70 protein-coding genes, 2 tRNA genes and 1 pseudogene (1 of these 73 cut by a window edge) are annotated in these 57230 nt (G+C 33.3%); 44 read left to right on the top strand and 29 right to left on the bottom strand.

What is annotated here, in order from left to right:
• Positions 1–196: 196 nt before the first annotated feature.
• The 4 genes from DSQ20_RS02650 to DSQ20_RS02665 all read left to right on the top strand — a co-directional run bounded on the left by DSQ20_RS02650 (position 197) and on the right by DSQ20_RS02665 (position 5208).
• Positions 197–1192 (top strand): ATP-binding cassette domain-containing protein, encoded by a 996-nt coding sequence (locus DSQ20_RS02650; RefSeq protein WP_179365928.1) that lies wholly within the window; start codon positions 197–199, stop codon positions 1190–1192.
• Positions 1189–1974 (top strand): ABC transporter permease, encoded by a 786-nt coding sequence (locus tag DSQ20_RS02655; protein WP_179365929.1) that lies wholly within the window; start codon positions 1189–1191, stop codon positions 1972–1974. Before DSQ20_RS02650 ends, DSQ20_RS02655 begins: the two co-directional genes overlap by 4 nt.
• 125 nt (positions 1975–2099) lie before the next feature.
• A complete protein-coding gene (gene pstS, locus DSQ20_RS02660) occupies positions 2100–3365 on the top strand; it encodes a phosphate ABC transporter substrate-binding protein PstS (protein ID WP_179365930.1) in 1266 nt (421 codons plus the stop codon).
• A gap of 262 nt (positions 3366–3627) precedes the next feature.
• Positions 3628–5208: a hypothetical protein gene (locus DSQ20_RS02665; protein WP_179365931.1), complete on the top strand. Its 1581-nt coding sequence runs from the start codon at positions 3628–3630 to the stop codon at positions 5206–5208.
• 47 nt (positions 5209–5255) lie between these two features.
• Here the strand turns inward: DSQ20_RS02665 and DSQ20_RS02670 are convergent, their stop codons facing one another.
• Complete coding sequence (locus DSQ20_RS02670) at positions 5256–6293, bottom strand: phosphate uptake regulator PhoU (RefSeq protein ID WP_179365932.1); 1038 nt, start codon at positions 6291–6293, stop codon at positions 5256–5258.
• A gap of 132 nt (positions 6294–6425) precedes the next feature.
• Here DSQ20_RS02670 and pstC point away from each other — a divergent pair, with 132 nt between their 5' ends.
• The 6 genes from pstC (at position 6426) to DSQ20_RS02700 (ending at position 11544) form a co-directional block, all read left to right on the top strand.
• On the top strand, positions 6426–7382 hold the full coding sequence (gene pstC / locus DSQ20_RS02675) for a phosphate ABC transporter permease subunit PstC (protein WP_255458306.1): 957 nt from the start codon (positions 6426–6428) through the stop codon (positions 7380–7382).
• Positions 7379–8305, top strand: a complete 927-nt coding sequence (pstA, locus tag DSQ20_RS02680; protein ID WP_179365934.1) for a phosphate ABC transporter permease PstA — start codon at positions 7379–7381, stop codon at positions 8303–8305. Before pstC ends, pstA begins: the two co-directional genes overlap by 4 nt.
• Positions 8302–9135, top strand: a complete 834-nt coding sequence (gene pstB, locus DSQ20_RS02685; protein WP_218841293.1) for a phosphate ABC transporter ATP-binding protein PstB — start codon at positions 8302–8304, stop codon at positions 9133–9135. Before pstA ends, pstB begins: the two co-directional genes overlap by 4 nt.
• The gene (locus DSQ20_RS02690; RefSeq protein WP_179365935.1) at positions 9136–9801 is read left to right on the top strand and encodes a PhoU domain-containing protein; all 666 of its coding nucleotides are present in this window, start codon (positions 9136–9138) and stop codon (positions 9799–9801) included.
• Positions 9802–9917: 116 nt separating this feature from the next.
• The gene (locus tag DSQ20_RS02695; RefSeq protein ID WP_179365936.1) at positions 9918–10547 is read left to right on the top strand and encodes a DUF47 domain-containing protein; all 630 of its coding nucleotides are present in this window, start codon (positions 9918–9920) and stop codon (positions 10545–10547) included.
• A 7-nt stretch (positions 10548–10554) separates the two neighbouring features.
• Positions 10555–11544 carry an inorganic phosphate transporter gene (locus tag DSQ20_RS02700; RefSeq protein ID WP_179365937.1) on the top strand — a complete coding sequence of 330 codons (990 nt, stop codon included), beginning with the start codon at positions 10555–10557 and terminating at the stop codon, positions 11542–11544.
• A 94-nt stretch (positions 11545–11638) separates the two neighbouring features.
• On the opposite strand, the gene DSQ20_RS02705 is transcribed toward DSQ20_RS02700, so the two are convergent.
• The gene (locus tag DSQ20_RS02705; protein WP_007549896.1) at positions 11639–12013 is read right to left on the bottom strand and encodes a helix-turn-helix domain-containing protein; all 375 of its coding nucleotides are present in this window, start codon (positions 12011–12013) and stop codon (positions 11639–11641) included.
• Between the two features lie 63 nt (positions 12014–12076).
• Between DSQ20_RS02705 and arsM the strand changes: the two genes are divergently transcribed.
• The 14 genes from arsM (at position 12077) to DSQ20_RS02780 (ending at position 26854) form a co-directional block, all read left to right on the top strand.
• Complete coding sequence (arsM, locus tag DSQ20_RS02710) at positions 12077–12835, top strand: arsenite methyltransferase (RefSeq protein WP_179365938.1); 759 nt, start codon at positions 12077–12079, stop codon at positions 12833–12835.
• A gap of 8 nt (positions 12836–12843) precedes the next feature.
• Positions 12844–13245, top strand: coding sequence for a low molecular weight phosphatase family protein (locus DSQ20_RS02715; protein ID WP_179365939.1), 402 nt, complete (start codon positions 12844–12846; stop codon positions 13243–13245).
• 5 nt (positions 13246–13250) lie between these two features.
• The gene (locus DSQ20_RS02720) at positions 13251–13916 is read left to right on the top strand and encodes an MIP/aquaporin family protein (protein ID WP_179365940.1); all 666 of its coding nucleotides are present in this window, start codon (positions 13251–13253) and stop codon (positions 13914–13916) included.
• Positions 13917–13965: 49 nt separating this feature from the next.
• Positions 13966–15243: a glutamate-1-semialdehyde 2,1-aminomutase gene (hemL, locus tag DSQ20_RS02725; RefSeq protein ID WP_179365941.1), complete on the top strand. Its 1278-nt coding sequence runs from the start codon at positions 13966–13968 to the stop codon at positions 15241–15243.
• A complete protein-coding gene (gene cobA, locus DSQ20_RS10545) occupies positions 15240–16916 on the top strand; it encodes a uroporphyrinogen-III C-methyltransferase (protein ID WP_255458307.1) in 1677 nt (558 codons plus the stop codon). The genes hemL and cobA overlap by 4 nt, the downstream gene beginning before the upstream one ends.
• Positions 16909–17709 (top strand): uroporphyrinogen-III synthase, encoded by an 801-nt coding sequence (locus DSQ20_RS02740; protein WP_179365943.1) that lies wholly within the window; start codon positions 16909–16911, stop codon positions 17707–17709. The genes cobA and DSQ20_RS02740 overlap by 8 nt, the downstream gene beginning before the upstream one ends.
• 196 nt (positions 17710–17905) lie before the next feature.
• A complete protein-coding gene (locus tag DSQ20_RS02745) occupies positions 17906–20026 on the top strand; it encodes an Ig-like domain-containing protein (RefSeq protein WP_255458308.1) in 2121 nt (706 codons plus the stop codon).
• A gap of 218 nt (positions 20027–20244) precedes the next feature.
• The gene (locus DSQ20_RS02750; RefSeq protein ID WP_179365944.1) at positions 20245–21429 is read left to right on the top strand and encodes an ABC transporter substrate-binding protein; all 1185 of its coding nucleotides are present in this window, start codon (positions 20245–20247) and stop codon (positions 21427–21429) included.
• A gap of 249 nt (positions 21430–21678) precedes the next feature.
• Complete coding sequence (gene sufB / locus DSQ20_RS02755; RefSeq protein ID WP_179365945.1) at positions 21679–23079, top strand: Fe-S cluster assembly protein SufB; 1401 nt, start codon at positions 21679–21681, stop codon at positions 23077–23079.
• A gap of 27 nt (positions 23080–23106) precedes the next feature.
• Entirely contained in the window at positions 23107–24504 is a 1398-nt protein-coding gene (sufD, locus tag DSQ20_RS02760) for a Fe-S cluster assembly protein SufD (protein ID WP_179365946.1), read from the top strand.
• A gap of 5 nt (positions 24505–24509) precedes the next feature.
• Complete coding sequence (locus tag DSQ20_RS02765) at positions 24510–24818, top strand: non-heme iron oxygenase ferredoxin subunit (RefSeq protein ID WP_255458309.1); 309 nt, start codon at positions 24510–24512, stop codon at positions 24816–24818.
• Between the two features lie 2 nt (positions 24819–24820).
• Positions 24821–26065 (top strand): cysteine desulfurase, encoded by a 1245-nt coding sequence (locus DSQ20_RS02770; protein WP_179365948.1) that lies wholly within the window; start codon positions 24821–24823, stop codon positions 26063–26065.
• Positions 26062–26505: an iron-sulfur cluster assembly scaffold protein gene (locus DSQ20_RS02775; protein ID WP_179365949.1), complete on the top strand. Its 444-nt coding sequence runs from the start codon at positions 26062–26064 to the stop codon at positions 26503–26505. Before DSQ20_RS02770 ends, DSQ20_RS02775 begins: the two co-directional genes overlap by 4 nt.
• 1 nt (position 26506) lies before the next feature.
• Positions 26507–26854, top strand: coding sequence for a hypothetical protein (locus DSQ20_RS02780; RefSeq protein WP_179365950.1), 348 nt, complete (start codon positions 26507–26509; stop codon positions 26852–26854).
• Here DSQ20_RS02780 and pgk read toward each other — a convergent pair.
• Complete coding sequence (pgk, locus tag DSQ20_RS02785; protein WP_179365951.1) at positions 26843–28054, bottom strand: phosphoglycerate kinase; 1212 nt, start codon at positions 28052–28054, stop codon at positions 26843–26845. The genes DSQ20_RS02780 and pgk overlap by 12 nt on opposite strands.
• A gap of 132 nt (positions 28055–28186) precedes the next feature.
• Between pgk and DSQ20_RS02790 the strand changes: the two genes are divergently transcribed.
• Positions 28187–28855, top strand: coding sequence for a phosphatase PAP2 family protein (locus DSQ20_RS02790; RefSeq protein WP_179365952.1), 669 nt, complete (start codon positions 28187–28189; stop codon positions 28853–28855).
• On the opposite strand, the gene DSQ20_RS02795 is transcribed toward DSQ20_RS02790, so the two are convergent.
• On the bottom strand, positions 28844–29155 hold the full coding sequence (locus DSQ20_RS02795; protein WP_179365953.1) for a hypothetical protein: 312 nt from the start codon (positions 29153–29155) through the stop codon (positions 28844–28846). The genes DSQ20_RS02790 and DSQ20_RS02795 overlap by 12 nt on opposite strands.
• Positions 29156–29216: 61 nt before the next feature.
• On the opposite strand from DSQ20_RS02795, the gene DSQ20_RS02800 reads away from it, so the two are divergent.
• The gene (locus DSQ20_RS02800; protein ID WP_255458310.1) at positions 29217–30251 is read left to right on the top strand and encodes an ATPase V; all 1035 of its coding nucleotides are present in this window, start codon (positions 29217–29219) and stop codon (positions 30249–30251) included.
• A gap of 78 nt (positions 30252–30329) precedes the next feature.
• Positions 30330–30935: a hypothetical protein gene (locus tag DSQ20_RS02805; protein WP_179365954.1), complete on the top strand. Its 606-nt coding sequence runs from the start codon at positions 30330–30332 to the stop codon at positions 30933–30935.
• Between the two features lie 64 nt (positions 30936–30999).
• Here the strand turns inward: DSQ20_RS02805 and DSQ20_RS02810 are convergent, their stop codons facing one another.
• Positions 31000–31305 (bottom strand): hypothetical protein, encoded by a 306-nt coding sequence (locus tag DSQ20_RS02810; protein ID WP_007549924.1) that lies wholly within the window; start codon positions 31303–31305, stop codon positions 31000–31002.
• A gap of 280 nt (positions 31306–31585) precedes the next feature.
• Here DSQ20_RS02810 and DSQ20_RS02815 point away from each other — a divergent pair, with 280 nt between their 5' ends.
• On the top strand, positions 31586–32014 hold the full coding sequence (locus DSQ20_RS02815; protein WP_179365955.1) for a hypothetical protein: 429 nt from the start codon (positions 31586–31588) through the stop codon (positions 32012–32014).
• Between the two features lie 259 nt (positions 32015–32273).
• Positions 32274–32375: transfer RNA gene (locus tag DSQ20_RS02820), tRNA-Leu, on the top strand.
• 45 nt (positions 32376–32420) lie between these two features.
• Here the strand turns inward: DSQ20_RS02820 and DSQ20_RS10420 are convergent.
• The gene (locus DSQ20_RS10420) at positions 32421–32543 is read right to left on the bottom strand and encodes a hypothetical protein (protein ID WP_007549928.1); all 123 of its coding nucleotides are present in this window, start codon (positions 32541–32543) and stop codon (positions 32421–32423) included.
• 187 nt (positions 32544–32730) lie between these two features.
• Between DSQ20_RS10420 and DSQ20_RS02825 the strand changes: the two genes are divergently transcribed.
• Together DSQ20_RS02825 and DSQ20_RS02830 are read left to right on the top strand one after the other, a co-directional pair.
• Complete coding sequence (locus DSQ20_RS02825; RefSeq protein WP_179365956.1) at positions 32731–33348, top strand: hypothetical protein; 618 nt, start codon at positions 32731–32733, stop codon at positions 33346–33348.
• 1 nt (position 33349) lies between these two features.
• On the top strand, positions 33350–33973 hold the full coding sequence (locus DSQ20_RS02830) for an HD domain-containing protein (protein WP_179365957.1): 624 nt from the start codon (positions 33350–33352) through the stop codon (positions 33971–33973).
• 5 nt (positions 33974–33978) lie between these two features.
• Here DSQ20_RS02830 and DSQ20_RS02835 read toward each other — a convergent pair whose 3' ends face one another.
• Positions 33979–34161 carry a hypothetical protein gene (locus tag DSQ20_RS02835; RefSeq protein WP_179365958.1) on the bottom strand — a complete coding sequence of 61 codons (183 nt, stop codon included), beginning with the start codon at positions 34159–34161 and terminating at the stop codon, positions 33979–33981.
• A 118-nt stretch (positions 34162–34279) separates the two neighbouring features.
• Positions 34280–35122: a B12-binding domain-containing protein gene (locus DSQ20_RS02840; protein ID WP_179365959.1), complete on the bottom strand. Its 843-nt coding sequence runs from the start codon at positions 35120–35122 to the stop codon at positions 34280–34282.
• Between the two features lie 255 nt (positions 35123–35377).
• Here DSQ20_RS02840 and DSQ20_RS02845 point away from each other — a divergent pair.
• Positions 35378–36756 (top strand): annotated as a pseudogene (locus tag DSQ20_RS02845) (NAD(P)H-binding protein).
• An 8-nt stretch (positions 36757–36764) separates the two neighbouring features.
• Here the strand turns inward: DSQ20_RS02845 and DSQ20_RS02850 are convergent.
• Positions 36765–37310 (bottom strand): YbgA family protein, encoded by a 546-nt coding sequence (locus DSQ20_RS02850; RefSeq protein ID WP_179365960.1) that lies wholly within the window; start codon positions 37308–37310, stop codon positions 36765–36767.
• A gap of 144 nt (positions 37311–37454) precedes the next feature.
• Here DSQ20_RS02850 and DSQ20_RS10995 point away from each other — a divergent pair, with 144 nt between their 5' ends.
• Positions 37455–37616, top strand: coding sequence for a hypothetical protein (locus DSQ20_RS10995; RefSeq protein ID WP_370464191.1), 162 nt, complete (start codon positions 37455–37457; stop codon positions 37614–37616).
• Positions 37613–38353, top strand: coding sequence for a peptidase (locus DSQ20_RS02855; protein ID WP_370464192.1), 741 nt, complete (start codon positions 37613–37615; stop codon positions 38351–38353). Before DSQ20_RS10995 ends, DSQ20_RS02855 begins: the two co-directional genes overlap by 4 nt.
• Before the next feature lie 29 nt (positions 38354–38382).
• On the opposite strand, the gene DSQ20_RS10550 is transcribed toward DSQ20_RS02855, so the two are convergent.
• From DSQ20_RS10550 to DSQ20_RS02875, 4 genes are all read right to left on the bottom strand, one after another.
• On the bottom strand, positions 38383–38541 hold the full coding sequence (locus tag DSQ20_RS10550; protein WP_255458311.1) for a hypothetical protein: 159 nt from the start codon (positions 38539–38541) through the stop codon (positions 38383–38385).
• Between the two features lie 148 nt (positions 38542–38689).
• Complete coding sequence (gene hemB, locus DSQ20_RS02865) at positions 38690–39670, bottom strand: porphobilinogen synthase (RefSeq protein WP_179365961.1); 981 nt, start codon at positions 39668–39670, stop codon at positions 38690–38692.
• A 31-nt stretch (positions 39671–39701) separates the two neighbouring features.
• On the bottom strand, positions 39702–40967 hold the full coding sequence (gene hemA / locus DSQ20_RS02870) for a glutamyl-tRNA reductase (protein ID WP_179365962.1): 1266 nt from the start codon (positions 40965–40967) through the stop codon (positions 39702–39704).
• Entirely contained in the window at positions 40964–41617 is a 654-nt protein-coding gene (locus tag DSQ20_RS02875) for a bifunctional precorrin-2 dehydrogenase/sirohydrochlorin ferrochelatase (protein WP_179365963.1), read from the bottom strand. Before DSQ20_RS02875 ends, hemA begins: the two co-directional genes overlap by 4 nt.
• Positions 41618–41723: 106 nt before the next feature.
• On the opposite strand from DSQ20_RS02875, the gene DSQ20_RS02880 reads away from it, so the two are divergent.
• Positions 41724–42740, top strand: a complete 1017-nt coding sequence (locus tag DSQ20_RS02880; RefSeq protein WP_179366298.1) for an Lrp/AsnC family transcriptional regulator — start codon at positions 41724–41726, stop codon at positions 42738–42740.
• Here DSQ20_RS02880 and DSQ20_RS02885 read toward each other — a convergent pair.
• From DSQ20_RS02885 to DSQ20_RS02940, 12 genes are all read right to left on the bottom strand, one after another.
• Positions 42737–43075: a hypothetical protein gene (locus tag DSQ20_RS02885; RefSeq protein WP_179365964.1), complete on the bottom strand. Its 339-nt coding sequence runs from the start codon at positions 43073–43075 to the stop codon at positions 42737–42739. The two genes, DSQ20_RS02880 and DSQ20_RS02885, sit on opposite strands and share 4 nt — an antisense overlap.
• 7 nt (positions 43076–43082) lie before the next feature.
• Positions 43083–44078: an aldo/keto reductase gene (locus DSQ20_RS02890; protein ID WP_179365965.1), complete on the bottom strand. Its 996-nt coding sequence runs from the start codon at positions 44076–44078 to the stop codon at positions 43083–43085.
• Positions 44075–44620, bottom strand: coding sequence for a DUF1802 family protein (locus DSQ20_RS02895; protein WP_179365966.1), 546 nt, complete (start codon positions 44618–44620; stop codon positions 44075–44077). Before DSQ20_RS02895 ends, DSQ20_RS02890 begins: the two co-directional genes overlap by 4 nt.
• Positions 44620–45297, bottom strand: coding sequence for a chlorite dismutase family protein (locus DSQ20_RS02900; protein WP_179365967.1), 678 nt, complete (start codon positions 45295–45297; stop codon positions 44620–44622). The genes DSQ20_RS02895 and DSQ20_RS02900 overlap by 1 nt, the downstream gene beginning before the upstream one ends.
• A gap of 44 nt (positions 45298–45341) precedes the next feature.
• Positions 45342–45563 (bottom strand): DUF167 domain-containing protein, encoded by a 222-nt coding sequence (locus DSQ20_RS02905; protein ID WP_179365968.1) that lies wholly within the window; start codon positions 45561–45563, stop codon positions 45342–45344.
• A 46-nt stretch (positions 45564–45609) separates the two neighbouring features.
• Positions 45610–46380, bottom strand: a complete 771-nt coding sequence (gene sufC / locus DSQ20_RS02910; protein WP_048109510.1) for a Fe-S cluster assembly ATPase SufC — start codon at positions 46378–46380, stop codon at positions 45610–45612.
• A gap of 98 nt (positions 46381–46478) precedes the next feature.
• Positions 46479–47435, bottom strand: a complete 957-nt coding sequence (locus tag DSQ20_RS02915) for a transcription initiation factor IIB family protein (RefSeq protein WP_007549954.1) — start codon at positions 47433–47435, stop codon at positions 46479–46481.
• On the bottom strand, positions 47432–47698 hold the full coding sequence (locus tag DSQ20_RS02920) for an H/ACA ribonucleoprotein complex subunit GAR1 (RefSeq protein WP_081470632.1): 267 nt from the start codon (positions 47696–47698) through the stop codon (positions 47432–47434). Before DSQ20_RS02920 ends, DSQ20_RS02915 begins: the two co-directional genes overlap by 4 nt.
• Before the next feature lie 74 nt (positions 47699–47772).
• The gene (locus tag DSQ20_RS02925; RefSeq protein WP_007549957.1) at positions 47773–48072 is read right to left on the bottom strand and encodes a signal recognition particle subunit SRP19/SEC65 family protein; all 300 of its coding nucleotides are present in this window, start codon (positions 48070–48072) and stop codon (positions 47773–47775) included.
• A gap of 4 nt (positions 48073–48076) precedes the next feature.
• Complete coding sequence (locus DSQ20_RS02930) at positions 48077–48457, bottom strand: 30S ribosomal protein S8e (RefSeq protein ID WP_007549960.1); 381 nt, start codon at positions 48455–48457, stop codon at positions 48077–48079.
• Positions 48458–48518: 61 nt separating this feature from the next.
• On the bottom strand, positions 48519–49097 hold the full coding sequence (scpB, locus tag DSQ20_RS02935; RefSeq protein WP_007549962.1) for an SMC-Scp complex subunit ScpB: 579 nt from the start codon (positions 49095–49097) through the stop codon (positions 48519–48521).
• A 53-nt stretch (positions 49098–49150) separates the two neighbouring features.
• Positions 49151–49825 carry a chromosome segregation protein ScpA gene (locus DSQ20_RS02940; protein WP_179365969.1) on the bottom strand — a complete coding sequence of 225 codons (675 nt, stop codon included), beginning with the start codon at positions 49823–49825 and terminating at the stop codon, positions 49151–49153.
• 95 nt (positions 49826–49920) lie between these two features.
• Between DSQ20_RS02940 and DSQ20_RS02945 the strand changes: the two genes are divergently transcribed.
• Positions 49921–50973, top strand: a complete 1053-nt coding sequence (locus tag DSQ20_RS02945) for an alcohol dehydrogenase (protein ID WP_179365970.1) — start codon at positions 49921–49923, stop codon at positions 50971–50973.
• Positions 50974–51153: 180 nt separating this feature from the next.
• Entirely contained in the window at positions 51154–51768 is a 615-nt protein-coding gene (locus DSQ20_RS02950; protein WP_255458312.1) for a response regulator, read from the top strand.
• On the opposite strand, the gene DSQ20_RS02955 is transcribed toward DSQ20_RS02950, so the two are convergent.
• Together DSQ20_RS02955 and DSQ20_RS02960 are read right to left on the bottom strand one after the other, a co-directional pair.
• Positions 51760–52260, bottom strand: a complete 501-nt coding sequence (locus DSQ20_RS02955) for an Lrp/AsnC family transcriptional regulator (protein ID WP_179365971.1) — start codon at positions 52258–52260, stop codon at positions 51760–51762. The two genes, DSQ20_RS02950 and DSQ20_RS02955, sit on opposite strands and share 9 nt — an antisense overlap.
• A gap of 71 nt (positions 52261–52331) precedes the next feature.
• Positions 52332–52895, bottom strand: coding sequence for a YkgJ family cysteine cluster protein (locus DSQ20_RS02960; RefSeq protein WP_179365972.1), 564 nt, complete (start codon positions 52893–52895; stop codon positions 52332–52334).
• 118 nt (positions 52896–53013) lie between these two features.
• Between DSQ20_RS02960 and eif1A the strand changes: the two genes are divergently transcribed.
• Both eif1A and DSQ20_RS02970 read left to right on the top strand, forming a co-directional pair.
• Entirely contained in the window at positions 53014–53325 is a 312-nt protein-coding gene (gene eif1A, locus DSQ20_RS02965; protein ID WP_048110302.1) for a translation initiation factor eIF-1A, read from the top strand.
• 108 nt (positions 53326–53433) lie between these two features.
• A complete protein-coding gene (locus DSQ20_RS02970) occupies positions 53434–53625 on the top strand; it encodes a cold-shock protein (protein WP_007549969.1) in 192 nt (63 codons plus the stop codon).
• A gap of 89 nt (positions 53626–53714) precedes the next feature.
• On the opposite strand, the gene DSQ20_RS02975 is transcribed toward DSQ20_RS02970, so the two are convergent.
• Positions 53715–53841: transfer RNA gene (locus tag DSQ20_RS02975), tRNA-Tyr, on the bottom strand.
• Between the two features lie 115 nt (positions 53842–53956).
• On the opposite strand from DSQ20_RS02975, the gene DSQ20_RS02980 reads away from it, so the two are divergent.
• Both DSQ20_RS02980 and DSQ20_RS02985 read left to right on the top strand, forming a co-directional pair.
• The gene (locus DSQ20_RS02980) at positions 53957–54568 is read left to right on the top strand and encodes a hypothetical protein (protein ID WP_048109523.1); all 612 of its coding nucleotides are present in this window, start codon (positions 53957–53959) and stop codon (positions 54566–54568) included.
• Between the two features lie 109 nt (positions 54569–54677).
• Positions 54678–55088 carry a translation initiation factor IF-5A gene (locus tag DSQ20_RS02985; RefSeq protein WP_007549986.1) on the top strand — a complete coding sequence of 137 codons (411 nt, stop codon included), beginning with the start codon at positions 54678–54680 and terminating at the stop codon, positions 55086–55088.
• Between the two features lie 43 nt (positions 55089–55131).
• Here the strand turns inward: DSQ20_RS02985 and DSQ20_RS02990 are convergent, their stop codons facing one another.
• The gene (locus tag DSQ20_RS02990; protein WP_179365973.1) at positions 55132–55527 is read right to left on the bottom strand and encodes a hypothetical protein; all 396 of its coding nucleotides are present in this window, start codon (positions 55525–55527) and stop codon (positions 55132–55134) included.
• Positions 55528–55603: 76 nt separating this feature from the next.
• Between DSQ20_RS02990 and DSQ20_RS02995 the strand changes: the two genes are divergently transcribed.
• From DSQ20_RS02995 to DSQ20_RS03005, 3 genes are all read left to right on the top strand, one after another.
• Positions 55604–55906: a hypothetical protein gene (locus DSQ20_RS02995; protein ID WP_179365974.1), complete on the top strand. Its 303-nt coding sequence runs from the start codon at positions 55604–55606 to the stop codon at positions 55904–55906.
• 83 nt (positions 55907–55989) lie between these two features.
• Positions 55990–56703, top strand: a complete 714-nt coding sequence (locus tag DSQ20_RS03000) for a hypothetical protein (protein WP_179365975.1) — start codon at positions 55990–55992, stop codon at positions 56701–56703.
• 253 nt (positions 56704–56956) lie between these two features.
• A protein-coding gene (locus tag DSQ20_RS03005; protein ID WP_179365976.1) for a diphthine--ammonia ligase crosses the window boundary here: on the top strand, positions 56957–57230 show its 5' end (the start). 416 nt of this gene lie beyond the right edge of the window; the window shows 274 of its 690 coding nt (coding positions 1–274); it begins with the start codon at positions 56957–56959; its stop codon lies off the right edge, out of view.

Raw genomic sequence — 57230 nt, forward strand, 5'->3', positions numbered from 1 at the left:
TTTAAGAATTCTTAGTTTATGGTTTTTTATTGCAATTAAGACAAATAGGAATTCCTTTATCCAATGTAATCTCAACATTTGATGTGTGACACTTTTGACAGAGCCCTTTCATGTTGTGACTGACTAAAATGACCTTTAAATTTTTTGTGAGATTATTAACACTTAACAATTTATAATTGCAATAATCGATCAGAACATGTACTCAGTAGAGACTAGATCTCTTTCAAAAACTTTTGGTCCTGTAAAAGCTGTAAATGATATCTCTTTTGCAGTTGAATCCGGTGAAATATTTGGATTTCTTGGTCCTAACGGTGCAGGTAAAAGTACTACAATTATGATACTTACCACGTTACTCAAACCAACATCTGGCCAAGCTCTTGTTTCTGGGTTTGATGTAATGACACATGCAAAGCAAGTTCGTCAAAGTATAGGATATGTACAACAAGAATCTACTGTTGATGAATATCTATCAGGAAGAGAAAACTTACTCTTACAAGCAAGACTCAATCACATCCCAAAAGATCAAATCAATAAAAGAATCGATGAAATTTTGGAATTAATTGAATTAACTGATAAGCAAAATGACTCTGTAGTTACTTATTCTGGTGGCATGAGAAAGAGATTGGATATTGCAGGTGGATTGCTACATCATCCCAAAGTTTTGTTTTTAGACGAGCCTACGGTGGGCTTGGATATTCAAACACGTAGAAAGATTTGGGAGTACATAAAAAAAATACACAAAGAATTTGAGATGACTATTTTTCTTACAACTCACTACATGGAAGAAGCTGATCAGCTATGTGACAGAATTGGAATCATTGATCATGGGCAGATTCAAATCATTGATACTCCAGAAAATATGAAAAATGCAATGGGTAATGAAGTGATCTCTTTAAAATTTGAAAGCAAAAACCCTGATGATTTTTTATCACAACTACATAAAATTGAATATGTTAAAAAAATAAACAAAGATAATGACAAGTTAACAATTTTTACATCAAACGGAACACAAGTAATTCCTGAAATTTTTAAAATCTCATCCACACTTGAAATTAAAATTATTTCCATTTCGTTGACTCAGCCAACTTTGGATGATGTCTTTATTTCTTACACCGGTCGGGAAATGAGAGATGATGATGCAGGATTTAATCGAAAACGTGAACATGCAAAGATGAAGAGGTTACGTGCATGAATTCTCTGATGTATGATACCTATACTGTATTTTGGAGAGAGATGAAAAGATACAAAAAATCTCGCAGTGGAGTTTTGATTCGATTAATTCAACCTGCAATCTGGATTATTGTAATTGGTAATACTTTTTCTGGAACTCAACCCTTGATTCAATCTGTTGGGTTTGAAGGAGAATACATTGAATTTATGGCGCCAGGTGTGATAATACTTACTGCAATCTTTACTAGTATTTTTGGCGGAGTAAACACCTTGTGGGATAGACGATATGGATTTATGAACAAGGCATTAACATCTCCAATTTCACGTTCCTCTATTGCATTGGGAAAAATGTCTGCAATCTCTTTAATCTCTGCAATGCAATCTAGTCTAATTATAGGAATTGCTTTGGCAATCGGTGTAAGTTTTCCAAATCCGTTGATGATTGCACCAATTATGGCAATTGTAATATTGTTTTCTCTTGGTTTTTCTGGAATTTCTGTTATCGTTGCAGCCACTGCAAAGTCTCAGGAGACTTTTTGGGGAGTGATTAATTTTCTTGGGATGCCATTATTCATGTTGAGTCCAGCACTATTTCCTCTTGAATTACTACCTGATTGGTTGGCAACCATAGCAAAATTCAATCCTGTGACCTATACCGTTTTGCTTGTTCGAGAGATGATGACTGGAGTTTCAGAAGGAGGAATTTCTGCATTCTTGAGTATTGGAGTAATTGCTGTGTTTGTTTTAGTGATGATTGGTCTGGCAAGCTATGTCTTTACAAGAGAAGTCAACAAACCATTTTAAAAAATACCACTTATTTTCTAATTTTGCGATCAAAATATAATCTTCTATATAGTCCATAGAGTGATATTGTTTTTTCGTAATCTATTATTGTTATTGCTAAATAAATTACAAAATACATTGATTCAATGATAACAAAGATAACATCATTGCTAATGATCGCAACTATAGTTGCTATCGTAGCACCACTAGACGCAAACGCCATGTCTGGACCTTCTCCCCCTGATTCAAAATATGTGTATAACATCAACGGGGCTGGTGCCACATTTCCTTTCCCACTGATTGATTTATGGAGAGTCGAATACAACAATGATTTTTCCAATGTAAATCTAAACTATCAATCAATTGGAAGCGGTGGTGGAGTAAAACAACACATCGAGAAGACTGTAAATTTTGCAGCATCTGATGCGCCACTAACTGTTAAGGAACAAGGACTAGCTCCTGGTACCATACATATTCCTGAAACTATTGGTGGGGTCACAGTAGCATACAATATTCCTGAAATTCCAAAAAGCGGATTGAAATTAACTGGAAAAGTAATTTCTGGTATCTTTATGGGAGATATCACCAAATGGAATGATCCATTGATTAAAGAACTCAATCCTGAGTTGAATCTTCCTAATCAAGATATTGTAGTGGCACACCGTTCAGATGGTTCTGGAACTACCTTCGTCTTTACTGACTATCTTTCAACTGTTGATCCTAATGGTTGGGGTGAAAAAGTAGGAAAAGGAAAGTCTGTTCCATGGCCAACAGGATTAGCTGCGGCAGGAAACGAAGGTGTAGCAGGAATCATAAAATCCACAAAATACTCTGTAGGCTATGTTGAACTAGCATATGTATTTCAAACTGGAATGACTTTTGCACATGTTCAAAATGGTGACAAAAGTAAATTCGTTGAACCTAGTATTGCTACTATTACTGCAGCAACAGCAGGAATTGCAAAAAAACTTCCAGCTGGAGATGCAGATTGGTCTGCAGTATCTACCGTAAATGCACCTGGTTCTGATGCATATCCAATTTCGAGTTTCACATACCTTCTTGTGTATAAGGACCTACATGAAACATCCAAGAGCAAAGAAGAGGCAAAAGCCATGCTTCACATGATCTATTGGATGATAACTGATGGACAAAAACTTGCACCTACACTACTATACTCTCCACTACCTGAGAATGTTGTAGAATTAGGCAAACAAAGTTTATCGAAGGTAACCTATAACGGCGAAGTTCTCTGGAAATATAACAGTCCTGTCAAAACAACAGAAACAAAAAATTCTGCAATTCCAGACTGGATTCGAAACAATGCAAAATGGTGGGCAGATGGTATGATAACTGATGAGGACTATATCAAAGGACTACAATATCTTATCAAAGAAGGTATTCTCAAAGTCTAAATTTTTTTTCTTTTTTTATTTTGTAACATAAATTTTAATGTGTGCCAAATTTCTTTCAGAAATTTTCATGATTATTTTTGTGTATTGACATGAAGATTTAATTTTATGTTAAACATGATATATCTTAAATTTTATTTTTTTTATATTCTTTTTTCTAAATTTAATTTTTTTCTATATAGTGTTACGAAGACTATCTACTTTTATGTTACATCCGTAGAGAATGATGATCTTGTTTATAGATAGTAAGATAACTGGAAACGTAATGAATACAAATAACGCAATAACGACAACAACTCTTAGTATAGTTGCAATTTTTGCAATTATATCCGTAACAGGATTGAACAATACATTTGCTGAAGAAAGCAGTGGATATAAAATGGCTGATGACATTAGCGCTGTTTTCACATTCACATTCAAAGATGGTGTAGAAATTCATGAATTCCCAGTATTCAATATGGAAGATGATTTTGTGGCAAACACTGGTTCTCCAAGTTTTTCTGTTGAAGGTGTAGTTGGAGATGCCCCTCATTTGCATAAAGCACTTGATGAAGCATTCAAGTACAAACAAAACTCAAGCTATGAATGGAATTACCAATTATTTGAAGTCGATATTGACTTTATAAAAAATGGTGAATCTGTCAGAACCATGTCTTACCATGATTGTTATGTAGGTGAATACAGAGTTAAAACACAAACTGATGCCTATGAGTCATATCTGTCCTCTAGCAGTGGTTTTCCAACCGTTGATGATATTGACTTTAATTGTGGTGGTCTAAATCCAATAAGTAAAACAAACAAAATCACATCGACCAACGGTTATAATGCAACTGAGTATGTAAAAACTCCCTACAAATTTGCTGAGGATGTGCGTACACTCATCACATTTGAGTTTGATCAAGGAATTGAAAAAATAGAATTTCCATACTTTGAGCTAACATCTGGCTTTGCAGAAGAAGACAATAACGTTGTACCTGGATTCTTAGTTGAAGGAACTGTCTCAAAACATCCTCTTCTAAACATTGCAATTGATAATGCTAGAAAGGTATCAGGTTATTCCTCTGGTTCCAACATTGACTTTGAGGCTACAGTGGAATTCACAAAAGGTGATCAAGTTCTTAGAACTTTAGAATACAAAGATTGCCGTGTCATTTCTGCTGAAACACTTACTCGCACAGACAAAGAAGAAGGTTATACTGGAAAGAGTGGATTTGCTATTGTAGACGTGATTGGATTTGAGTGTATTGGCCTAAGTACAGTAAACGACTCGTATGATTCACTTGCTGGAGTTAATTTATGGAATTCTCCCAAGATAGAAAATATTTTACCATCTCATACATATCCTTTAGGTACTGGCCCAAGAGTAATTGCCACATTCACATACGATAACGGTATTGAGGTGATAGACTTTCCAATATTTGATCAAGGCACAGTTAAGCAAACTGCAAATCCTGCATTTCAATTAGAAGGATTAGTTGGAGACTTCCCCATGCTCTACAAACATGTCGATGATAATTTGTCTCTGACAAGTACAACAGGTGCCAATAACTTCATTGATCTATTCAACGTGGATGTGAAATTAGTTGATGGTGAAAAGATAGTTAGAGGTTTCAACTATGTTGACTGTAGGGTAACTGACTATGTTGTTCAGACTCAGCGCGTAGCTGAAGAAAGCTACTTCAAAGGCTTTGCACTGTCTAACACGTTTAACTTTGAATGCCAAGGTTATCATCCAAACAATCCCGTATATGATGCAATGTTTGTTCCAGTTAAAGCAAAAACACCAAATACAAATGATCTAAAACCAACTGATAAGTGGGAAGAAGGATTTTTTGTAAAACCCTAAAATTTTTCTCTTTCTTTTTTATTTTTTAATAAAAATATTTTTGTATATTATTCTTCAGAAATAATGTTGTGAATATTTTCATCGATTGCAACTTCGGCAATATCGCTTGAATATTCCGCAATTCTTCTCAAGTCTTCTAGGACAAATCTGATTATTGTGGAGTTTTTTTCATCCTCTTTGATCTTTGACATTATTTCTTTTTCTTCTTCAATTACTTTGCCCACTTTTTCTGCAACGTTCTCACCTTTTTGAAAATCATGATTCTGAACAGCGGTAATTGCTTCCTCAAAAACCTCTAGTGATTTTTCAGATAATTTTTTAATTTTAGTTATAATTTTTGGATCTATCTTTTCTTCAATGAATTTGATTCTTTTTGCAATTAGACTTGCATGATCTCCAATTCTTTCTATTTTGCTAACTATTGTTCTATATTCAAGACAATTTGAGGGCTTTTTCAATCCCATATCTTGAAGTATGCTTTGATTTTCAACTGCTAACACTAAATTTCGTCTTATGTAGAGTCCGAATCTGTCTACTTCGTCATCCATATTTACAATTCCATCTGCATGCGCAATATCTGTCTCTTCTAATGCTTCTATTGATTCTTTTATCATGTTAGTTGCCATCAAGTACATTCTTTTTAATGCCGTTTCAAATGATAATTCTGGTAATCTAGTTAGAATTTGAACAGTTATTGCACCCGAACTTGATTCGACAATTTCTGTACCTATCATGGATGAATGAACTAATTCTCGTACACTTCTAGAATGTTCTGACGGTATTTTCATTCCTTTTGTTTTTATTTGAATTATTTTATATCCTGCAAGATATGCTGCAATGATTTTTCGTTTAACTGAACCCCCTGAATCTTTTTGATTGGAATTTATGACAGCTATGCCTTGTTCTTTATCTTGTTCTTTTGGAAATAGAGTTAGTGATTGATTTGAATTTTTTATTATGGTTACATTTTCCCCCACTTTAATTTTCAATTCATCTACCCAGTCTTTTGGTAATGATATGATGTATGTTGAACCTCCGCTAAGCTGAATTTTCCTTGTTTGTATTGTATTTTCAATTATTTTCAATCATTTTAACTTCTGAAAATTTCCTAATTACACTATAGTTGATGAACTATATAGAATTATGTTCATCTCGTAAAGTATAGTGATCTCTTAGATATGTAATTTCTACATCGCAATATCGTGGATAATGTAATTTTGAATTTAAAAAAAAGACGCGTAATTTCAGATAAAGTATTCAAAATAGGAGCTACTATTGCAGGAACATATGTCTTGGTGATAGTTGTATTGATCGCGTTTCAGTTAGTGTCTGAATCATATCCTGTATGGGAGGAAGAAGGATTGTCGTTTATCACAAAAACTGATTGGAATGCAGTGGAAGGTAGAGAATCATTTGGTGCACTGCCTTACATTTTGGGTACATTGACTACATCTGCAATTGCAATGATGATCGGTGTTCCACTAAGCATAGGAATTGCAATGTTTATCTCAGACGCTCCTCCTAAAATTGGCGCTCCTTTGGGTTTTTTGGTAGAACTTTTAGCTGCAGTCCCAAGTGTAATTTATGGACTATGGGGATTGTATGTTTTTAGAATTTATTTTCGAGATTGGTTTGAAACTCCATTACATGATGCGTTTGGAGATAATATTTGGTTGTTTTCTGGTAATCCCTATGGATTGGATATTCTAACTGCAAGTGTTATACTTGCAATTATGATAATTCCAACCGTCTCTGCAGTATCTCGAGAGATAATGAAGGCTGTTCCTCAACAACAAAAGGAGGCAGCTTACATGCTTGGTGCAACAAAATGGGAGATGTTCAAACTTGCAATATTTCCATATTCTAAAACTGGATTGATAGGTGCTTCTATTCTAGGTCTAGGCCGGGCTGTAGGTGAAACAATGGCAGTCACAATGCTAATTGGAAATGCAACTGGACTTGGTGCAATTCCATCTTCGTTATTTGGTCCAAGTCAAACCATGTCGAGTATTATTGCAAATGAATTCGTTGAAGCATCACCTGCATCTATTCACATGCCTGCACTAATTGGAATTGGGTTGATTCTTTTGTTAATTGCTATTGTGATTAATGTTGTTGCTCATTTGCTTGTAACAAGAATGTTAAAAATTAAAGAAGGTGCAATTAATAATTGAATGACATTCAAACCCGAAGACAAGAATATCGTTCATTATTCAAACAAAATGTTGCAAAAAGATTACTTGTAGACAAGATTGTCAGAATAATTGTTTTTTCTTGTGTAATAATTGCCATTATCCCATTAGGTAGTATCTTAGTTGAAGTATTCAAAAATGGAATAACTGCAATTAGTATTGAATTTTTAACTGAAACTCCTGGTTCTGCTGGTTCTGGAGAAGGAGGAATAGGACCTGCAATTCAAGGAACTCTGATCATTATTGGATTGTCTAGTTTAATTGGTGTTCCAATAGGTGTGATGTCTGGTATTTTTCTTTCTGAATATGGTGACAACAAGCTTGCAAGATCAATTCAATTCTTTAATGATGTCTTTATGGAATTTCCATCAATCATTCTTGGAATCTTTGCATTTTTGATAATCGTTTTAGTTCTTGGCCACTTCTCAGTTTGGGCTGGAGCATTTGCATTGTCTTTGATAATGTTCCCAATTGTTGCACGAACTACAGAAGAGTCATTGAAGATGGTACCAATGACTTATCGAGAAGCTGGAACTGCATTAGGACTAAAAAAATGGATTATCACATTTAGAATTGTAATCTCCGCTGCAAAGAGCGGCATGATTACTGGAATACTGCTTTCTGTATCTCGAATTGGTGGTGAAACTGCTCCACTAATCATGACAATTCTTGGAAGCAGTCAATTCTTTAGCAGTATGGATACTCCAATGGATGCTTTACCTTTGAGAATATGGCGACTTTCTTTATTGCCTTATGATAGTGCCCAACTTCAGGGATGGGGAGCTGCATTAGTTTTGATTATGATTATACTTGGAATTAATTTGGGAGTCCGATATTATTTTTCAAATAAAAAAAATCTATTCTTTGGTAAATTCATCAAACAGAGGAGAAATGCTATAAAATGACTGCATTGAGTACAAAATCAACTGATATGACAGCATCTAATTTTACTAATATTGATTCAAAATCTATTGAATCAAAATACAAAATGATTGCAGAAAATGTTACAGTAAGTTATGATGGTATAGAAGCAGTGAAAAACGTCACAATGAAATTCAAAGAAAAATCTGTTACAGCATTAATCGGCCCATCTGGTTGTGGAAAAACTACATTTCTTCGGTGTTTAAACAGAATGCACGATATGACAAAAAATGCCAAAGTTACAGGTAAAGTTATGATTGATGATATTGATCTTTATTCAAAAGATATAGATCCAATTTATCATCGAAGAAAAGTTGGAATGGTTTTCCAAAAACCAAATCCGTTTCCAACAATGTCCATTTATGATAATGTAACTGCAGGACTCCGACTAAATGGAGTTCGTGATAAACGAATTCTCAATGAAATTGTTGAGGATTCTTTGAAGATGGCTTATCTATGGGATGAAGTAAAAAATGATCTTAAAAAATCTGCCATTGAATTATCTGGTGGTCAACAACAACGTCTTTGTATTGCTAGAGCACTTGCTATACAACCTGAAGTGTTATTGATGGATGAACCTGCATCCGCACTTGACCCAATCGCCACTCAAAAAATTGAAGAAACAATTACCGAATTAAAAAAAGATTATGCTATAATCATTGTAACTCATAATATGCAACAGGCAATCCGTGTTTCAGATTACACTGGATTCATGTATCTAGGTGACTTGATAGAATTCCGTGAAACAAAGAAATTATTCACAGATCCTAAAGACGAACTAACTGCAAAATATGTACAAGGACATTTTGGTTAAATGACTCGTTTGATAGATCCATCATTGCACAAGTTGTCATTTATCATGTCTGAAATGGGAGATATGGTAATTGAATCCATCTCTTTGGCTATTGATTCGTATCTTACAGGGACAAATACAAAAGATCAGGTTCTCAAATTATCTGATTCTATACGTGTAAAATATTATGAAGTAGAAGATCTCACATTTGATATGCTATTAAAATATCAGCCTGTTGCAGATGACTTTAGACTAATTCGTTCGTCTACAGAAATTTCATACGCATTTTCTAGATTTGGAAGATATGCTTATGATATCACTCTTGTTCGAGATTTGTTTGGTGATGTATCTGAATGCACCAATGCATCACTTGTTGAATCCACAAAAAAAGTAAAACATATGATCAAAGAAGCTGTTTTATCATTTGCTGAATTGGATATTCGAAAAGCTATTGAAATTAGAGAGGATGAAAAATTCATTGATCGAATTTATCGTGAAAGATTGCCAAAACTTATAGAATCTACTAATACTCGATGTGCCCTTGCTGAAGCACTTTTGTTGCGATATTTGGAACGAATTGGCGATCATGCAGTATTCATGAGTGACGCAATTAACTACATTGTTACTGGCAAACACCGTCCAACAGATGAACGAATTGCTTCACATACAAAAACTGAACAAAATTAACGATCATATTTTAATTATTTTTTAATATGTTTAACTCATGAAAATATTTGTAGATCTAAAGTTTTTACTCATTGTCTAGATAACAGTTTTAACATCCATCTCTTTACACTGGATTCATGGGGCACATGTTTTCATGGATAAAATCAAATGATAAAGAAATTTTGTTGATTCTTGATAGTTTAGCTAAAAAAGCAGTTGAAACTGCTGAAGCGCTAGTTGTTTTATTCTCAGATCTTAGTAATATAGAACAACATGCAAAAATCAAACGACTTGAAAATGAAGCCGATGTTCTTACGCGCGATATTTTTTCTGAACTAAATAAAACATTCATCACTCCTCTAGATCGTGAGGATATGCAAAGAATAGCCTCAAAAATAGATGATGTGATTGATTTCATGGATGGAATTTCTGCACGAACCCATAGTTACAAAATCACTACGACCCCTCCATATGCTCTAGAAATGGCAAGAGAGTTAGTCAACGCAACAAAAGAAGTTCAATACATAGTATCAAAATTAAACAATATTAAAAATGCACAAGATATGATATCTCATTGCAGAACAACAAGTACAATTGAGCATACTGTAGATGACTTGTATAGACAATCTATTGAAAAACTTTTTGAGAGCAATGACGCAATTCACATAATTAAATTAAAAGATATTTACGAAACAATGGAAACTGCATCAGATAGATGTGTGGATGTTGCAGATGTTATTGAAGATATAGTTCTAAAATACACTTAGTGATGTTATGTATGAATTAGCAATAGGTGCAATAATAGCAGCATTAATTTTTGATTTTGTAAATGGTTTTAATGATGCTGCTAATTCGGTAGCTACTGTCATTGGTACTAGAGTCTTAAAACCGATTTATGCTGTATTGTTATCTGCGGTAGCTAATTTTGCAGGACCGTTCATTTTTGGAGTTGCAGTAGCTATGACCATCTCCAAGGGAATAATCAATCCCGATGATGTTACAATCTACATGATTCTTGGTGGATTATCTGCAGCCATTACTTGGGGTGCTCTTTGTACTCACTTTGGTTTGCCAATTTCAAACAGTCACTCTTTGATTGGAGGATTGATAGGAGCTGGAATTGCAGGAGTGGGAATTGAAAATTTACTTTTAGATGGAATGACTAAAACATTAACTGGAATTATAGTGTCTCCTTTGGGTGGTATGGCAATTGGATTTCTTTTTGCTGGAATAATTATTGCAGTGTTTGCATCAAAACCTCCTCAAAAAGTAAATTACTCGTTTGGAAAATTACAACTGATATCATCAGCATGGTTTGCATTAACTCATGGTGCAAATGATGGGCAAAAAGTAATGGGTATAATTGTTTTAATTTTATTCTCTGAGGGATTGATAACTGATGTTACAGATGTACCAATATGGGTAATACTTGCGGCTGCATCTGCTATTGCCCTTGGAACATTCTTTGGAGGTTACAAAGTTATCAAGACACTAGGAATGAAAATTGCTAGATTGAGACCTTATCAGGGCTTTGCAGCAGAAACTGGTGGTGGAATTGTATTGGCGATATTTGCATTTTTTGGAATTCCTGCTAGTACAACTCATGCCATTACTGGTTCTATTATGGGTGCAGGTGCAGTTCGTAGAAAACGAGCGGTACGTTGGGGAGTTGGAAAAAGAATTGTATTTGCATGGTTGATTACTATTCCTGGCGCAGCTGCAATTGCATACGTGGTAACAATTGTAATTAACTTTTTTGTCTGATAAATGAAATTTTGAGATGAATGCAATGAAACGGTCTTTCTTGAGTATGAGATGTCATAAAGTGGAACAGATTTTCAAAACAGTTTTTCAAGATTTACTTTGACCATTTTTTCATCCAATTAAGGAGATCAGTAATTGATTCAATTAGTTCTTGTCCCTTTTGCGTTAGTCTGTATTCTACTCGTGGAGGTACTTCCGCAAATGTCTCTCTAGTCAGAATCCCCTCAGAAACAAGTTCAGACAATCTTGTGGATAATGTCTTACTGCTAATTCCTTTAAGGGATTTTTTGAACTGTTTGTGTCTTACTGGCTCAGTTGTACAGCATAGAGGAAATAGAATTTCAAGTGTTGCTCTCTTTGTTATCAGATCTCGTATGGTAGAAGTTTCTTTTAGTAATTTTGATACATCATAACCATCAAATTCACATTTGTTTGCAATTACAGGTAGCTTTTTTCTATTAGTTTCCATGTTTGCACTAACTTCATTAGTTTCTACTTGACAACTTTAATAGTTTACCTAGTAAACCATCATATGGAACAATCAATCAAAGAAGAGATCAAAAAAAGATATTCAAAGATAGCAGTTACTGGAAATACAAATTGTTGTTGTATGCCTGGGGAGTGTAACCCAGGAGATTCTCCAATTGATGCAACAAAATTAATTGGCTATGCACAAAAAGAACTTGAATCAATCCCACAAGAAGCAATTTTGGGAGTTGGATGTGGAGCCCCGTTAAATTATCTTGAACTTAAGGAAGGAGAGACGGTCGTTGATTTGGGTTCAGGTGCAGGAATCGACATATTTTTAGCTGCAAAAAAAGTATCAAATTCAGGCAAAGCCATTGGGATTGATATGACAGATCAGATGCTGAAAAAAGCTAGAGAAAATGCTCTAAATGGAAATTATTCTAATGTAGAATTTAGAAAAGGAGACATTGAGGAAAATATCCCGCTAAACAATAACTCTGTAGATGCTGTGATTAGCAATTGTGTTATCAATCTAACAACAAACAAAACAAATGCGTTCAAGGAAGTTTTTAGAATTCTAAAAAATAACGGGAGAATGGTAATCTCTGATCTAATAACTGATGTAGAGTTATCTCCAAACCAAATAACCTCTGAACAGTGGTGTGAATGTATTGATGGTGCCTTGACTAAAGAAAATTATATCTCGTCAATGAAGCAAGCAGGTTTTGAAACTATTGAGGTGTTGGAAGAAAGAGTATACATGGAAGGAGAGAAAGTAAATGGAAGAAGAATTACAAGTCTAGTGATAAAGGCGATCAAGTAATTTAAAACATGACAAAAAAAATTCTTTTTGTTTGTGTTGAAAATGCTGGAAGAAGCCAAATGGCTGAAGCATTTTTTAAAAAATTCATGCCAAAAGGCTTTGAAGTTATCAGTGCAGGAACAAAGCCTAGTGATAAAGTAAATCCAATTGTTTTGCAAGCAATGAATGAAATTGGTATTGATATGCAAAATCAAACTCCAAAAAAAATCTCACAACAGATAATATCTGAATCTGAAAAAGCTGTAAACATGGGATGTATAGACCAAGAGTCATGTCCTGCGCTATTTCTAAAAGACGTTCTTGATTGGCAAATCCCTGATCCTAAAGGAAAACCAATTGAACAAGTAAGAGAAATTCGTGATCAGATTAAATCAAAGGTGATGGATTTGATCAAATCACTTGAGGAATAGAACTAATGACTTATTCCAACTTGCAAATTTTCATCGTAGAATTAATTGGCACTTTTATTCTTGTTGTATTTGCAACTGGCTCTATTGTGTATGATGTACAAACTGGTGGAACACTTGGAATTGCTTTTGCAGCAGTTGCACCGTTTATCGCATTAATAATTGGGATTTACTGTTTTGGTAAAGTGTCACTAGCTCATTTTAACCCGGCAGTAACAATAGGCTATTACATCACTGGACATATCTCTAAAATTCAGATAGCAATTTATTTTGCAGCTGAGATCATTGGCGCATTACTTGGCTCATTGTTTGTAATGACCTTTATTGGAACAGAAGCAAATCTTGGCGCAAATGCACCTAATCCTGAATTCTCAATGTCTCTGATATTTCCTGTTGAAGTTTTAGCATCTGCTTTGCTTATGGCTGTAATCTTTACTGTAGTTTACACAAAAGGACTACGAGGATTCGGTGGAATAGCAATTGGTGGGATTGTCGGGCTGGATATCTTTTTTTTGGCTTTTATCTCTGGTGCGTCTATGAATCCTGCAAGGGCATTGGCTCCTGCGTTATTTTCTGGAGTGTTTGAAAATTTATGGTTGTACTGGACTGCTCCATATATCGGAACTGTAATTACTGCATTTTTATTTAGAAACAAATTTCGTAACCAAAAATAGCCTTCTAGCCATTATTACGAATAATAATGACCAAAAATAGAGTTGATTATTGTCAAAATCTCAAAAACTATTCAATGAATCTAAAAAAGTAATTCCTTCTGGTGTGAATAGTCCTGTTAGATATTTTGAACCGTACCCATTTTTTGCAAAAAAATCAGACGGTGCTTACATCTGGGATGAAGATAACCAAAGATACATTGATTTTTGTAACGGGTATGGCGCATTACTTTTAGGACATAGACGTAAAGAGGTTCTAAGTGCCGTATCAAAACAACTAACTCAGGGAACAATGTTTTGTACTCCTACTCAATCTGAAATAGAACTATCAAAACTAATTATTGGCAACTTTCCTTCAATTCAAAAAGTCCGGCTTGTAAACACTGGGGGCGAAGCTACAATGACTGCTATAAGATTAGCTCGTGGTTTTACAAAAAAGAAAAAAATCGTAAAGTTTGAGGGATGTTATCATGGCGCACATGATTCTGTTTTGGTAAAAGCAGGTTCTGGCTCTGCACATAACGGAATTTCTGTTTCTGATGGTGGATTAGATGAGGTATCAAAAAACACACTTGTGGTACAATACAACAATTCCGAAGAACTTGAAAGAATAATATCAAAAAATAAAGACATTGCTGGTGTTATTGTTGAACCAATACTTGCAAACATGGGATTGATTTTACCTGAAAAGAACTTTTTATCTGAGATTAGAAAAATTACAAAAGACAATGATGTTCCTTTAATTTTTGACGAAGTTGTAACTGGATTTAGAATATCTCCTGGAGGTGCTCAACAGCATTTCGGAATTAAACCTGATATCACAACTTTGGCAAAGGCTTTGGGAAGTGGCTTTGCAGTTGCAGCAATAGGTGGCAAAAAAGAGATTATGGATCTTCTTTCTCCTGGAGGCAAAGTCTACCAAGCAAGCACATATGCAGGAAATCCAATATCTGTAAGTGCAGCTATAGCATCAATTAAGACAATAAATAAAATAAAAAATAAACTATATTCAAAACTTGAAAAATACAATATCATGCTTACTCATGCTATTGATGATATCGCAACTGACCTGAAAATACCCCATCAAATTAACTTTACATCTTCAATGTTTCAAATTTTCTTTACTGACAAACCTGTAGTGGATTATCGTTCATCAATGAATGCAGATGCAAAAAAATTCAAAAAACTGTTTTCTATGTTATTAAAAAATGGCGTTTTTATTGCGCCCTCTCAATTTGAAGTAGTCTTCTTATCTGATGCACACACAAAAACTGATCTAGAAAATACCATAAATGCTTATGATGTTGCATTAAAATCGGTGAAGAATTGAAATATGTAATTGGTGCAAGAGGCAGTCAGCTATCTATCGCACAAACAAACTGGGTAAAATCTGAACTAAAAAAAATAAATCCCGATGCTGAATTTGAAATTAAAACAATTACAACTAAAGGTGATACTGATGCAAGACCCTTATTTACAATTGATCAAAAAGGAATATTTGAAAAAGAGATTGATAGAGCAGTTGCTGACAATGAAGTGGACTTTGCAGTACACAGTCTCAAAGACGTTCCCTCACAGTTAATTGATAACTTGATTTTGTCATCTGTCCCAAAACGAGAGATGGTAAATGATATTTTTATTTCGTCAGATGGAACTAATCTTGATTCTATAAAACCAGGAGCTGTTATCGGTACAAGTTCATTGAGACGTGCAGTACAAATAACAAGAAAGAGACCAGATGTTATAGTTCGTCCAATTCGTGGAAACATTGAAACCAGAATTAGAAAAGTCTTTGAAAATGAATTTGATGCCATAGTATTGGCACAAGCAGGAATCACAAGATTGGGCGTAGACACTACATTTACACAATTATCTATTGATGATTTTTCACCATCTCCTGGCCAAGGAGCACTTGCAATAGTTTCACGAAAAAATGATTCTGATACAAATTCAATGTTGGCAAAGATTGAAGACTCTGACTCTAGATTGGAAATAGAAGCAGAACGTGCTCTATCTGACTATGTTGATTCCGGATGCCGATTTCCAATTGGTGCATATGCTAAATCAAATGGAGATGAAATGATTTTGAGTGTTTCTGCTTTTTCTGTTGATGGTAAACAATCTCTTTTTGTAAAAAAGTCTGGAAGCAAGTATGATCCTGCATCTTTAGGTAAGATCGTAGGAATGGAATTACGCAAGAAAGGCGTAAATGACCTTGCAATAAATTGGAGAAAAAAGTGGAGGAATGGAACAATGACAGGTAAGGTGTATCTAGTTGGGGCAGGCCCAGGTGATAGTAAACTGATCACACTAAGGGCAGTCGAACTATTGCAAAAAGCCGATGTTGTATTGTATGATAGATTGGTAAGCAAGAAAATAATCTCAATGATTCCAAAGACTGCTCAAAAAATATACGTTGGAAGGGCAGTAGGGGATGACACCACACACCAGAATAACACCAATGACTTGATGGTAAAATTTGCAAAATCAAAGAAAAATGTAGTTCGGCTAAAGGGTGGTGATCCAATAATCTTTGGTAGAGGTGGCGAAGAGGCTGAATTTCTTAAAGAAAACAAAGTAAAGTATGAGATTGTTCCGGGAATCACATCTGGAATCGGCTCTGCAACTTATGCTGGAATTCCACTAACTCATAGAAAGCATGCATCATCTGTTGTATTTGTTACAGGTCATGAAGATCCTGAAAAGAAAAATGAATCAGTAAAATGGAAACGTCTTGCAAAATCTGTCGATACCATTGTAATTATGATGGGACTCTCACGACTTGATGTAATTTGCAAACAACTTGTCGCAGGTGGATTAGATAAAAAAACTCCTGTAGCTGTAATCCAAAATGGTACTACACCAAAACAAAAAATGATTATTGGTACTGTTTCTAACATTGCAAAACTTGTAAAGGCAAATAAAATTACACCTCCAACAAATATCATTATAGGAAAAGTTGTAGACTTGTCTCAAGTTATAGGGTGGAGAAAAAATGCTTAAAGGAAAAGTAATTGCAATAACTCGTTCAAAAGATGATTCTACTGAATTCATAGATTTAGTGACTAAAAACAACGCAATTCCAATTTCGTTACCTACTATTGAGCTAGTTAGTAAAGGAGAAAAAATTGTAGATGAATTTTTGGAATCAGTAAAACAGTATAATCCTGATTATTCTGTATTTATGAGCTCAAAGGCTGTAACACTACTTTTTGATATTGCAAAAAAAATATCCAAATTTGAAAAACTCCAACTTGCTGTAGCAAATACTATAGTGATGGCAGTGGGGCCTAAAACAAAAATTGCACTAGAAAATGAGGGAATCAAAGTTGCCCACATGCCAAATATTTATTCCTCCGTAGGTGTTGGAGAATTATTTACAAAATTACATGCGGTTGGAAAAAAAGTAATTGTTCCAAGAAGTGGTGCTTCAACACCTTTTTTGAAAGAATTATTGGAAAAAATAGGAATTGACGTAAAAGAAATTCATCTCTATGATGTTTGTGCCTTTAGGGATGTCTCTCAATGGAATGAATTTAGGGAATTATTTTCAAAAAATAAAGTAGATGGAATTGTGTTTACCAGCGCATCATCTGTTAGAGCATTTTTTGAAATAATGACAAAAGATTATGATGAAAACTCATTGTTGGAAAGTATGGCAAAATTATCAGTAATTTCAATTGGACCGTTTACATCTGATGAGCTCAAAAAATTTAAAATTAAAAATACTATATCTCAGGTTCATACTGTATCAGGTGCATTTGATACTGTGAAAACTATTTTTTCAATTACCTAGAATCACCTGAAATCTTCATCATGTCTGTATGATTTACTATTGCTGACTTTGTTATTTTCGAAATAATTCTAAATCTGGCTAAATGCCAAACTTTCTTTTTGTATAACTGTACTTTGACCTTTCTTTTTTCCGATCTACAGTCTAACTACAAGTCATATGTATAGTTAATATATATCCGATATTTTATAATAAATCAGTGAATTCGCATATTATCTTATTATCTGTAGTTTTTAGTCTATTTTTAGCTGGCACCGTATCAACTTACTCTTTTGCTCAAACCAATACTGTAGAAGTTGTTGAAAATAGAATCGTTACACTAGTCGGCGAAGGAGTTGATCCTGATGACGACACTCTAACATTTGAATGGGTGCAAGTTGATGGTGAACCAGTCCAACTATCCTCAAATAATGTTGCAATGCCAACATTCATGGCCCCAGAGGTTGTAAACGGTCAAATCAAAGTCTTGACATTCACATTAACTGTAACTGACCCATTTGGTGCAGCAAGTTCTGATACAGTTGAAGTCATTGTAAACCCGGTTAATCATGCTCCAATTGTCAGTGCAGGCAGAGACCAAGTCACATTTAAAACAATTAACGTAGTTACTCTAGTCAGCAGCGTTGTAGATCCTGACGGCGATTCATTGACCTATAACTGGAAACAAATTGCAGGTCAAACAATTCCATTATCTTCTACTACTGGAAAATATCTAACTATTCTTCCAATGCATATTGATTATTCTCAAACCAATCCACTAACATTCGAACTTACTGTTGAGGATGGTTTTGGTGGTGTAGGCAGTGACACCGTAAGTGTTTATCCATTAACTGGTCTTTTATCAAATAGATTAATTTCAATTCAAGCAGGTCCAATGCAAACTGTACATGAAGGAGAAACTGTTACACTTAGTGCAACTGGTCAAACTGCAAATGGACAACCAATCAGTTACTCTTGGGTACAACTAATTGGAACAGGAGTATCATTGAATTCATACACTGGTCCAACAGTAACATTTACAGCTCCTGAACTTCCAGATGAAACCGAAATGATTCTATCATTCCAAGTAACTGGATATTCAGCTGGAAATGGATGGGCAAATGCATTAGCATTAGTTAAAGTAATTCCATCTAACGCTGGCCCATTAGCTGACGCAGGTCCAGATCAAAGTGTAGGTGAAAAAGCACTAGTAAAATTAATTGGAACAGCTACTGATCCTGATGATGCTGAAAGCAAATTACGATATTCTTGGAAACAAACATCTGGAATGAATATAGAACTATACGAACAGGCTTCATTCTCTGTGTATTTCTTCTCACCAATGATTAATACTAGTTCTGAAACTCTAACTTTCGAACTAACTGTAACTGATCCTTCTGGCAACTCTGACAAAGATGATGTATCTGTAGTTGTTAGTACTGTAAACTTGCCACCAAGAGCAAATGCAGGTCCAGATAGAAAGATTATTGGAGAGTCTCAAGTAACTGTAACTGGTTCAGGCTTTGATCCTGAAGGTTTACCAATCACATATGAATGGAAACAACTAGCAGGAGAGACAGTTACAATTGATCCTACAAAGCCAACATTCTCATTTAAAGCACCATCAGTAGTTTCTGGTGAAACTAAACGAATGGTATTCCAATTAACAGTAACTGACTCTGAAAACCAAAAGGGAAGTGACCAATTGATTCTCCTTGTAGTTCCAGAAAACAGTGCACCAATCGTAGATGCTGGTGTTGATCAAATTGCTGATGAACGAACCATGGTTAATCTAGTTTGTTCAGCATATGACCCAGATGGTGATGCAGTAACATCCACATGGACTTCATCAAACAGTGATATTGTAATTGATATGCCTTCATCTCTAAGTACATCTGTAACACTTCCAGCAGTAACTACAGACCAAACCATCAGCATGACATGTACTGCATCTGATGGTAGCTTATCTTCATCTGATAGCATGACCATTAAAGTTGTAAACACATTGAATCTACCAATAGTAGCAGATGCAGGTCCTGATCAAATTGTAAATGAGAATGTCAAGATTTCATTAGATGGTAGCAAGAGCAATGACCCAGAAGAACAAGAACTTTCATACATGTGGAGCCAAGTATCTGGTGAAACAGTAACCTTGTCTTCAACATCTTCAGTAACTCCATCATTTACATCTCCAATTGTTGCAAATAATGAAATCAAAGTACTAGTCTTTGAACTCAAAGTCTTTGATGATAATGGTCGTTCATCAACTGATACTGTGACAATTACAGTTGACCCAGTTAACGCTGCACCAACAGCAACTGCAACTGCCAAACAATCTTAATTTTAAATTTATTTTAAATCTGAATTATTTTATCTAATAACATGTATTATCTTTGATTTTGACATTACAAATGATACAGAAAACCAAAGAATGAATTATTGCATCAGTTATAGATGGACTAATAGATTAAGCACACCTATCTGACTGTCTCTTTTTAATAGCCATTCCTGATTATTGATCCGTTATTCTTTATATGGATAGTTCATCAAAATCTGATAATGAAAAAGACACAACTTCTAAGTATTGTTTTTTCACTGATCATGGTTACTGGCGTTGCTGCTGGAAATGTGGTATATGCTGAATCAGATGAAAAACAAAACGACCTCAAAGAAAGACTTGCAAACTTTTGCAACATGACTGATACTGAAAAAGAGCAGTTCTTTTTGGATCATCCAAGAATAGCCCAATTCAAAGACAGATTGGCAAGTATTTGTGAGCAAAGCGAAGATGAACGCAAAATTTCTATTGAATCTTTCATCGAAGAAATTAAACAAAAATCTGATTATGACATGACAGACAAACTAGAAAAATATTGTTTAATGTCTGATGCTGACAAGGAATCATTTTTGACAGATTTTGATAAAACAGATCTAAAAGATAGACTGGATGCATATTGTGTATTAGATGAATCTGGAAGAGATGCTTACATTGATGAGCATCAAATGTTAGTAGATGAGATGCAAAAAAGACACACAGAAATGAGTAATCATAAAGCAGAATATCAAAGATTTTGTGAAATGACTGCTGATGAACGTGCTGCAGAAATCACTGACGCTGAAAAATTAGCCAAAGTTTCTGAATGGTGTGAAATGACACCTGAACAAAGAGAAGCATACAAAAAAGAAAATCATGATGCTGCAATGGATTTCAAAGAAAAACACTTTGATGCACTGGAGAGAATGAAAGAAAATCATGATATATCTCAAAGATTGCGAGCCATGATAATATCTTCTGATATTTCTCAAGAGAAAATGTATGATCTTAGAGCAAAGTACCAAGAAAAGCATGGCGATTTAGATGAGAAAAGATCTGAACTACAAACAAAATTCAAAGATCATGCATCTGCAATGTTAGGTAAACTCACTGATGAGAAAAAAGCTGATATTTTAGCAAGACATGCAGAGATGAAGGCACTAAAATCTGAATTGCGAGAAAAATCGTCTATCTTAACTGATGAGGAAAAACAAGAACTTAGAGCAGAATTCATTGAAAAGGCAAAATCTGCGCAATTAGCGTGGATTTCACCACGACAGCAAGTATCTGCAGGAATCGATGCTGGAGAAATTGAATGTCGTGAAGGATACAGTCTTGTAATGAAATCATCAAACGGATTGCCAATGTGCTTAAAAGCTGATTCAGCGCTTCGAATGATTGAAAATGGTTTTGCAGTTCCTGCAAACTAATCTCTTTTTTTATTTTTATGGATTTGACTTGATGAACTTTGAGAGCATCAAATTTATCTAATGTCAATTAAATTAATTTGAAAATGGTCTGAATATTTTTTATCATTAAAATATTCTATTATGCGTACATCTGTGCATAATATTGATTTTCAAATCGATATTTTGTTTAAACTCTCAAGTTTAGCTTAAGCTATTTAGCTGTGCCTATTTTTCCTCATGTATTTATAATATAACGATGTTATGCTATGTATGGCTACAGAAAATCTAAACATGGATTATTCAAAATATGATTTTAAAGACTCTACTGATTTGTATGTGCATCTCAGTAAAAAAGGACTATCAAAAGAAACCGTTATTGCAATTAGCAAAATGAAAGATGAACCACAATGGATGCTTGACTTTAGATTAAGATCTTTTGAAATTTTTATGAAAAAACCAATGCCAACTTGGGGTGGAGATCTTAGTGTTATTGATTTTCAAAATATTTACTATTATGCAAAAGCAACTGAGAAAACTGAAAAGAACTGGGACGATGTTCCAGCTGAAGTAAAAGCTACTTTTGATAAATTAGGAATTCCAGAAGCTGAAAAAAAGTTCTTGGCAGGTGTTGGTGCACAATACGAATCAGAAGTTGTTTATCACAGTCTAAGAGAAGACTTGGCAAAACAAGGTGTCTTGTTTTTGGATACTGACTCTGCACTAAAACAATATCCTGAAATTTTCAAAAAATATTTCGGTAAAATTATTCCTCCAGAGGACAACAAGTTTGCAGCATTAAACAGTGCAGTATGGAGTGGTGGTTCATTTATCTATATTCCACCAGGAGTCAAAGTTGACATGCCATTACAAGCATATTTCAGAATTAACGCTGAAAACATTGGACAATTTGAGAGAACACTTATCATAGCTGACGAAGGCTCTGAAGTTCATTATATCGAAGGATGCACTGCCCCTGTCTACTCTTCTGAATCATTACATTCAGCAGTAGTTGAACTAGTAGCACACAAAGATGCAAAGTTACGTTACACTACAATCCAAAACTGGAGTAGTGATGTGTATAATCTAGTTACAAAACGTGCTTATGCATATGAAGGCGCAACTGTAGAATGGATTGATGGAAACATTGGCAGCAAACTTACAATGAAATATCCTGGAATTTATCTACTAGGTGAGCGAGCATATGGTGAAACACTATCGATTGCTTTTGCAGGAAAAGGACAACACCAAGATACTGGAGCTAAAATGGTCCACCTTGCACCAAACACAACATCAAAAATTACATCAAAATCTGTCAGCAGACTAGATGGAAGATCAACTTACAGAGGATTACTCAATGTTGCAAAGGGCGCAACCAATGTAAAATCAACTGTAAGATGTGACGCATTACTATTAGATGATACATCAAAAACTGATACATATCCTTACATGGAAATTAATCAAGAAGACGCAACAATTACCCATGAAGCAACTGTAGGAAAAATTGGAGATGAACAAATTTTCTATCTGATGACTAGAGGTTTTACCGAAGAAGAAGCATTATCTCTAATTGTCAATGGATTCATGGAACCATTCACAAAAGAATTACCAATGGAGTACGCCGTAGAATTAAACCGCCTCATCAAATTAGAGATGGACGACTCAGTGGGTTAAACCACTCACTTTCAATTTCGATTAATCATGTCTCAAACACTATCGCAAATTAACTCTCGACATGTTGAAGAAATCTCTTCATCACGAAATGAACCTGATTGGTTAAAGAAATACCGACAGAGTTCATTATCCATTTATGATGCATTACCGATTGAGACATCTCCTTTATACAACAAATATACTGATGCAAAAAAAATGGATCCTCAACAAGTTTCATTTTCTGCAACTACAACTAGTAATGTACCATCCTTTCTTCAAAAAAGATTATCTGAATTAGAAAAAGAGACTAGTATAATCCAGATAGGAAGTAATACACACAAAATTCACATCTCAGATGATCTAAAATCAAAAGGATTGGTAATCACTTCAATTGATGATGCAATAAAAAATAATTCTGATCTAGTAAAAAAAGCACTAGAGGCATCAAATTCAAAAGAAGATAAGTTTACTGCACTAAACAATGCTGCATTTAATTCTGGAATCTTTATCCATATTCCACGTAATCTAATACTTGAAAAACCAATTCATATCTTGTCTTGCTTATCTGATGATGGCATTTCAACCATTGCAAGAAATGTTATCTTTGCAGACGAAAGCAGCAAGGCAGTGATAATTCAGGAATTATATTCATTTAAAGCACAAAAACAACAAGCATACCTTGAATTATTAAACACAAACATTGCTGCAAACGCACAACTCGATGTTACAACATTGCAAATGATGGACCAAACAACTGTAAACTTTTCTACTAGAAGAACTGACTTGGGACAAGATGCCAAAGTCAACTGGTATTCTGGTTTGTTTGGATCAATGTTATCTAGATACAAAATAGAATATTTCCTTAATGGAACTGGTGCATCCTCAAATGACTCTGAGGTGATATTTGGAAACAATGAGCAATCTTTTGATATTCAAACAAACGTGAATCATGAAAGCCCATCAACTGATGCTAGAGTAGTTGAAAAATCAATTCTAAGAAACAAATCAAAATCGCTTTTCAAAGGAATGATTAGAATTAAAGAAAAAGCAACAAAATCAAATTCATTTTTGTCCGGACGCTCTATCCTACTTGATAAGGATGCAAAATCTGATGCCATTCCAGGACTGGAGATTTTTACCAATGATGTTAAAGCAACACACTCTGCATCTGTTGCCCAAATTGATGAGGAACAGATTTTCTATCTAAAAACAAGATGTCTGACTGAAGCTGAGGCTGAAAGAACAATTATTGAAGGGTTCTTGGAGCCATTATCTCGAAAAATGTCATACCAGGTTAGAGCATGGATTGCATACCTGATTGAATCTAAATGGGAATCACGTGAATTAACAATTAACACTGATGAGGAACTCACAAAGTTTGTTGAAATTGAGGAAACACGTTACAACGAAGATTCTGAAATTGAGCAGCACTACAAGTATAGGTGATTAACGTGGTCCAGTGGATTAAAGCTTGTAAATTAGATCAAGTAAAGACCGGTCAGCTTTTTGGATTTATCCATGACGATAAAAAAATTCTTTTAGCAAATCAAAAAGGAAAAATTTTTGCAACTGATCTAATATGTACTCATGCAGATGCAGATCTTTCTACAGGATTTCTCACTGATGAAGGTGTGAGATGTCCGTTACATCTTTCTGTTTTTAATTTGCAAAATGGTAAACCTGAAAATCTTCCTGCTGAAATACCATTAAACACATACAATGTTAAAATAGATCAAAACGAGATCTATGTAGAGGTTTAGAAATGCAAAGTGCACAAACTACTTTTGAAAATTTACGAAAAGATTTTCCTATCTTACAACGTATTGTTAGAGATAACAAGACACTTGTGTATCTAGATAATGCGTCTACAACACAAAAACCAAACCAAGTAATTGATGCAATTACTGATTATTATAGAAATCATAACGCAAACATTCACAGGGCAGTTTATGCTTTGGCAGAAGAGGCAACTGAACTTTATGAATCAACTAGAGATAAGATTGCAAATTTTATTCACATACCAAATAGAGAAGAGATTATTTTTGTTAGGGGAACTACTGAGGCAATTAATCTCGTTGCATATGCATGGGGACGAAATCATATCCAAAAAGATGACATCATAGTTACAACTGAATACGAACATCATAGCAATATTGTACCTTGGCAACTCTTAACGCAGGAAAAAGGAGCCAAATTAGTATACATTGGAATGGCTGATAACGGAGAGCTAATTTTAGATGATCTTGATAAATATCTTGCAACAGGTAAAGTCAAACTTGTGACATTTAGTCTAATGTCTAATGTTCTTGGTACCATTACTGACGCAGAAAAAATAATCTCAAAATGTAAAGAACATGGCGTGCTTACTCTAGTGGATGGCGCACAAGCTGTTCCTCACATGCCAGTAAACGTTGAGAAACTGGGTTGTGACTTTTTTGCATTTTCTGGTCATAAAATGCTAGGACCTACAGGAATCGGAGTTTTATGGGTACGAAAATCTGTATTGGAATCTATGAATCCATTTCATGGTGGTGGTGATATGATAAGAGAAGTTCACAAATACGAAACTACTTGGAATGACTTACCTTACAAATTTGAAGCTGGCACTCCAAACATTGCAGATGTTATTGGATTAGGTAGTGCAATTGATTATCTTACAAAACTTGGGATGGAAAATGTACGAGAACATGAAATTGAACTAACAACTTATGCTATTGAAAAACTATCTCAGGTAAAGGGACTTACGATTTATGGCACAAAAGATATTTCTAAAAGAGGCGGTGTTATATCATTTAATTTTTCAGATGTTCATCCTCATGATGTAGCACAAATCATAGATGAAGAAGGAATTGCAGTTCGTTCTGGACATCATTGCGCTCAGGTATTAATGGAAAGACTAAACGTTGCAGCTACGTCTCGAGCAAGTTTTTACATTTACAATACTAAAGAAGAGGTTGACTCTCTAATTACTGCATTAACTAAAGTTGCGAGGATCTTCAAATTATGAGCGGCAATGCAGATATTTATCATGAGATGATAATTGATTATTCTAGAAACCCAATTAATTTTGGTAAGATAGAAAATCCAGATGTTACTTTTCATGACTCTAATCCATTATGTGGTGATAGTATTGACATTGACATGAAAATTACCGATAACAAGGTGTCTGATATCAAATTTCATGGTAAAGGCTGTGCTATTTGTATGGCCTGCTCTTCGGTATTAACAGAGATTACAAAAGGTAAGGGCATTGATGAAGTTCGAAATATTACTAAACATGATGTATTAAGTGAGCTTGGATTAGAACACTTACAAGCAGTTCGTATAAAATGTGCTTTGCTTTCACTTAAAGTATTGAAATCTGCTCTCTACTCTTATCTTGGAACTCATATGAAAGATTCTCAAGATGTAGATAAGTTAAAAGAAGAGGCAGCAAATCTGTACTGATATGGGCAGCTTTGTTCCTGTAACTCCTATCCAACTTCAAATCCGAAAAATAATTTTTGAAAACCATAATGATGTTGATGAAAAATTTACTAATGATGAAATTTTTGAAAAGATAAAACAGAACGGTGATCTGGATCCTTCTTGGATTATAGATGACATTGAATCATATTTTATGGATCTTTGCAATTCTGGTCTTGCAAGAAATATTGCACAAAATTTTACAACGATTTGGATGAAGCTGTTTGAACCTATGAAAAAACAACACTGCAATACATGTAATTTAGATGTGTATCTTGGAATGAATGAAAAACAGATTTGCCCTAATCCTTCGTGTAATTCAACTATTTGATCTGTATTTTGTAGCTGCTTCTTCCAGTGCTTTTATCATTGGTAGTCTTTCACCTGTTAGATAAAGAACCAGTGCTCCACCTGCAGTACTGATATGATCTATTTGTTCTGCAAGTCCATATTTTTTTAATGCAGATGTCAAATGACCTCCGCTAACTATTGTTGTTGCCATGGAATTTGCAACCGATGTGAGCAATCCCTTTGTTCCAAAGCTAAAGTTTTCTTTCTCAAAGAATCCTGCAGGCCCACTTATGAAAACAGTTCCTGCACCCGCAATTAATTTTGAATAATGTTCAACCGTTTTTGGTCCCAGATCATAAATTTTGTCTCCAACCTCAAGTTCTCGTACATCCATCTCTACCCTATCTCCATCTTTGTCAATTGCAATGTCTACTGGAGTTGAAAAAACATCTGGATACTCACCAATAAGAGCATGGGCTTTAGATACCACCTCATCTTCTCTTTTTATTCCCAATGGGTAACGAATTCTTCCCTGTGCACGCATGAATACATTTCCAATTAATCCTGTTAACAATACATGGTCTGCGCGGCCATTTTGAATCAGTAATTTTATTGCCTCTAATCTGTCAGGAACCTTGGAACCTCCCAATACTATCACATGCGGTGCTTTTGCAACTGTCATTATCTCGTCGAGGTTTCTCACCTCTCTTTCTACAATTCTTCCTGCACATGCTGGAAGAACATAAGGAAATCCAACTATGGATGGATGTGATCTATGTGCACTAGGAAATGAATCCAATACACAAAGATCAAACAACTTTGATAATCTGCTAACCATGATTGTGTTTGCGGCTTCCTGTTGTGTGAACTCGTAATTTTCTTCAGCACATAAACGTAAATTGTCTAAAAGTAATATTTCGCCATTTTTCAAATTCTTTATTTCATTTTGTGCAGCAATACCAATGACATCTTCTACATATTTTATTTTCTTACCCATTAATTTTTCAAGAACTTTGGCATGATTGTCCATTCCAGTATAATCTTTATTTCCAACTCTCCCTTGATGAGAGGCAACAACTACCTTAGCTTCTTCTAGTGATCTTAAGGTCTCAATGGCTTCTTCAATACGTTTAGTTCCAGAGATCTCCATAGTGTCCGGATCTATGGGACAATTCATGTCAACTCGCAAAAAAACGGTTTTACCTTTTAGGTCAAAATCATCTAGTGTGAGTACCTTCACGCCTCTTCTATTATCCCCTTGGTTAAATTCTTTAGCCGATCTTTTTTGTTATGATTTGATATATTTTGAAAATCTTTTCAATACTTATCTACTTGAGAAAAATTAAAAATAACATACTTGAGGTTTAATTGATTGCAAAATTGGATTTTTGATATAAGGTCTAGATCATTTGTTTTACTTGTATTTTCATTTCTAATTTTATCTATGTTGGTATATTTTCAAATTACAGAAAGCTTTGATCAATCTGTAATTTCTTTTGTTGCAAATAATGATGATAATCCTACATTAGACATTACGATGCAAATCATTACGGAAAGTGGTGATGCACTTTGGATGCTTGGATTTGGCATATTGATGCTTTTGATAAAAAAGACTAGGAGGATTGGGATTACTTTGATGATTTTAATCGTTTTATCCACATTACTTACTGGATACATAAAATGTGGAGTGGACCGAGATAGACCTGATTTTGAATATGTTGGTACTCCATTTCCAGTTGAAATAAGTCATGATACATTTGCTTTGTTTTGTGAAGGTGGATACAATGCATCTTATCCCTCTGGGCATGCAGCTAGGGCAATAATATTTGGAATAGTGCTTGGATTTGCCTTGTCTGAACGATTTCCTAGGGGATGTTATTTGTTGCTACTTTACCCATTATTGGTATCAATAAGCAGGGTCTATGTTCTCCAGCATTTTCCAATGGATGTGATTGGAGGTACAGTTCTTGGTATAATGCTAGCTGGTGTAATGGCTAAAAGGACAAAATTATACAAAATATTTGAAAAATCAAAAACCTAACTCTGTTAATATTTTATTGCTAATCAAAACTATGGCATAATGATCTTTATCATGATGATATGTCCAATATTTTATATCTCTTATTTCATTTTTTTGCCTAAGACCATGTGTGACACCTGTTGTTACCGTATATCCAATTCTTTTTGCAAGCTTTGTTTCCTTTGGCATTAACACCTTAAAACCCTCTTTTTGATTATTGAATCCAATTTTTACCATGTCATCAACCGCATCTGATGCATCTTTGACATCTTTGAGATCATATGTCTTAGATATGGGCAAATCTTTTGGATGAAAATCCATTCCTTTTTTTATAATTCTTTATACTAATATTTTTTTAAAAAGCTATTTTTGCGATCAAAGTATGTTAATTTTCTTAACTGGTAAGTCAAATCATGATTATATTAACAACTTAACCGACGGATTTGTCTTGAATCAAACATTGGCATCACTAGAAAAATTAGTAGTTAAACTACGACAAAAGAAACAACAAGCAACTAATTTAAGAAAAAAGTCTGAAAGACAACTCCAACAGTTGCGATCACTTGAAAGAAGATCGTCATCTGGCTTGCATTCTATTGATAGAAAAATTGAATCTGAAAAGGAAGATGTGACTGATGTCTCTGGAGTACTTAATCAAAAAACATCTCAATTAGAAAGTATTGAAAGATTAATTGCGTCTGCAAACGAGCGTCTAAACAGTGAAAAAGAATCTTTAACTAATTTTGAACAAGAGCTGGAATTTGCTAAAAACCCAGAAGAGGAACAAAATGCGAGATTTAGAATTAATATGATTCAGGATCACATTCAGGAGCTAGAATCTGAGATAAAAATTAGGGAAAAAATGGCAAAAAAGATCTCCGATGAGGTAGCACAAATCAATGACGTTAAATCAAAAATAAGCACAAAAATCCAAAAACAGGCCAAATCCAAGCCCTCTTTACGAGAAACAATGAGTAAAAGTCGAAAGGCAGCTGAAAAACTGGCCAAGGATTTGGAGAAAAAAACTAAAGCTGAGGAATCTGCTGCAAAAGCACTTGAAAAAGCATCTTCTACTCTTCAAGCAATATTGGCTAAAAAACGAAAATTATCAAAACTAAAAGCTGCAAAGAAGGCCTCAAAGAAAAAGTCCAAAGCTCCATCAAAGAAGGCCTCAAAGAAAAAGTCCAAAGCTCCATCAAAGAAGGCCTCAAAGAAAAAGTCCAAAGCTCCATCAAAGAAGGCCTCAAAGAAAAAGTCCAAAGCTCCATCAAAGAAGGCCTCAAAGAAAAAGTCCAAAGCTCCATCAAAGAAGGCCTCAAAGAAAAAGTCCAAAGCTCCATCAAAGAAGGCCTCAAAGAAAAAGTCCAAAGCTCCATCAAAGAAGGCCTCAAAGAAAAAGTCAAAATCTAGAAGGTAATTTTATCTCATTTAGATAGCATCTCTCATAAATATCGTTAGTGTTAAAGTAGGCCTTATCTTTAGAATTTTAATTAAAATGAAAAAACGTGGTCCTATAATTGGGATTTCTGGTTTAGTGCTAGTGATTGTATCTCTTTTGATTATTGTATCTGTTTTTCCAACTTCTAGTTTTACTGATGGAGACTTTTATGCTCCTTCTATGTTTGAAGGAATGTTTAATCAAATATCTGAAAAAATCTCAATTTATCCAGGTGGGTTGGGATATTATTCTTACAGTCCAAAATCTTATGATATTCCTTTGTTATGGGGAGTTCAGATACTTGACTATGACAATGGGGATAACCTTTCAATATCAATTTCTAATATTTATGGAGATGATTTCGGTGTATTTCCACAAGATGGTCCAATAATTTTTGAGATGCTAGAAATTACTAAATCTGACACATTAAACTTTGAAATTCAAAATCATGGTTCTAGAATGGTTGATGTTGTAGTGATGATTTCTGAAGATCCTGATAATTCTCATGAGTTATCAAATCCAAATTCTCCATTTATGAATAAAATTTTGCCTTTAGCAATATCTGGTATTTTATTGATTTTTGGTATTTTTATGTTAATTATAGGGATTATTTTATACTTTATAGACTGGAAAAATATTCAAAACAATAAACGAAGTTTCTGAATGATTAATTTGCTTAAATTATAATTTTTGAAATTAGTTGATGAGTAAAAAATCTAATTAAAAATTACTGTGGATTAATTTCCATCTTGCCGAATTTGCCTTTTGTTAAGGAAACTTCTCCTTTGAATTCATTTGTGTATCCATTTGTAATTACTACTGTATCTCCTACATTTACTGCTTTAATGTCATCTCCCCATAATGTTAGTTTCATGTCATCTGCACCATCAGATATTACTGCATCGCATACATCAACAGTACCACCTGTTTTGAGATTCACTGTTCTTGGTTCTCCTTTACTTTTTACTTCAGCTTTAAGATTAATACCGCTTCGCATTTTTTTTACTTCTGCTACTGATTGAAATTCTGCCATGTGTTTTGACTCTAGTTTGGACAATTATAAGCTTTTTTAAATATTTTTGATTGATTAAAAAAGTTCAATTTAATCTCAAAAAATATCTTGAGATTTTCTAAATTCATTGATTTGGTAGTATGAACAATAAAAATATGTGAAAATTATGTTAATTTTAGTATTTTATGTTCGATCTGGAATAATTTTGTATTTTTGTTATAAATGACGATTATACCCAACTATTACCATTAATTACCATTTATTACCAATAGTATATATATCCCAATATGAAATCAATGGCATGAATACACAAAACCCACAATCAAATCAGTCGGGCAATGCATATTCAATGTACAAGCAAAATGTTCAAAAATACTTTGAAAATGTTACAAAAAATGTACCACAGTATTTTCAATCAATGACCCATTTGCAAGAAGAATGTGTCAAAGCTTGCGAAAAAACAATCGATGCTTCACTCTCAATGCAGCAAGAATTTGCAAAAAAGAATGGTCTTTCAACTGAAATTCCAGATGCAATGAAAACTACATTTGTAGATCTTAACAAGCAAGTTGTTCAAGCAAATACTGTCCAAAATCAAATTGTAAAAACCACAATTGATGCAACAGTACAAAATATCAAAACATTCAATGATAACGTAAGCGCTTTTGCTGACTTGAATAGAAACATTGTCCAATCTTGGATAACCCCATTCACACAAGTAAAAAACTAGTGTGAGTGATTTTTCTTTTTTATTTTTTACACCTTATTTTATGATCTTTTTACCCTGATAATCACTAATTACCAAGTGATATTTTGGGTTTATCCTATTTTATTTTTTCACAAAACGTATTATCTTTATTTTTTAGACTATTTTTGTAATGTTTCATACTTGGAAAATATGTTCTAAAAAACTCTTGACATTTTACGATCTTTTCTCAAATTTTAATCCAATAGCAATCGAAAAATATCAGTCATTATTGAGTCTCATTGCAGAGGTATCGAAGCCCGGTCAACCGAGAAGGACTCAAGATCCTCAAAAATAGGAAATCCTTTCTCTCAGGAGTTCGTGGGTTCAAATCCCACCCTCTGCACTATCATCTTAAAATTCTGAAAATATTCGATGTTTTTTGAAAAATTTAGGCTACGATTTGTTTTACTTTGGTAATGGAATGCTTTGAAATTTTCTTGTGCATCATTGCAATATTTTCATCTTTGAATGTAAGATTGCATCTAAAACATTTCCATCTTCCTTCTGCCATGTGTTGTATATGCGTAATTTGCTTATAAGTATATTGAACGATTGATGCAATTTCTTCCAATTTCTGATCATTGATCTGTTTTTTTTGTAATTTTTTGTCTTTTTACGATCATTTTGTTGTATTTTCATGCTTAAAGTTCAATCCAAGGGTTTAGAAATAAAAAAATCCTGATTATATCGAAGATAAGTTGGATATTTTAGAAATTATTACCGAGTTTTCTTATTTTGGAATTTTTCTTATTCTCATTGGAGTAAATGCTTCTCCAATATTAGTACCCCCGACATGGATTATTCTATCATCATTTTATGCATTAGACCCAAGTTTGAATTTGATAACCCTTTCAATAATTGGAGCAACTGGAGCAACAATTGGAAGATTCATTTTAAAAAACATAAGCAGTTATTTTAGAAAATTTGTAGGTTCTGAACAACAATCCAATCTTGATATAATCGGTGATTTTCTTAATAGGAAAAAACATGGATACTTTATTGCATCTTTTCTATTTGGAGCTACCCCACTTCCTAGTAACATGTTGTTTATTACATATGGTTTGATGAGGGCAAAAAGTTTTGGACTATATGTTGGATTTTGGTTTGGAAGGGCTTTATCTTATTATGTAATGTTGTCTATCAGTAATATTGTTTTAACCCCTCTTCTTGAAATTTTTGAAGAACGTTATATTGGAATTTTATTATTAGATGGAATAAGTATTGGTACTGTTATATTTTTTACTTCAATTAATTGGGCTCATTTAATTACATACAAAAAATTAAAATTTGTAAGGCCAAGGCTGTGGAGATTTTAATATGGACGTTGTAAATTTGTTAAAAAATGAAGTACGAGGGTTAATGGATAATGATTCTGCACACGACTTTGCTCATATAATGCGTGTCTATAAAAATGCCCAAATGATATGTAAAAAAGAACGAGTAAACAAAAAACTTGTTCTCTGCGCAGTTTTACTTCATGATATTGTCTCATATCCAAAGTCTGACAAACGCTCAAAACTTTCTTCAATACAAAGCGCTAAAAAATCAAAAAAAATTTTAAAAAAATTTAATTTTGATAATGAAGAAATTCAAATAATTTCTGATGCTATACGTGATCATAGTTTCTCTCAAAATAAAATTCCTTCAACAATAGTTGGTAAAATTCTTCAGGATGCCGATAGATTGGATGCCATTGGAGCGATAGGAATTGCTCGAGTTTTTGCAGTTGGTGGTTCTGAAAAAAGACCATTTTATAATGTAAAAGATCCATTTTGTAAAAATAGACTTCCAGACGATAAAATTTGGACCCTGGACCATTTTTATCAAAAACTACTCCGATTGGAATCCCTCATGAATACAAAATCTGGTAAAATTGAGGCTAAAAAAAGAACCAAAATTTTGAATAGTTTTTTGAATCAACTAAAAAATGAAATTCAATAGTTGATTTAATTTTTCTTGCCTCTGGCTCTTGTTCTCAAAACCGCTTTACAACAAACACATCGAGTATCGTCAAGTGACAAAAATATGCCACAAAAAGTACACCTTTTTTGTCCAATTTCATATCTGATCTTATTTGGAACTGGTTCTGCTTTATGCATCTGGCAAATTCCTCTACATGTTCTACCCATTAAATTTCACCACAAGGATTCGTAATTGGTTCTTTTTTTGCATATTTCATTTACGTGTTATATTGATATAAACTGAAATTGAATATGAGACTAGTGCTAATTTTTAATTATGTTGTTTTTATGCCGTTCTGATAATTTTTGGAATTTCATCCAAATTTACATCCTGAATAACTTTGGCATTAAATTTATGAGTTTTTTCAGATTGAAATGCAAATCCACCTACTAATATTGGAATACTATATTGATCTTTTATTTTCTTGACTAATCTTTGACCTGCTGATATATTGTCTTCCAAAGTTATTGAAACCAATACTATATCTGGTTTGTTATATTCAATAAAACTAAGTATTGATTCTGTGGGTATTGATGTTCCTATGTTGTATACTTTAAATCCCTTTATTGAAAGATATGTCTCTAACACATCACATCCTAAATGATGCTCTTCTCCAAGTGGAACACACACTAGAATTTTCTTTTTGTTTGCACTACCTGACACTTTATCCATTATGATTTTAACTAGTGTTTGGGCAACATTACTTGCAACATGTTCCGTTGCTATGCTGATTGTATTGTCTGCCCAATCTTCTCCTATTTTATACATCACTGGCCTTAAAATCTTATCAAAAAAATCAGCTGGATCAAAAATTTTCATATATTCTTCATAAATTTTTACAGATGATTGGATATCCCCCTCAGTTAATTTTTTGTAAAGTGCTTGCTTTGATTTTTTTGTTGATTCCTCTCTTTTTGTTATATCTTTTGGATTATGTGATGCCAAAACTGCTAATATCTTTGGATCATTTCTATAGTCTAGTGGTATGTCATCTTTAACCACTTCAGATGCTTTTCCTAAATATTTTACAATTTCTTGTTTTGATGTATTTTTTTTAGAATTCCAGACACTTTTTACTAAGTATAGATAATTATCTGATTTTACTTTTTTAGCTCTAATGTATACCATGTTGAAATTTGATGCTACAAACTATTTAATTAATGCTAACCTTGATATCTAGTGCTAAAATTTTTTATATTTCTACTCAATTTAGCCTTGTTTTGAAACATATTTTCAATTTTTATTAGTATTTGGCACTAGCACTATACTATAGCACTAGTTTAAATAATTAATTTGATTAAGCGTTTTTATGCACATTTTCTACGGTTTGCAGTTATTTTGTTTGAAAATAGATGTATCAAGTAAAACCCAATTAAATAAACCATGAATCAAAAAATAAATAATCATACATCTCCTGAATTCACTCCTTATTCCATATTAGTTACGGGGGCTACAGGATTTATTGGTTCTAAGTTAATCTCAACATTATCTTCTTCTGGTTTTACTGTTAAGGGGATGAGTAGAAGAAAGCTTTCTGATACACATAATGTAAAGTATGTTCAGACTGATGTTTTGATGTTGAGCAATTAGAAAAAGCAATGTCTGGAATTGATATTGTGTATTATCTTCTCCATTCAATGGAAGGAGATAAGGAACACTGGAGAGAATTTGCAGCTAGAGAAAGAATTCAAGCTCAAAATTTTCTCAAAGCAGCTACCAAAGCTAATGTAAAAAGAATAATCTATCTTGGTGGGTTAGTAAATGATAGTTTGGAATTATCTCCGCACATGCAGAGCAGAAAAGAAGTTGGCGAAATACTTGCTTCTGGTGGCATCCCTGTTACTCAATTAAGAGCATCTCTGATTATTGGTGCTCAAGGAGGTTCCTATGCAATGCTCAGATATCTTGTAGAAAGACTACGAATAATGATTACGCCATCATGGGTGAAATCCCTTGCACAACCAATCGCAGTTGATGATGTTATAAAATATCTTATAGGTTGCATGAATCATCCTGAAACAAGTGGTAAAATCTATGAAATTGGAGGTCCAGATAAAATGACCTATGAAGAATTGATGCGTGTTTACTCTGCTTATCTAAATAAAAATCTCTTTGTAATCCAAATTCCATTTCTAACCACTAGGCTTTCATCTTATTGGGTGGATCTAATTACCCCTGTGAAGGCTTCTCTGGCACGACCATTAATTGATAGTTTAGTTCATGATACTGTCGTAAATGACGATTCTATTACTAAAATTATCCCAATTCAATTAAAATCAGTTAGAGAATCAATTGACATTGCAACAAAAGAGATGAGAGAAAATCCTCCTGAAATAAATCCAAGAGAAGAAAAAACTGGCTTTAAAATAAATCAAAAACTCTTACTTGGCTCACTAACTGTGATGGCAATAATTGGAACTACACATTACTGGCTTGATGATAGGCCTGAAGTTTATGCGCCCATTTGGTTTTTAGCTGGAATTATTTGGTATGCCGGAATTGCATCTGCAATTATTTTTGTTAATAGTAAAACCAGATTGGGATTTATGATTAGTGGTATTTTATCTTGGATAACTCTGATTTTTTGGTCACTCGACAACTTCAATCTTATTTTTAATATTTCTATACTGGCTTCCCCTCCAAATGAAATATTCGCTTTAAGGAATTTTATAGGAATTCTTGTTGTATCGATTGCCATAATTGCATCTCATAATACTTTTCACAAGGTAATTGATTATCAAAACAAAGGAAAACCAATTTAGATTTTTAATTATTCATACTCTTTGATATTTACTGATTGAAATATCGTCCTATGTTCAATATCTGAATATAACAAAAAATATGTTTGGCTTGCAAGATATATGTTATCAAAACGATAGATAATTGGGCTAATTTCTAAGAGAATTTCGCCTATGGTTTTTTTACCCTCTCTAAATTGTTCTAAACTATTCAAAAATATCCTTTTTTCATTTTGATCTAAATGTTTTAAAAAATAACCAAAAATATGCATTATTACATTGGAATGTGTTTTGATCGTTGGGGGTTTTCCCATTGCAATTCTTAGATGATTTTCATATTCTTGTAGTATTTCTGAAAATGGTATTTTTTTATGACTTGCAACAATACTTCCTAATTTTTTTAGTTCTACTTGATCATGAGCCATTAACATGAATTTGTTGGCTGTATGAAATGCTAACATGTTTTTGTATTTATTTGAACTTTTTACATCTTCAAATCTTTGTATCACATAATCTGATATGTCTTTTTCAGATATTTTGTAATCTTTATCATTAAAGTTTGGATTTAGTTTAGCCACTTTTTCATTTTTATTTCATTACTTAAATAATCAATTTCTTTTTTTTTGCAATTGGCACTAGCTTTTAAAATTTTTTTCTTGATAATTAGCACTAGATTATAATTTAGCACCATCTTAAATATTATAAGTTCCAACGATCTAATAATGAAAACAACAATTGCTGTCATAGCTTCAATTATTCTGGTTGGTTCAACTGCCTCATTTGCTAGTGCAGAAGGAGTCCCAGATTGGGTAAAAAATAATGCAGGATGGTGGGCAGATGGAACAATATCTGAATCTGAATTCATTCAAGGAATTCAATTTTGATAAAAGAAGGTGTAATTGTAATTCCTCCAACAGATGTGTCTGCAGAAAAATCTCAATCAGTTCCTGATTGGATAAAAAATAATGCAGGATGGTGGGCAGATGGAACAATTACAGATAAAGAGTTTGTCAATGGGATACAACATTTGATAAAAACTGGAGTAATTTCAATTTCTTCTGAAGTTAAATCTTCTGACTCTTTACCTGTTGCATCTGATAATTCAAAAATTGCGTCACTTGAGGCTGAATTAGAAAAATGTGCTGACATAAAACAAGCATATCCAAGATTAAATTGTGAAAAAACTGCAAAACACGCAATCGAGGCATACCAAATTATATCAAATGGCCAATCCTATAACGCAGGTCCACTAATTTATTATTGGACAGGTCTTGGTACTGAAGGAAATTCATTTGAAATTACTGAAAGTGGACAATCTATTTTATCCATCAGAATTTTAGCTTTTAACACTAGTACTGACAATGTTTCTATGATGTGTACTGGTCCTGCAGTCTGTAACTATGATGTTTGGAATGGTGATAAAGCATTCAAATATTCTGGGATGGATTTCACAAATGGACAAATTGTAGTAAAACCTGGCACCTCTGAAATATTTAACATGTTATTTGGACCAAACATTGGATATGGTGGAACTACATTTGAATATGATGCATCTAAGGAATATTACTTTAGAATCTCTGAACCATATGGCAAAGTATCTATTCCTTTAGAGATGCCATAGTCTTTTTTTCCTAAATATTTTTTATTTTTTTACCCATAGTCAATATATCGATTATATCTTTTCTCAACTTCTACGTTTGTTCCAGAAATAATTTTTTGATATTCTTCTTGCTTTCTTGATTCAATGTATTTTGTTATCTCTATAAGATCTTTGTCTGCTTTATATGATTCAAAAACAGGCTCCATCATTTTTAGGTATTCTAAAACTTTTTTCCTATATTCTTCACGAGTAGGGTTTTAATTTTATTTAATCTAAACCAAATAACTGCCCAACTTGAACCTACTATATGTGGTAATAAATCAAAAGCCCTTTCTATCTCAAAGCGTTCGTCGTTTCTCATGCTTTTTGAAGAAACTTTGCTGCAGATTTTGCAAAATATGTTACAATCATGTCTGCACCAGCTCGTTTAATTGAATAAAGTATCTCTTCTGTTATGTCTTTTTCATTTACCCAACCTTGTTTTGCTGCGCCTTTTACTAATGCATATTCTCCAGATACACTGTATGCTGCAACTGGAACATTGAATCTTCTACGGGTCTCGGCTATCAAATCAAGGTATGCTAAAGCCGGCTTAATCATTACGATGTCTACCCCTTCGTTGATGTCTGTTTCAACTTCCATCAATGCTTCACGTGCATTTGTAAATGGAACTTGGTACGTCTTTCTATCACCAAATTTTGGTGCACATTCCGCTGCATCCCTAAATGGTGAATAAAATGATGAACGATGCTTTGCAGAATGCGACATTATGGAAACATCTTTGAATCCTTCTTCGTCTAATGCTTTTCTAATGGCCGATACCTGTCCGTCCATCATTGCAGATGGTGAAACAGTATCTACACCAGCTTTTGCTTGACTAACTGCAATTTTTGCTAGTGTTTCTAGACTGGAATCATTATCTACTTTATCTCCCTTGATTATTCCACAATGACCCGTGGATGTAAATTGACATAAGCATACATCTGCCATGATTACTATTTTATCTCCAAAATTTTCTCTGATTTGAGAAATTGCCTTTTGAACAATTCCTTTATCATCAAATGCAGAAGTACCGGCATCATCTTTCTTTGTAGGAATTCCAAACAGCATGATAGACGGGATATTTAGATCCGAAATTGTTCCAATTTCATCATTGATGTCTTCTAAAGGTAATCTCTCAATTTCTGACATTGATTCAACTTTTATTCTAGATTTGAGGTCCTCTTGAACAAATACTGGGCAAATTAGATCTCTTGATGTTAAAGTGGTCTCCTGAATTAATTCTCTCATTTTCTCCGATGTTCTTAATCTACGAAGCCGTCTAGTTGGAAATGACATCATCAAAATTTATTGTGGGTCAGATATAATTCTAGTCTAATTCTTTTTGTTTTTTATAGTCAAATAATTTACTTGCCATTTCGATAATATCTGGCTCACCTTGTTCTGATGCCTTGCGTATGTTGTTCATAGGTGTTGATACAATACTTTCTACTACCGCCTTTGTCAATTCTTCAATTATCTTGATTTTTTTCTCATCTTTTTCATTAAGCATTTGAAGTGCTTTTTGTAATTCTTTTACTCTTAGAGAATCTATATTTTTGAAGACATCTTTCACCAATGGTTCTGCATCTAATCTTTTCATTGAGGCTTCTAGTACAGATACTTCCTCACTAATTATATTTTCAACACTTTTTACTTTGTTTAATCGCGATTTCATATTTTTTTCAACCATCTCAGCAATTTGATCTAAATTCATTAATTTCACTGCACCTATCGTTGCAACTTTCTCATCAACTGTTCTAGGATTTGATAAATCTAGAATCATCATTCCGCTTTTCTTTATTTTCATCGCTTTTACTATTCTTTCTTGAGTAACTAAAAAGTAAGGAGCAGTTGTTGCTACAAATAATACATCATAATTTTCAAATCCTGATAAGACATCTTCAAATTTTACAGGTTTACCTCCCATGGTTTCACAAAATGCCTGGGATCTATCCATTGTCCTACTAGTTACGACAAAATCATATCCTCTTCGTACAAGTGATTTTGCAACAAGCGTTGATACCTCACCAGTTCCAATTAGCAAAATTTTCTTTAGTTTTAACTCATCTACGTTTTCTTCAGCTAATTTTACTGCCATTGAACCAACTGATATGCCGCCACGATTAATTCCAGAAGAATTTCTAATTCTTGTTCCTATTCTGATTGCTTTATCAAATAAATTATTCAGGTGCTGACCGGAAGCTTTTGCGTTTCTAGCTGATGTTATGGAGTTTTTTATCTGACCTAGAATTTGCTCTTCTCCTATGACCATCGAATCTAATCCTGATGTTAGTTTTAGTAAATGGTGAATAGCTTCTGAGTTTTCAACAAATTCTATGTTTTCTTCAAATGCTTCTTCTTCTAGTCCTGTTAGTGAGGCCCATGTTTTTTTGATTTTACTAATGTTGTAATTTTTTGCTTTGCCAAATAGTTCTATTCTATTACATGTTTGAATAATCACACATTCCTCCAAACCCGAATGTTTTTTGAAGTGAACATATGCATTTTCTAAATCTCTTATGGTGAATCTTTCAAGAATATGAATAGGTGCGTTACGAAAAGTAATCCGTGCATTGATTATGTTTTGGTTCATTTCCAGTTCCTCAATATTGTTCTAGCTTGATTTTCTGCTTTTTTCAGCTGACCTTCTTTTATTAACTGTTTGATCTCTTTGTTATTCATTATGTTATTGAGATAGTTTTTTCTTTCATTTTGGGTAGCGATCTTGTTTTTTGCAATTTCTCTTATAATATTCTGAATTTTTATTTGACCAATTTCCTCTTTTGTAATTAACTTCTTGAATATTTTCTCTGACTCCATTCTCAATTTTTTAGCCATTGCTGGACTTTTCCCGCCTGTAAAGATTGCAATCTGAATTAAATTATCAAAATCAATAATTGCAGGATTAGAAAAATCGCTTAATTCTGAATTGTCAGAGCTATATGCTGTGATTTTTTTACTTTTAGCATCATTAATTATTTTTTGATTTAATTTTTTATTGTTTGTTGTAGTAATTACTATATCTGGTTTATAGATTGAAAGAATAGACGTATCTTGAATTTTTTGTTTTTTAAATTTAATTTTTTTATTTTTTATTAGGTTTTTTATCTGATCATTTATTGTGCTGCTAATTACTATGATCTGACACTTTTCTTTTAATAATGATTTGATTCTTTTTAGTGCTTCATTTCCTCCTCCGATAACGATGACTACTTTACCCTGAAGATTTAGATTAACTATCACCGATCAAAACAACTACTGTTTCTATTTATACATTAAACTCTAATGCGTAATATCCTAGCTACATTTTTAATTGAATAATGAGATTGATGGTATATTGACTCAATCCATGGATGATTTGGATAAGGAAATTCTTAATGAGATTCAATGGACTTTTCCACTTACGCCAAAGCCTTTTGATGACATTGCAAAAAAATTTGAAACTACTCCTGAAATTATTAAAGAACGACTAGTAAATCTTAAAAAAATTGGAGTATTGCGACAGCTTAGCGCAATATTTGATACACGACGACTTGGTTACAAAAGCTCCTTGGTGGCAATGGAGATTGAATCTGATAAATTAGAATATGTGGCAAATCAAATTAATCGTCATCCTGGTGTAAGTCATAACTATGAACGGGATCATCAGTTTAATCTATGGTTTACTCTAGCAGTACCGCCTGGTTCAGATTTAAAATCTGAAGTTGACAAATTTTCTGTTTTAAAAGGAATTAAAAAAGTTAGAATGCTTCCCACAATCCAATTATTCAAAATTGGAGTAAAACTGGATATGATTGATGAAAAAAAACATGATATTGCACCAACTGAAGAAAAAAAAGAAATTAAAAATATAAAATTTGTTCCTACTGAAGAAGACAAAGAATTCATCCGTGAATTGCAAAAAGATATGGATATTGTTGATAGACCATTTTTAATTCCTGCAAAAAAACTCGGACTCACTGAAAGTGAATTATTTGATAAACTAAAGTATTATGAGGAAATAGGAGTAATGAGAAGATTTGCCGCAATTTTGCGACATAGAGAAGTTGGTTTTACAGCTAATGGCATGATTGTTTGGAATGTACCTTATGATAAAATTTCAGAAGTTGGTTCGAAATTAGGTGCTTTCCCTCAAGTCAGTCATTGTTACCAAAGACCAACATATCCTGATTGGCCATATAGTGTATTTTCTATGATTCATTGTAAATCTGAAAGTGAAGCAGGAGAGGTTGCAAAAACTATTCAAAATCAAATTAATGTGGATGATTACAAAATATTGTTTAGTACACGTGAATTTAAAAAGACCCGTGTTGAATATTTTGTTGAAAATACTTTTACTTTAGAAGAAACAATCTCAGCATCTTAGAATTCGTTTTCATCGTGTCCTACCACATGAATCATACAAAAGTATTGATCATTTATGTTGCAATAATACTCTGAATTATTCCTACAAATCTTACATGGTGGTTTTTCATCCTGTTTTGATAGTTTTGTGTGGTATGCTTTACTTCTCACAGTTTTGTTTGAATTTTTGTAAATTCTTGTCATGCTTGAAAAATATTTTAAATCTAAAGGACTTAGTTCAGCATTATTTTTAATTTTTTTAACTATGGCATTCCATTTTTTATATTCTCCAATCTTTGCAAATTTCATTCTGTCTATAATTTCTAATGTCTTTATGACATCTAATGGTTTGTCCATTTGAAAACTAATTTGCTTGAGTTGCTTTTAATTCGTATGTAGGCCATGTATTATACAAGTCATCAATCTCTTTCATATCTGAGGAATTCAGATATTTACCGTCTGATATTGCTGCAAATGATTCAATTTCTTCAACACTTACAACTGTGGGTAAGACAGATCCGATTGATTTTTTTGATAAGATAAATTTAATTGCAAATTCTGTTATGTTTAATCCGTTTCGCTCAGCAATTGGTCTGAACTGTTCTACTTTTTTTAGTGCCTCTTGCCTCCATTCTTGTTTTCTGTCTTTTCTATGATCATTGCTTGGAATTACCGTCTCTGCTTTTACTTTGCCTGTAAGAATTCCTGATGCATCAGGTACCCTGACTAAAATTCCAACATTTTGTTTCTCTGCTTTTTCAATTAATTCATTTCCTGGTGTTTGTTCTAAAATATTATACACTGTTTGAACTGCTGTGACACTTTTTCTTTCCATAGCTTCTAGTCCTTCCTGTGCCCATCCTATTGCTGGACCAAGTGCAACTTGTGATGCTTTTATTTTTCCTTCCTGGATTAAATTATCTAATAAATTAAAAGTGGTGTTATCTCTAATGTGATTTAATTTTGGATTATGTAATCCATAAACATCTACATAATCTGTTTGTAGTCTTTCAAGTGATGCACTAAGTGCCTTTCTTGTAAACTCTGGTTCAAAACTTTGAGGTAGTTCTGCATGTCCTATTTGCTCTGCATTTGCAAAATCATATCCGTATTTTGTCGAAATTACTACTTCATTTCTCATTCCTTTGAAAACTTGTCCAATTAGTTTCTCGGTTATTCCTTTACCATACATATCAGCTGTTTCAAAGAAATTAATTCCTAAATCGTATGCTTTTTTGAGCATTCGTTTTCCTTCATCTTCTTCTATTTTCTTACCCCACCAATCGAGACCTAGTGTCCATGCCCCAAATCCAATTTCAGATACTTTGATTCCGCTTCTCCCTAATGTCTTATACTTCAATTTACTATCTCCTTGAACTCATCTAGTTTTGATTCAATTTCTGTATTACTCAAAACAGTTTTCCCCTCTGTAATTTCTTCATTTATGTTTATCCAAGATTTGCAACCCTGGTATTCAGATTTTAATGGTATACTTAATTCCGGAATCTTGTAGACTTTTAAAAACATGGTTTTCATAGGATTTTCTGGTTTCCAATTTCTTCTTTCATTGATGTAGGAATCACTCCAAATATGAAATGGGGCTAATTTTTTTATTGTCTCTTCTACTGAAATGTCTATTTCTGCCAATATTTCAGCATACGATGTAATTCTGTTAAATCCGTTTTTTGGTGGGTTTGATTTTACTTGTTCGAGATATTTATGAAATTGTGGTTTTATGTGATTGTGTTCTTGATGCTCTTGTGTGGGAAACAATAGAAACTTTTTTGATTCAATCCTAAATCCTGATGTGACATCTAATATTCCACCTTTTCTTAAAAGAACTGTTTGATCACCGTTTTCTAGTGCACTAACAATAGTTGCCCATTCTTTTAGAGATTCCACTATCCAAGACTTCCTATCAAAGGAACAATGTCTTTTTTAACACATACGATCATTGGAGTATCTTTTTGTACATATTTTGAAACTCTTGTTTCTCTCAAATCCATTATCAAATCTTGAAAATCTCTAATTTCGTCCACTTCAAATGCTAACATGAAGTCTTCATCATGAATGCCAAAAGAATATGTCGTGTTAAGTATGATTTGTGGGTATTTCCTGCTAACTTCAATATGCTCATCCATTATTGATTGTCTTTCTTCTTTTGGTAGTAGATACCATTCTCTGGTTTTTGTAAATGGATAAACTATTACATGTTTTTTCATTTCTTCATCTACAATAAACCCTAATGGTTTTCCAGATTTTATGTAGATTGAAGGTCTAGTGCAAGACAAATACGTTTTTGCTGGTATGATATATTTTCCAAAAACCGTTGTGTATAGTTTTTCTATTACCTTTTGAATCTCATCTACAGTTTTTGCTGCAAACCAAAACAAAAAGTCTGCATCATCTCTTAATCCTAATGTTGAATACGTTCTAAATTTTATCCCCGAATTTTTAATTACATTTTCTACTTCTTTTGCAGATTCATCTTTAGCTAAATCTGCCATCCATCTCCATTTGGGATCTACCCTGAAAAACGAGAAATTAAAAAAATACTGCTCTTCGTTATTTGATTCCATGCTTTTCCATTTTTAAAACCCTATTTAAACAAAAACTAGATTCTCTAATCTTGTATTTGTATGATTTTTTGACTTGACTTATGTCCTGATTTTATTTGAATCATTGATGTTGAAACTTTGAAATGCTTTGCAATTTTTTTAATAATTTCTTTATTAGCTTTCCCTTTGATGGGTTTTGTTTTTATTCCTATGGTGATTTGGTCTTTCTCAATACTGAAAAATTCTTTGTTAAACTCTACATTAACTTTGAATAGCGACAATGACATCAAAAATCATTTACGCTTATTCTTTTTAAAAATATATTAAAATTGATTATGCTTTTTGTTCTAAAACCCAATCATATCCTTCGCTTTCTAATTTGTCTGCAAGGGATGCGTCACCAGTCTTTAAAACTTGACCTCTTGCAAATACGTGGACATAATCTAGTTTATCTAAAAATTTCAAAATTCTTGCATAATGTGTAATTACAATTATTGTAGAATCTTTTCCAGCAACCTTGCTAATTGCTTGTGCAACTGCTTGAACTGCATCGATATCTAACCCAGAGTCTGGTTCATCTAAAATTGAAATCTTTGGTTTTAAAACAGCCATCTGCAATACTTCAGCACGTTTCTTTTCTCCACCTGAAAACCCTTCGTTTAGATATCTTGAAAGAAATTCTTCTTTTAATCCAACCTTGTTTAAATTATCTTTGAGGTATTTCTGAAATTCTCTTACTGTGATGAATACTTCTCTGTCGTCACCTTGAAGTGCTTTACTTAGTGAATTGTAAGCTGTTCTAAGAAAATGTGAAAAACCAACACCTGAAACTTCGGTAGGATATTGAAATCCTAAGAATAATCCTTTTTTTGCACGCTCATCAGCTGATAATTCTAAAATGCTTTCTCCATCTAACAAAATATCTCCTTTAGTAACTTCGTATTTTGGATGTGCAAGTAATGTATATGCTAAAGTACTTTTTCCAGAACCGTTTGGTCCCATGATTGCATGTACTTCTCCTGGGCCTGTTTTCAGATTTACTCCTTTGAGAATTTCTTTACCCTCACGAGTAACATGAAGATCTTTAATCTCAAGCACTGCCATAATTCAATTTTGATTCTTTCTATATATAATACCGACGAAATTTAGCTAATCCTAATAGAATTTTCTAAAATAAATAATAAAATGAAAAGGGGGGGGGATTAAAATTTGGCCAGAGACGGTCTCAAAGTAATTTTGAGTTTATAGCATGTTAGAATCTCTTTACATCTGTTTCTGATTGTTACTTCTGTGACACCTGCAATACTTGAGACGTCTCTTTGAAGGACATTTTGTCCTAACAAAACTGAGGCTACATACAGATACGCGGCTGCAATTCCGTTTGGTGCTTTTCCGTCTGCAATATTACTGTCTTTAGTTTTTTCTGCTATTTCTAAGGCTAGTCTTTCAACTCTAACTTCAGTTTGTGTCATGTTTGCAATCTTTGAGATGTATTTGTTCATAGTAACAACTGGGGCGCTTATTTGCCCCATTTCCATTACCATGGTTCTATAGTATTTTGCTGCAAGTTTTGTTTTTGACTTGACATCTTTTGGTGCACATATTCCTCTACAAATTTCTTCTAATGATCTTACAACGTCGCATTGTTTACATGCCATGTAGATTGTAGCAGCTGTAATGCTTGATACAGATTTTCCTTTTACCTCTACATGTCCATCCAAGTTTCTGTAAATCATAGAAGCTGTTTCCAAGACATTTTTTGAAAGATTTAGACCATCACATGTCTCACCCATTTTTGATAAAACATTTGCCAATCTTCTTTCTCTTGGTGAAGAAACGCGTACCCTTTGTTGCCATTTTCTGAGATTGTGCATTTGATTAGCAACTTGATGGTTGATTGTTTTTCCACTAAAGTCCTTTGTGCTAATTGATATCTCAGTTGTTATTCCCAAATCATGTTGAGAATAAGTTGTTTGTCCTGTTGCTCTTGCTAGCTTCATCTTGTCTTCGAGATTTGAGCTCTTTGTTTCTGGACCATAATCTACCATCTGATCTGCAACAACTACGCCGCAACCAGAGCAGATTATTTCACCATTCTGAATGTCATCTACTAATGATGATTTACATTCAGGACAGCTTTGGGTTTGTAATATGTTCATTTTCTTCTTCTCCTAAATTTTTGTGTGTTTGCAGGAGAATGTTCAAATGCAAAAACGCTTTTGCCAATGTATTTTTTGATATTATTTGTTAATGGAGTTGCTGACGCAAACGGTCTTTTTATTGGACCGATTAGTTCCATTACTTTTGCTACTTTAGTTCCTGTCTCGTCACAGAGTATTGCTCCTTCATCTAACTTTTCAGTCAGCTGAATGATCACTCTGCCGCTACCGGCTAAGTGCATTATTTCACCTACCTCCTGCAATTAGAAACTGTAATCATGATATTGTTATCATAGACTTCTGTCAACTTTACTTTAGCTAAGAGCTAGATTTGATTTTATTTTGTTTGCTTGGCTCTTTTTGAAACTAATTTTTCTGAAATCTTGTTAAGAATATTTGTCTTAGTAGTTCCTTTTGGTAAAATTATGTAACCTGACCTGACATATGGTCTTCTTGGAAATCTTACTTTTTCATCAGTCTCTGTGATTTCAAATCCTGCTGCTTGTGCAGCTTCTGTTAATTCTTTTAGTGAAGGATCAAAAACACATTTCTCTTTTTCTAATTTCCTTCCTTTAGCTCTTGGTAATGTCTTGTTAAAATAATCTAGCCAGATTACGACATGTTCGTAATCTTTCATTTTATCACTTTATTAAAACTGCGTTAACTATTCCTGTTTGTCCTGGTTTAGAAACAACTCTGCATTTTCCTGCATCTGTTTCTAATATTGCACCTTTTGTAATGATGCCTCTTCTTTGATAATCATTGTTTGTAGCATTTTCTAATACTTTGAGAATTTTAATTTTCTTAACTTTGGAATCTCCTGTTGCTAAGTTTACAAAATCAATTGTTTTCAAAGCTGTTTTTTTATTATTTCCTCTTACTCTTCTGGTCACTGTTATTTGTGCACCTGTGACTGATTCATTTGGATATCTATCAATTTCGTATTTTCTTCTAATTCTTGCTGGCTTTCTTCTACCTCCAGTTATTTTGCTGGTTGCAAGATTTTCTACTGATTTTCGCACGAATGCTCTTTTAATTACTCTAATTTATACAAAACGCAAAAAATAGGCTTAGATAATTTGTTTAGTTTAGTTTTGTGATTATTTCAGCAGAGGGGTTTGTTTCTGACATCTTTGCTGTTTTTCTCACTTTGGAAAACAGTCTCTGTTTGAGATTTTCTACATCTCCTTGTATGCCAAAATATTTTTGGAATTTTTCTGTTGTATTGTAAATTTTTAATCTACCTACATTTTGATGAGTGATAAAGTCTAACTGCCTTAATTCTTTAAGATGTTCGTATACTCCAGAACCTCTAGTTTCAACAAGTTGCTTTGATGAAATTGGTTGCATATATGCAATGTATGATAATGTCTTTAGGGTTGCATTTGGAAGAATGGGTTTTGACGCATATCTTTTGATTGTTGAACTGTATTCTGGTTTTAATTGAAATACATATGAACCGTCAGGGAGTGTGACTATCTCCAATGCCTTAAATGCTGATTTTGTCTTTTTCATTAACTCGTTGAGAATTTCGTATGTTTTTGTTCGTGATTCTGTGCCTGAAGCTCTGATCAGATCCTCTATTTTTAAGGGTCTTCCTGCAGAATAAAGCGCTGCTTCGATTCTAGCTATTGCTTCATCATTTAAATCGTTTTTTACCAATTATCTATTTTTCCTACAAAATCTACTTAAAGAAATCCTTTCTTCATTTTTGATCAGTTTGTTAACTTCTCCTTTATCAGAATGATTTTGATGTCGTCTTCTATTTGCTCCAAGTCTATTTTTTCATCTCTTGCCAAAAACAGAATTGCAAAAAAGCATCTAATCGAATCAACTCCATCAAGATCTTTTATTATGTCCTGAAGCATACCGTATCTCAAATCTGTAATTTTTTTAATAATCAAATCTTCGTATTTTCCAATAATGTTTTCAAGAGAAATAAAATACTCTTGAAAATCTGGAGCTTCTATTGGTTCTATATTCAATTTGTTTCTTCTGGATTGTGGATTGGCTATCGTACCAATCAAATTTTGTAATAATCCTAACAAATCATCTAATGAAACAGGATAGGTTGATTCGTGTCTATATGGTATGTCGATTAACTCTATGTCTACATCTGTTCTTTGTCTGATTGGTTTTTTCTCCATTGCAGCACGTTGTAATGCAAAAATACTTTCTACCTTCATTCTATAAATCAAAGAAGATGATAATGCGGCCATTCCTGCAACTCTAAGATCTTTTTTCCCACTTTTTTCAAGGATTTTAATTAATAAATCAAGAATTTGAATAAGATCAATATCCCACACATCTTTTTTAGCAACAGATGATGGATTAAACAAAATATTTACAGGTGCTTGGGAAATGCCATTAGGAGTCTGTTCTTCGCTCACATACTTTGTCTATTTTTATTCAATAATATCTAAGGGCTCTATTTTTTTCTTTTATCCAGTCAACTCTTATATTGTTAAGACCAAATTATATCATTATGAAATCTGCTAGGATTACTGGTCCTAATGAGCCTTTAGTGCTTGTTGAAACAGAGACCCCTCATCCTAAAGATAATCAAGTTCTAGTCAAAGTTAAAGCCGTAGGCGTATGTCATAGTGATCTGCACCTTTGGGAGGGTGGATATGATTTAGGTGATGGTAAATTTATGAAAGTGACTGATAGAGGAGTGAAATATCCTGTAACTCCTGGACATGAAATTGTTGGAACTATAGAAGAATTAGGTAATAATGTAAAGGGTTATTCAAAAGGCGATGAAGTTTTAGTTTATCCTTGGATCGGATGTGGTGTATGTCCTGCTTGTAAAGTAGAAAATGAAAATTTATGTGATGCGCCAAAGTCTCTTGGTGTTTTTCAAGATGGTGGATATTCTCAATACTCGCTTGTTCCTGATTTCAAATATTTGGCAAAACTAAATGGCGTGGATCCAGAATCTGCAACTTCACTTGCATGTTCCGGTTTAACAGCTTATAATGCAATTAAAAAATCAAATCAAAATTCACCTGAGTTTTTGGTCATAATTGGTGCAGGTGGATTGGGTTTGATGGGTGTACAAATTGCACACTCTATTACAAAATCTAAAATTATTTGTGTAGATTTAGATGATCAAAAATTAGAGATAGCAAAAAAAATGGGCGCTGATTTTGTTTTCAATTCCAAAGATCCTGATACCACTCAAAAAATAATTTCAACTTGTAATGGAAAAGGTGCTGATAGTGTTGTTGATTTTGTAAATGCTCCTCTCACTGCAAAAATGGGGCTAGCAGTTCTAAGAAAGAGAGGAAATCTTGTTTTAGTTGGTTTGTTTGGGGGCTCTATGGAGTTATCTCTAGTTACAATTCCTCTAAAATCTATTATAATCCAAGGAGCTTATACTGGAAATTATACTGATATGGTTGAACTGTTAGATTTAGCTCGAAAAGGAACAATTAATCCAATGATTTCAAAGAGATACTCTCTTGATGCTGCAAACACTGCTTTAGAGGATCTTAAAGCACGTAAGATTGTCGGCCGTGCAGTGATTAATCCTTGATCAGATACTACAAAATGTTATAACATAAAAAAATTATACCGTGATTATGACTTCCAAGGTGAATTATGAAGTGGCATTAACTCATTTGAAAAATAAACAATTCATCACCGCTCATAATTTATTTCTAAATCAAGCTGAATCTATAAAAAAACTGAACATCTAAAATCTGCTTTCTTGTACATGTTAGCTGCAGAATGTAAAACTAGGCAAAGTAAAGAATCCAAAGAAGAAATTGAAAAAGCTTGTAATTTATTTTTAGAATACTCTCAAAATAAAACGTCAAAAAATGTTCAAGGTGCATTGTTATGTGCTGCAAAATGCCTGTTAATTCTTGGTGAATACGATAAAGCAAAAATTTCATATCAAAAAGCAAAATCGATGATTTCTTCAACCATTGAAGTTTTTAGACCTGTTGTAATTATTGACGATAGTAAAGCTGTATCGATGAAACTAAAAAATTATGTAGAAAAATTAGGTTATGGTGAAATTTTACTTTATGAAAATGGAAAAGATGGAATAAAAGGATGTCAAAAACTATTTTCTACAAATAAAAATCCAATCGTGCTTTTGGATATGGGGCTTCCTGATTTAGAAGGGGACGTGGTTGCTACAAAGTTATTAAAAGAAAATCTCGATCTACAAATTATTGTAATTACAGCTGATGAAAAAACTACCCAGCGAGTAAATAAGACAATTAGTTCTGGGGTATCTGCATTTATTCAAAAACCATTCACTCTTGATGAAATAAAAAATGCAATTAGTATTGCTGAATCTGAATATTCTTTATTACAATAATAATAAGGACATGTTTAAAATATTCACATCTTTGATATCTACTACATTTATTCTGTAATCTATTAACTCATCAGAAAACTTCTCAACAATTTTCTGTGCTGTGTTTGACTTTCCAGAATCAACTTGTATCATCACTAACATATTCCACTCTCCATCCATGTTTGCAATAAGAAGATAATTATCTAATTTTGTGATGAATTCTTTAATTGAATCTTTAATCGAGTCTAGTGATTTTGATGGTTTTAATTTCATTAAGATGGTTTGATATTCATTAATTCCAGATACGTCTGTTAGTACAGCTTTGTATCCTTTGATGATCCCACTTTTTTCTAGTCTTTCTATTCTCTTTCTAATTGTTCTATCTGATACATCGTGACCAGATTTTTTTAATTCTGATGCAATTTCTTTAGATGGTGTTCTTGCATTGTTGTTAAGAATTTCAATGATTTTTTGGTCTACTTTATCTAAATCTGACCACACGTCATCACTCATAGAAGAATGATCTTTTACATGCTTTTGAATTTTTGCTTAAAACATCACTAACATGTCTGATTTCTCTATAACTATTCTTCTAGAATCCAGCCTGTTTTTATTTGACTTGTATCTGATTCTTCTCCGATCCCAGTAGCATATCTCCATATGAGAGGCGCGTCTGTTGTCATTTCTGTTTTGATTTTTAATAATGATTCTATTTCTGAATTCAAATTTTTATCTGCGGTACCATGTTCTTTACAAAATTTACATTTTTGATCTAGTGTTATTGGTTCTGATTCTATTAATGGATAAGTCATACATGCAAGAGGTCGTTTATTGTATATTTTGCATGGAAATCCACCATGAGGTGATCTATCTGATGTTTTAGTATCTAAAAACGGACATGTGTTCCCATTTGATTCTATTCCCATTAATTGATATGCTAATATCTTTGTTGGACTAGATTCTCCATTTTCTGATATCCCTATTCTTGGTAAAACTGATATTTCTAATCCATTTATTTTTGCAAGATCTTCTATCCTTTCTTTTTCTTCTGGTAGTATTAACACTCCAATCTTTCCAAATTTTTTATTAGGATAATATTCTCTTTCGATACAACACTGAGAACAATCCTTAATACAACTAAATTCCATGGGATATTTTTATTCTATACGAATAAAATTCCTTGTAAGTGTCAAATTTATAAAAAACTTCTGATATTTTTGTTCAAATAATCCCCACAGTTATATGCTCATAACTGTAGTGTATGCTATGGGTAAGCGCCAAGTCAAAAACGAAAGTGCATTAAAAGAAATACGTTTGCCTGAAGAAGGTGAGATGTTTGGCCGTGTTCTTAAAATGCTTGGAGGCGAAAACGTCATGGTAAAATGTACCGATGGTGTTACCCGAAGAGGTAGAATTCGAGGTAAACTGAAGCGTAGAGTTTGGATACGTGATAATGACATTGTCATAATTGCACCTTGGGATTTCAATGAGGCTGAACGAGGTGACATTGTTTGGAGATTTACCTTGCCACAAGTTGAATGGTTAAAAGATAACAATCACATTGCCAAAGACTTCTAAATTCATTTATTCGTATTTATGCTAACTTTGGTTTGAATATCGTTGTCTTTTGTCAGATCTATTTTGATAACTTATCTTAATATACGGAATAATTCTGTAACTAATCAAATGGAACAAGGCACCGTAAAGTGGTTCAATCGCACGAAAGGCTTTGGTTTTATCGAAAGAGAATCTGGTGACGATCTATTCGTTCACAAATCAGATGTTGATGGATTCATCAATGAAGGCGATAAAGTCGAGTTTGTAGTCGGCGAAGGTCAAAAAGGACCAGCTGCTCAAAAAGTCAAAAAAACAGCATAGACAATAGATATTTTTATTAATTTAAGAGTTCATCATTGTTTTCTTAAATTAGTCTATTTTTTTATTATTTTTAAAATTTAAAAAAACTATGGTCCCAAGCGACGGAGTTGAACCATCGACAACCCGGTTTCTGTATGCCTGATATGCTGTTATTCAGTCAGCCATCTAAAGCCAACAACTACAGCCGGGAGCTCTACCAGGCTGAGCTAGCTTGGGACAAAAACAACGAAGTATTCTAGTATTAAAAAACTATCGAAGCCAAACTATTCTGATTAGAGATCATATGTGTTTTGTATAGGCATAAATACCATCTTTTAAGAAAAGAAGTTCGTTGACAGAACAGCAACTATCTTACTCTGGTTATGTCTGTGCTCCTTATTTGCACAATCATGAATCTGTTAAATTAAAAGACATATGGATGTCTTCAAGCAATATTGAGGCATTATATTTTGTAACTGGAACATTTTCAGATGAGAGCAAACCCTACTTTTCTGAATCATCGAATCATTATATTTTGGGAAAATTCAAAGATAGCCAATTTATCGTAGATGATTTAATCAAACACAATCAAGAAAAAACATCTTTTATTTTTAATGTGCAAAACGAATTATTTCAAAGAATTGTATCTGGGGAGACAAATTTTGTTACTGTTTACTATTTAGAATATGGGGAATCTCATGATGATTTTCAAGAAGTTGCAGATATTTTATTAAAACGAGAAAAAATCTGTGTTGGTGGATTAGGTCACATGAACACATATTGTAAATTGCCTCAAAAATTCACTTTTCCATATTCCAACAATGTTGTAATAATTGAGGTTGCTAGTGAAAAAGGTCATCAAAGCGTAAAAAAGTACTGCGACCAAACTAAACGAGATGTGAATCGAAAAGGGTTAACAATGACTAATTTGTTGAGTCTCTCAATTCTTGAAAAATTAAAGTAAAAACTGTCTATTTAAATTACTGATGGATCATTTTAGTAATTTTTTATCAATTTTTGTAATTGCTTGAAAAAGTGTAAATGTTAAATATTCGACTAAAATCAGCTTCATCATGAGTAAGCCTGCTGATCTTGGTTCATTGAAAATAGGTTCTTACATTTTACTTCCGGTATCTGATCAACCCGATGGTGAACCTTGTAGAATTGTAGAATATGATACATCTAAACCTGGAAAACATGGTGCTGCAAAGGCCCGAATCGTAGGAGTGGGCGTATTTGATGGTCAAAAAAGACCACATGTCGGACCAGTTAGTATGCAAGTTCACATTCCGCTAATTGACAAAAGAGTAGGTCAAGTAATTTCAATAATTGGAGAAACTATTCAAATTATGGACTCGGAAACTTTTGAAACAATTGACGTCACTTTAATCGATGAGGAAATTAACGGAACTGTTGCAAATGGCCAAAATGTAGAATACTGGAATGTTATGGGCCGAATTAAAATTATGCGTATCAAAAGTTAATTCTCAATTAATTTTCATTGTATTTTTTTAGTTTTTTCTATGTTTATTTTATTTGGTTGATTTGTGATTCAATACTATCGTGAAAATATTTATCTCTCCAAGATATGATCTTATTGAAAATTTCCAAATAATTATCTTCTTTAGTAGTAATATGTATGTGACCATACACATCTTTAAAATAACCTTCAAAAACTAGCGTACATTGTTTTTTAAATAAAGGTATAGTTACTCCTATTTTTTTAATTTTCTTAAACTCATATTTGTCAATCCTGATGGTTTTTTCTCTGATTACTAACTGTTTTTTTAAATTATTTTTGTTGATGTTCTTATCCACCTGACTATTGATCACATCAGGCCATTTTTGAGTATCAAGTGGCCAATGATGAATATGTACTTTATCTGCCAAGAAATTAATTTCTGAAAATTCATTTTTAGACAATAACTGATTTTGATATTAATTCAACTTAAAGATATACACAACTATTTACTAAATACTACTATGTTCTTAAAATCGCATGGCTTCTTTTTATCATGCTTTATTTCTTCCATCTGTCTTTAATGGATTATTTTTAGCAATTGCAACTAAAACAAGTATTGATTTTTCTCCCAGTGGAATAGGTTTGATAATTTTTGATATTTTTCAGCCACTTGTAAATGAGCATAATGTTTCTCTTTTTCGATCTGTTGAAATTATGTTGTTACTGCTTCCGTGGATCTCATATGTGCTTGTTGTAATAAAATTTGGAATAAAGGGATTGGTGATTTTTGGAATTATTCTTTTAGTTAGTTATGTTATCTTTAATTATTTTTTAAATTAGTGTATATAAAAAATCTGACACCGATAAATCATCAGTAAGAAAGCTTCGAAATTACTTAATACAATTTAACAAATTATGTTGTAATGAAATACGTAAAATTGTTTTCAGCACTGGCAATTATTATGGCAGTCGCAATATCTCCTATGACTGGAGCATTTGCACAAACAGATGTTAATGCCGATGTTAGTGTAACTGCTGAAAAAACTGACAAACAAATCTACAAAGAAAAACAACAACAAGTTCGTGAACAAATCAAAGAACAAAGACAGGATCTAAAGTTACAGTTAACTGATTTGCAAAACTTGCGAAATGACAGATTATCTGCACATGCTGAGATTGATGTAATTCCATCATTGGAATTTACAGGTAAAGTATCTGGTTGGGCAGTTATTGGTGGTCAGGCAGTTCCTGCAACCTTTGATCTTTCTGGTGAAGCCGGAAAAATTGGTCCACGTGGTTGGAAAATAATTGGAACCGCAACTGCTGAAATTGGAGATCGAGATGTAACATTTGACCTTCAAGGTCATGCAAGAGGAAATCATGTTTCTCTTAAAGGAACAACTAACGAATTTGACAATGTATTGATTCATCTCAATGGCTATTTTGCACCAGTAGCTGATGATGTTGGTTCATTTGCACTTGCATTTCACAGATCTGCAATTATCAATGAACAAGCACAAATCAGAATCCCATTGATACTAGTTGGTCAAGTAAATACTACTCCAATTGGTGATACACTTCCATCAGTAGTCGAATCCATAGATATATCATCAGAATTGACGGCTCTTTTTAATTAAGGGCCATCTCTTTTTATTTTTTTGACTATTTTCCATTATGGGATATATTTGTCTCTTCATTAGTAATGCCAATAACATGTTTGCTGAGAATTCAAGTAATAATTTGGAATATCCACAACTAAAATACTTCATCGCAAAAATTAATACGGATGCTGATGATGAGCGGAAAAGCCGTCTGATGTATGATGAGGATTATGAGTAATGAAGCATCCTACATATCTTTTTCAATGGTTTGTTGATTTTTTATATTGAAATGAAACTTGCATCTCTTTTTTCAGGTGGAAAAGACAGCCTTTATTCTATATTCTTGGCAAAAAAACAAGGTTATGAAGTAAATTGTCTATTAAGCATATTTCCTAAATCTGCTGAAAGTCATTTACTACATCATCCTAATTTACAATGGACTAAACTCCAATCCAAATCCATGCAAATTCCTCAATTAATAATCGAATCAAACTCAGATGAGACTAACAATGAAATAATTTTGCTAGAAGAAGTTTTGATACAATCTATTGCTCAATATGGAA

The sequence above is a fragment of the Nitrosarchaeum sp. AC2 genome (assembly GCF_013407385.1).
Taxonomy (GTDB): domain Archaea; phylum Thermoproteota; class Nitrososphaeria; order Nitrososphaerales; family Nitrosopumilaceae; genus Nitrosarchaeum; species Nitrosarchaeum koreense.

Excerpts from the sequence above, each read along its gene's own strand:
- DSQ20_RS02960 (WP_179365972.1), bottom strand. The coding sequence starts at position 52,895 with ATGGAATTTAGTTGTATTAAGGATTGTTCTCAGTGTTGTATCGAAAGA.
- DSQ20_RS02810 (WP_007549924.1), bottom strand. The coding sequence starts at position 31,305 with ATGGCAGAATTTCAATCAGTAGCAGAAGTAAAAAAAATGCGAAGCGGT.
- pstB (WP_218841293.1), top strand. The coding sequence starts at position 8,302 with ATGACTGCATTGAGTACAAAATCAACTGATATGACAGCATCTAATTTT.
- DSQ20_RS02650 (WP_179365928.1), top strand. The coding sequence starts at position 197 with ATGTACTCAGTAGAGACTAGATCTCTTTCAAAAACTTTTGGTCCTGTA.
- DSQ20_RS02950 (WP_255458312.1), top strand. The coding sequence starts at position 51,154 with ATGTTAGCTGCAGAATGTAAAACTAGGCAAAGTAAAGAATCCAAAGAA.
- DSQ20_RS02955 (WP_179365971.1), bottom strand. The coding sequence starts at position 52,260 with ATGAGTGATGACGTGTGGTCAGATTTAGATAAAGTAGACCAAAAAATC.
- DSQ20_RS02995 (WP_179365974.1), top strand. The coding sequence starts at position 55,604 with ATGGCTTCTTTTTATCATGCTTTATTTCTTCCATCTGTCTTTAATGGA.
- DSQ20_RS02740 (WP_179365943.1), top strand. The coding sequence starts at position 16,909 with ATGCTTAAAGGAAAAGTAATTGCAATAACTCGTTCAAAAGATGATTCT.
- DSQ20_RS02750 (WP_179365944.1), top strand. The coding sequence starts at position 20,245 with ATGAAAAAGACACAACTTCTAAGTATTGTTTTTTCACTGATCATGGTT.
- DSQ20_RS02665 (WP_179365931.1), top strand. The coding sequence starts at position 3,628 with ATGAATACAAATAACGCAATAACGACAACAACTCTTAGTATAGTTGCA.
- DSQ20_RS02900 (WP_179365967.1), bottom strand. The coding sequence starts at position 45,297 with ATGGAATCAAATAACGAAGAGCAGTATTTTTTTAATTTCTCGTTTTTC.
- hemB (WP_179365961.1), bottom strand. The coding sequence starts at position 39,670 with ATGTCATTTCCAACTAGACGGCTTCGTAGATTAAGAACATCGGAGAAA.
- DSQ20_RS02800 (WP_255458310.1), top strand. The coding sequence starts at position 29,217 with ATGTTAATTTTCTTAACTGGTAAGTCAAATCATGATTATATTAACAAC.
- DSQ20_RS02690 (WP_179365935.1), top strand. The coding sequence starts at position 9,136 with ATGACTCGTTTGATAGATCCATCATTGCACAAGTTGTCATTTATCATG.
- DSQ20_RS02835 (WP_179365958.1), bottom strand. The coding sequence starts at position 34,161 with ATGGGTAGAACATGTAGAGGAATTTGCCAGATGCATAAAGCAGAACCA.
- DSQ20_RS02780 (WP_179365950.1), top strand. The coding sequence starts at position 26,507 with ATGGGCAGCTTTGTTCCTGTAACTCCTATCCAACTTCAAATCCGAAAA.
- DSQ20_RS02705 (WP_007549896.1), bottom strand. The coding sequence starts at position 12,013 with ATGGAAACTAATAGAAAAAAGCTACCTGTAATTGCAAACAAATGTGAA.
- DSQ20_RS10420 (WP_007549928.1), bottom strand. The coding sequence starts at position 32,543 with ATGGCAGAAGGAAGATGGAAATGTTTTAGATGCAATCTTACATTCAAA.
- DSQ20_RS02830 (WP_179365957.1), top strand. The coding sequence starts at position 33,350 with ATGGACGTTGTAAATTTGTTAAAAAATGAAGTACGAGGGTTAATGGAT.
- DSQ20_RS02775 (WP_179365949.1), top strand. The coding sequence starts at position 26,062 with ATGAGCGGCAATGCAGATATTTATCATGAGATGATAATTGATTATTCT.
- DSQ20_RS02695 (WP_179365936.1), top strand. The coding sequence starts at position 9,918 with ATGGGGCACATGTTTTCATGGATAAAATCAAATGATAAAGAAATTTTG.
- DSQ20_RS02720 (WP_179365940.1), top strand. The coding sequence starts at position 13,251 with ATGACTTATTCCAACTTGCAAATTTTCATCGTAGAATTAATTGGCACT.
- DSQ20_RS03000 (WP_179365975.1), top strand. The coding sequence starts at position 55,990 with ATGAAATACGTAAAATTGTTTTCAGCACTGGCAATTATTATGGCAGTC.
- hemA (WP_179365962.1), bottom strand. The coding sequence starts at position 40,967 with ATGAACCAAAACATAATCAATGCACGGATTACTTTTCGTAACGCACCT.
- DSQ20_RS10995 (WP_370464191.1), top strand. The coding sequence starts at position 37,455 with ATGAAAACAACAATTGCTGTCATAGCTTCAATTATTCTGGTTGGTTCA.
- DSQ20_RS02795 (WP_179365953.1), bottom strand. The coding sequence starts at position 29,155 with ATGGATTTTCATCCAAAAGATTTGCCCATATCTAAGACATATGATCTC.
- DSQ20_RS02805 (WP_179365954.1), top strand. The coding sequence starts at position 30,330 with ATGAAAAAACGTGGTCCTATAATTGGGATTTCTGGTTTAGTGCTAGTG.
- DSQ20_RS02815 (WP_179365955.1), top strand. The coding sequence starts at position 31,586 with ATGAATACACAAAACCCACAATCAAATCAGTCGGGCAATGCATATTCA.
- DSQ20_RS02880 (WP_179366298.1), top strand. The coding sequence starts at position 41,724 with ATGGATGATTTGGATAAGGAAATTCTTAATGAGATTCAATGGACTTTT.
- DSQ20_RS10550 (WP_255458311.1), bottom strand. The coding sequence starts at position 38,541 with ATGATGGAGCCTGTTTTTGAATCATATAAAGCAGACAAAGATCTTATA.
- DSQ20_RS02655 (WP_179365929.1), top strand. The coding sequence starts at position 1,189 with ATGAATTCTCTGATGTATGATACCTATACTGTATTTTGGAGAGAGATG.
- DSQ20_RS02715 (WP_179365939.1), top strand. The coding sequence starts at position 12,844 with ATGACAAAAAAAATTCTTTTTGTTTGTGTTGAAAATGCTGGAAGAAGC.
- sufC (WP_048109510.1), bottom strand. The coding sequence starts at position 46,380 with ATGGCAGTGCTTGAGATTAAAGATCTTCATGTTACTCGTGAGGGTAAA.
- DSQ20_RS02945 (WP_179365970.1), top strand. The coding sequence starts at position 49,921 with ATGAAATCTGCTAGGATTACTGGTCCTAATGAGCCTTTAGTGCTTGTT.
- sufB (WP_179365945.1), top strand. The coding sequence starts at position 21,679 with ATGGCTACAGAAAATCTAAACATGGATTATTCAAAATATGATTTTAAA.
- DSQ20_RS02840 (WP_179365959.1), bottom strand. The coding sequence starts at position 35,122 with ATGGTATACATTAGAGCTAAAAAAGTAAAATCAGATAATTATCTATAC.
- arsM (WP_179365938.1), top strand. The coding sequence starts at position 12,077 with ATGGAACAATCAATCAAAGAAGAGATCAAAAAAAGATATTCAAAGATA.
- DSQ20_RS02985 (WP_007549986.1), top strand. The coding sequence starts at position 54,678 with ATGAGTAAGCCTGCTGATCTTGGTTCATTGAAAATAGGTTCTTACATT.
- eif1A (WP_048110302.1), top strand. The coding sequence starts at position 53,014 with ATGGGTAAGCGCCAAGTCAAAAACGAAAGTGCATTAAAAGAAATACGT.
- DSQ20_RS02915 (WP_007549954.1), bottom strand. The coding sequence starts at position 47,435 with ATGAACATATTACAAACCCAAAGCTGTCCTGAATGTAAATCATCATTA.
- DSQ20_RS02925 (WP_007549957.1), bottom strand. The coding sequence starts at position 48,072 with ATGAAAGATTACGAACATGTCGTAATCTGGCTAGATTATTTTAACAAG.
- DSQ20_RS02970 (WP_007549969.1), top strand. The coding sequence starts at position 53,434 with ATGGAACAAGGCACCGTAAAGTGGTTCAATCGCACGAAAGGCTTTGGT.
- DSQ20_RS02885 (WP_179365964.1), bottom strand. The coding sequence starts at position 43,075 with ATGGACAAACCATTAGATGTCATAAAGACATTAGAAATTATAGACAGA.
- sufD (WP_179365946.1), top strand. The coding sequence starts at position 23,107 with ATGTCTCAAACACTATCGCAAATTAACTCTCGACATGTTGAAGAAATC.
- DSQ20_RS02700 (WP_179365937.1), top strand. The coding sequence starts at position 10,555 with ATGTATGAATTAGCAATAGGTGCAATAATAGCAGCATTAATTTTTGAT.
- DSQ20_RS02905 (WP_179365968.1), bottom strand. The coding sequence starts at position 45,563 with ATGTCATTGTCGCTATTCAAAGTTAATGTAGAGTTTAACAAAGAATTT.
- DSQ20_RS02770 (WP_179365948.1), top strand. The coding sequence starts at position 24,821 with ATGCAAAGTGCACAAACTACTTTTGAAAATTTACGAAAAGATTTTCCT.
- pstS (WP_179365930.1), top strand. The coding sequence starts at position 2,100 with ATGATAACAAAGATAACATCATTGCTAATGATCGCAACTATAGTTGCT.